Source organism: Arthrobacter sp. H-02-3, assembly GCF_003097355.1.
GTDB lineage: Bacteria > Actinomycetota > Actinomycetes > Actinomycetales > Micrococcaceae > Arthrobacter > Arthrobacter humicola.
The window spans coordinates 114,192-156,090 of sequence record NZ_PYUI01000011.1; the positions used below are offsets into that span (position 1 = coordinate 114,192).

A 41,899-nucleotide genomic window follows, 5' to 3' on the forward strand; every position below is an offset into this window, starting at 1 on the left:
GGGCGCCCACGGCCGGCATGGTCTACAAGCTGGTGAGCCGGGCCGGTGACTCCGGCGGGCTCGTTGCCGTTGCGAAGACCTCCAAGGACAAAATCAACGTGGGCGGCCGCAAGTTCGCCGTACGCCGCCTAGATGACCGCGGCACCGCCACCCATGAGGTCCTCGGCGTGGGCCATCCGCCGACGGACGGCAAGAACGGCCGACCGCTCCTGCAGCAGTTCATGAAGGACGGCGAACTCCTGCCCGGCTGGACCGGGCCGGACGCGGTGGGGCGGGCGCGGGAGCGGCACACGGCCTCCATGGCGGAGCTGCCCCGGGTCGTGGACCGGCTGCAGCCCGGCGAACCGGCCATCCCGACCATCTATGAGTGAAGCATTCGACCGTACCGCCCGGCGCTGATCGTTCGCGAGCCAGGTGGCGTTTTCGCGCTCAACGGAGGCCACCGGGGCGGTGCGTGCGAAGGTTTACCCGTCCGGCTTTTCGTCCTCCACCGCGTACGCCCGCCACATTAGATGGCACCATGGGGACATGACTTCTGCTCGAGGATTTTCCGGCTTCTTTCGGCGTCCCCAGCCCATCAAACCCAACGCCGGTCAAGAATCGGTGTGGGACTACCCGCGGCCGCCAAGGGTCGAGCCGCGATCGGAACGGGTCATGGTGCGGCTTGGCGGGCAGGTGATTGCCGACACGACCGATGCAGTGCGCGTCCTGGAGACGAGTCATCCCCCCGTCTACTACTTGCCATTGGACGCATTCCCTGCCGGTGTTCTCGTCCCTGTCCGGGGCACCAGCTTCTGCGAGTTCAAGGGAGAAGCGCATTACTTCGACGTCGTTGCCGGCGGAGTCGTCGTTCCCCGTGCCGGGTGGACCTACCCGGAACCCACCCGGGGGTTCGAGGCGCTCAGTACCCGAGTGGCCCTCTACCCGGAGCGCATGGACTCCTGCGAGGTCAACGGCGAGCAGGTGACCTTCCAGGAGGGTGACTTCTACGGCGGTTGGATCACCAGACAGATCGTTGGCCCGTTCAAGGGTGGCCCGGGCACGGCCGGGTGGTGAGCACGTCGTTCTCGCCCGCCGGCAAGACTCGACCCTGACTTCGCGTCTGGCTGCTCCGTAGATGGTGCGCCGGCCGGCATGACTTCCGCGGAACTGAGCGTGCCCGGCCGTGTCGCAGCCTCCCACCCGCCCGATTTGGTGACAGATCGCGCTAAAGTGTCCGTATGCCTAGGATTTCGGCCGCGAGTAACGCCGCCCAACGTGCCGAGACCCAGCGCCGCATCCTGACCGCATTCGGGGAACTCCTGTTCACCCACGGGCTGCCCGGCCTGACCATGACCGATGTCGCGCGCCACGCCCGGATCGGCCGGACGGCCGTCTATAACTACTATGCGGACATCGAAGAGCTCCTCATCGCGTACGCCCTGGACGAGACCGAGCGGTTCCTGGTCGACCTGCGCGAGTCGCTGGATTCGCTGGAGAACCCGGTAGAGCGGCTGGCTGTTTACGTCCGGGCCCAGGTGGAGGACCTGAGCCGGCGCCACCTGCCGCCCGGGCCGGCCATGGCGGCAGTGCTCTCGCCGTCGTCGTTCGCTAAACTCGCCGACCACGTGGGCGAGCTCAGCGTGCTCCTGCAAGGCATCCTGCGCGACGGCATGGCCCAGGGCTACCTTCCCGAGTCGGACATCGCCCAGCTGGCCCAGCTCATCCACGGCACACTCTCCTCGAGCGCGGCCCGGGGCGACGGTGCCGGCCAGGACGCCGAGGCCGAGGCCCGGCTCGCCCGGACGGTGCGGTTCATCCAGCTCGGCGCGGGGGCCAGGTTCGACGACGCCGGCCGGCCGGTCCGCCGCGGCAGCTAAGCGGCGGCGCCTACCCGGCCGTCGGCGTCGCCGACGGCGCAATCGGCCAGGTGCTCTCATCCACGATGCGCCGGTTCTCGCGGGGGCAGCTGAGCTGGCCCGGCGTCTGGTCCACGAGTTCCGGCTTGGCCAGTTCCTTGAAGTCGCCGGTCAGGATGACATCCACGCTGGGATCCGTGCGGTTGTCCTGGAAATAGTCCGAGCCCGGCAGGTTGCGCTGGACGCTGAAGGCGGCCGACTGTCCGGCGGCGCCGGAGACGATCAGCGCCACGCCGCGGTAGCTCGACGTCGTGTTCCCCACGGCGCCCACGATGAACTTCCGGGCGGCAAGCTGGTCGGCGACGCTCCGCGCCAGTCCGGGCCGGCTCGTGGAGTTGTAGATGTTGAGGTTGATCTTCTCCGGCGGCGTGTAGTCGAAGGTGGCCGCCGGGCACACCGACACTGGCGCCTTGCTCCGTTCCGCCGTGGCAATCTTGATCTGGCCGTTCATGATGGCGAGCGCCACCACGATCGCCGCCACGATCACGCCGACCAGCATCACCAGCACGACGCCGTGCAGGATCCTGCGGCGCAGCCGGACGGGGTCGTCCCCCGCACCGTCCTCCTCCACGAACGTGGCCCGCAGCTCGGAGCCACTCACGACGCGGTGCCCGTGCAGGACCGTCGAGTCAGCCCGCTTCCTAGCCATTTATCACGAGGACCCGCGCGTGGATAGCGGTGCGCTGGTGCAAGGCGGTCCGGACTGCCCGGTGCAGGCCGTCTTCAAGGTAAAGCACGCCGCGGTACTCCACGACGTGCGGAAAGAGGTCACCGAAGAAAGTGGAGTCCTCGGCCAGCAGAGCTTCGAGGTCCAGCGTGCGCTTGGTGGTCACGAGCTCATCAAGCCGGACCGGACGCGGCGGCAGGGCCGCCCAGTCCTTGGGCGTGTTGTAACCATGGTCGGGGTACGGGCGTCCCTCGCCCACAGCTTTGAATATCACCATGCCAGCCTAAGGAACTTGTACGCGCAAAGGAATGAAAGTCCCGGACCGGCGTGAGGTTGTGGCCAAACGGTAACCATTTGTCACAGGCCGCATTGACACATCCGGCGCACGGCCATCGATCTTCTCCACACTTCACGCAAAGGTTCCCGACGGCTGACAGAATAGCGGTATGACTTCACCCGAGACTTCCCCTGTGCTGGCGCTGCTGCTCGACGTCGACGGTCCGGTCGCGAGCCCGGTCACCCGCGATGTGCAGCCCGGCATCATTGCGGACCTGTTGGCCCTGGCCGCCGCCGGCGTACCGGTCATCTTCAACACCGGGCGATCGGACACGTTCATCCGCGAGCAGGTCATGGAACCGATGATCGCCGCCGGCATGCCCGCCGGCACCGTCATCCACGCCATTTGCGAAAAGGGCGCCGTCTGGTTCAGCTACACGGCCGAAGGCCCCGGCACTGTCCACGTCGACCGCGAGCTCGCCATCCCGCAGGCCTTCGGCGACGACGTCCGCCGCCTGGTCGCCGAGGACTACTCCGCCCACATGTTCTACGACGAAACCAAGCGCGCCATGGTCTCCGTGGAGCAGCATATCGCCGTCGCCAACCCGGACTACCGGGCCGAGCAGGAACTCTTCGACGCCGACGCCATGAACCTCATGGCCCGGCACGGGCTCGGCGTGGTGCGGCTGGACCACCACGTCCCCGATTCGGATGACCAGATCGACTTCCGCGTCGACCCGACCATCATCTCCACCGATATCGAGTCGGTGCGGCTGGGCAAGGATCTGGGCGCCAGCCGGGCGGTGGAGTTCCTGGCCGCCCAGGGCATCACACCGCAGGCCTGGCGCACGGTGGGCGACTCCCGCACGGACTACGCCATGGCCGACTGGCTGCACCACAATGACCACGCCGTGAAGCATGTGGACGTCCGGCCGGCGGACGGCATCCCGGTCAAACCCTACGAGGTCCTCACCGCTGCCGACCTCGGGCTCGGCGAGGACGTGATCCACGACGACGCCGGTGCCGCCTTCCTGCGCCACTGGCTGGCCGTCGTCACCGGCTGAGGTCCGCTGCCGCCGCTTTCTGCGCGGCCACACACGCGCCCGGTGCGAGCGGGATTCCGCGGCAATTTTGAGGGCCGCGTTATCATGCAAGTAGATATCAACGCACTCAAAGAAACGGGAGATCCGACATCACCGACGCAGCGATCCAAGACGAGATTTACTATGGCAGCCAGGCATCCGAGGACGCCCACGCCGAGGTCACGTCGGCGGCCGCAGTCGCCAGATTCCGGACCCGCTCCGACGTCGTCCGCCACCGCGGCCGGTATGCGCTGATCAATGAGAACCGCACGCCGTATCAGGCCATGGTCGAAGACCTCATGTTCCTGCGGTCAGTTCTGGCCGGCGCAGGCCTCGGCTACCTGCTGGTCCGCGGCAACAACCACCGCCCGGTGATCGCCGTCGACTGGAAGGACCGCAAGGTGCTGCGCGACGCCCTCGTCGAAGCGTGCCGCGACGAGCCCTTCTACTCCATGAGCGTGGACGCAAAGAAGAAGTCCTCCGTGCTGGTGGCCGACGGCGAACTCTCGCCGAACCGCCAGGCCCGGATCTTCCGGCTGTACCGCCCCCGGGTGGAACCGGAGGGCGGCTTCGAGTTCGGCGCTTCCGCCGGCGTCCAGCTGGAGCTCTGGAGCTTCGAAGGCGACCAGCTGATCCTCCCGATCGAGAACTCCCTGACGCGCCGCACCCTGCTCGCCCAGGACGCCGTGCGCGGCACAGTGGAACGCTACGGCCACACATGGCCCACCATCGAGAACATGTTCGCGGACCACGCCAGCGACATCAGCTTCGACATCGACCTCGTGTTCTCCTGGGTGGACGGAAGTTCCCCCGAGTACATCGCGGCCCGTCGGGCCCGGATGGCCGGCGTCGTGGTGGGCGAGGGCGATGACCACGAGGCCCGCTTCCGCCAGATCGACGAGCTCAAGTACGCCCTGCGCTCGGTCTACATGTTTGCGCCGTGGATCCGCAGGATCTTCATCGCCACCGACTCCCCCGCACCGGCATGGCTGGCGGACCACCCGAGCGTCACGATTGTCCGCAGCGAAGAGTTCTTCGCCGACCCCTCGGTCCTCCCGACGCACAATTCGCAGGCCGTGGAGTGCCAGCTGCACCACATCGAGGGGCTCTCCGAGCACTTCCTGTATTCCAATGACGACATGTTCTTTGGCCGGGCCGTGGGACCGGACATGTTCTTCACCCCGGGCGGGATTACGAAGTTTATTGAGGCCGAGACGCGGATCGGGCTGGGCGACAACGACGCCGAACGCAGCGGCTTTGAGAACGCCGCCCGGGTGAACCGCAAGCTGCTCTGGGACCGCTTCGGGCGCATCACCACCCGGCACCTGGAGCACACGGCGGCCCCCTTGCGGCGCAGCGTAGTGGAGCAAATGGAACAGGAGTTCCCGGCCGAGTTCGCCAAGACCGCCGCGAGCACGTTCCGGGCCGCGGACAACATCTCCGTGACCAACTCGTTCTACCACTACTACGCGCTGCTCACGGGCCGCGCCGTGACCCAGACGGCTGCCAAGGTGAAGTATGTGGACACCACAGCCCGGGCAGGACTGAACTACCTGCCCAAGCTCCTGGCCAAGCGGAACATGGACTTCTTCTGCCTCAACGACGGCAGCTTCCCGGAAGTCCCGGCGGAAGAGCGCGCCGAACTGGTCACGGATTTCCTGGAGAAGTACTACCCCATCAAGGCGCCCTGGGAAAAGTAGCCAAGGGAGCAGCGGCCCGGGGCGAACCGCGGGGCAAGAGTTGCGGGCTGTGCCCGCAGACCGGTGAACCAGCAGTGCGGCGAATCAGTTCAGGGTGGTGTACCTGCGGTGCGCCGGCGTCCGGGACGGCGCTTCGAGCTGGGCCTGCTCCGGAATGGTGATCCCCGCGGCCGCGAGCCGCCGCTGGACTTCTGCCGGAGGGACGAGTTCGCCGACTGCCGGGGTGTCGCCAAGCAGCACCACGGAGTGCACGATCGTGTGCTCGTAGACATGGACCAGGTTGAACGCCTGCCCGCCGTCGCGCCCGCGTGTGCCGCCCACAGCAACATTCAGGTCCTGTGTGTAGCACGTCGCAGATGCCACGGACACGGGGATGCCGGCGAACGTTGCGGTGGTCGAGTAGTGCAGGTGACCGCCCAGGATGGCACGGACATCGGAGTTGCGCAGGACTCCAGCAAGCGCCGACTGTCCCCGGAGTTCCACCAGCACGGCAAGGTCCAGCACGGACGGTACCGGCGGGTGGTGCAGGGCGAGGATGGTCCCGTCCGGGGCCGGGGTGGCGAGTTCGGCGGCGAGCCAGTCCAGCTGGTCCTGGCTCAGTTCGCCATGGTGGAAGCCGGGCACGGAGGTGTCCAGGGTGATGATGCGCAGCCCGTTGACGAAGTAGCTGTGATCCACCGGGGCGTCGTTGTCGGCCTGGTCCAGGAGCCCGGCCCGGAAATTGGCCCGGTCGTCGTGATTGCCCATCGCCCAGATGACCTTCGCTCCCATGGCCTTGCACGCAGGCTCCACGATGGCACGGAGCTTGGCGTAGGCTTCCGGTTCGCCGAGGTCGGCGAGGTCGCCGGTGAAGATCACGGCTTCGGGGCGTGCACCTGAGGCGTGGACCTCGTCGAAGAGTTGCTGGAGCAGGGCTTCGCTGTCAACGACGCCGTACAGGGGTTGCGGACCCCCCAGCAGGTGGGGGTCGCTCAGATGAAGTAGGAAATGACGTGGCCGGGGGTGCTCGGCCTCGATGCGCTCCATTGCTACCTTCTTGGTTGGGTGGAAGCGGTGCCTCCAGTGTCCCTCTCAGTAAGGACTATCCAACCAGACATTGGGCAAACAATGTAAAAACTCGGTCACGCATATTCAAAAATCGCAGGTTAACAGATGGCCGCCCCTCACATGCTCCAGACGGCATATTAAGGCGGAGGCAGCCCGGCGGCACACCGAAGCCCAGCTCAGCGGGGCAACGGCAGTGCCGCCGGGTTCCGGGCCTGCTAGCTCAGATACCCATTGGGGTTGAGCACGAACTTCGTCGCCGCGCCGGCGTCGAATTCGGCGTAACCTTTCGGAGCATCCTCCAGGGCAATCGCTTTCGCGTTGACGTTCTTGGCGATGTGCACCTTGTCATGCAGGATGGCCATCATCAGCTGCCGGTTGTACTTCATGACTGGACACTGTCCCGTGGTGAAGCTGAGCGACTTTGCCCAGCCCGTTCCAAGGCTGAGCGAGAGAGAGCCCTTCTTCGCGGCCTCGTCCACGCCGCCCGGATCACCGGTGACGTAGAGCCCCGGAATACCCAGGGCGCCGCCGGCGGCCGTCACTTCCATCAGCGAGTTCAGGACGGTAGCGGGGGCTTCATGCGCCCCGGCCCCGTGACCCTTGGCCTCAAATCCCACCGCGTCCACGCCACAATCGACTTCCGGTACGCCCAGAAGCTGCTCGATTTGCTCGGCCGGACCGCCCTTGCTTAGGTCGATGGTCTCGCAGCCGAAGCTGCGTGCCTGCGCCAGGCGGTCCGCGTTCATGTCACCCACAATCACGACGGCGGCACCCAGGAGCTGGGCACTGGTCGCCGCGGCGAGTCCCACAGGCCCTGCGCCGGCCACATATACGGTGGACCCGACGCCGACGCCTGCGGTGACCGCGCCATGGAATCCGGTCGGGAAGATGTCCGAGAGCATGGTCAGGTCCATCATCTTTTCGAGGGCCTGATCCTTGTCCGGGAACTTCAACAGGTTCCAGTCGGCATACGGCACAAGGACGTAGTTGGCCTGGCCGCCTACCCAGCCGCCCATGTCCACGTAGCCGTAGGCGCTACCCGGACGGTCCGGATTAACGTTCAGGCAGATGCCGGTCTTGCGCTCTTTGCAGTTCCGGCAGCGCCCGCAGGCGATGTTGAAGGGGACGGAACAGATGTCCCCCACTTTGATGAATTCAACATCGGGCCCCACTTCGACCACCTCGCCGGTGATCTCGTGGCCCAGCACCAGGTCGGGGGGAGCTGTGGTGCGCCCCCGGACCATGTGCTGGTCTGAGCCGCAAATATTCGTGGCAACGGTTTTGAGGATTACGCCATGGCGCACCGAACGGCCCACGTTGGCGGGGTTGACCCCCGGACCGTCCTTGAGTTCAAAGGTGGGGTAGTCAATGTCGATCAGTTCGACCTTGCCCGGCCCCTTGTAGGCAACGGCTTTGTTCCCTGTCATCTATTTCCTCCTGCATTCACGAGCCCCGGTCTGGGCGCCCTGGTGTGATTCACGAAGTTCTTTGATGCGCCCTCCACAGGGGCACCGTGACCGCACTGCCGACGGTCTGCCGCCAGGGATGACTGTGCCGCGGGGATGCCCGGAATGTTGGAGGGTCTGGCCAGTCTAGGCGCTAAGCATGCTTAGGGATAGGGGTCGATTTCCTCTGGAAGCCGGGCCGTCCGATTCAGCCGAGGGCCGACTGGACAGCTTCTATGATTTCCGGTGCGTCCGGCTCCACCGTGGGTGCGAAGCGGGCGATGATGTCGCCGTCGCGGTTCACTAGGAACTTCTCGAAGTTCCACTTCACCAGGCCCGGCAGGAGCCCGTTCTTGAACTTGGTGAGCTCGGCGTAGAGCGGGTGCTGGTCCTTGCCCCGGACGTTGGCCTTGGCGGTCAGCGGGAAGGTCACGCCGAAGTTGCGCTGGCAGAATTCGGCGATCTCGGCGTCGGGCCCGGGCTCCTGCCCCGCGAACTGGTTGCACGGGACGCCTAGGACCTGAAACCCCTGGTCGCGGAACTTGTTGTGCAGCGCCTCAAGCCCCGCGTATTGGGGCGTGAAACCGCACTGTGATGCCACGTTCACCACCAGCACCACCTCCCCCTTGAAGCGGCCGAAGTCGGTCCCGGTGCCGTCGATGAGGGTCAGGGGAATGGAGTGCAGAGCGGTCATGGGTGCGTCCTCGCGGTGTCGGTGGTCCGAAGCAGGGCCCGGAACTGGTCACCAGTGTAATTCGGCGCCGACGCGTGCAGGTATGGGTGTGCCTCCCGGGCAGGGGTCGAGGGCCGAAGCTGGCCACCTGCCCCGAACCCGGAGGCGTGTTCCGGGAAAGTCCGCCGGGCGGCTAGCGGGTCGGCGTTGCGGTCGGCGTTGCGGTGGTTTTTGTCGTGGTTTTTGTGGTGGCGGACTGCGTGGTGGTGGCCGGCGCAGGGTCCCCCGTGGGTGCGGTGACCGGTGCCGGCGCCAGGGGTTTGGCTGGCGGGGCCGACGTCTTGGCGGCGGCCTCGGTCGCGCTGGGAGAAGCCGATGCGGTTGTCGGGGCCGGTGCAGACGTCGTCGCGGAGGCGGTCTTCATCGGCGTCGGCGTAGGCGTGGCGGTCGGCGTCGGGGTGGCGGTTTTCGTCGGCGTCGGGGTGGCAGTCGGCGTCGGGGAGGCGGTCTTCGTCGGCGTCGGGGTGGCAGTCGGCGTCGGGGAGGCGGTCTTCGTCGGGGAGGCGGTCTTCGTCGGCGTCGGGGGACTCGTGGACGGCTTGGCCGCCACAGCGGCAGGCTGTTCTTGAAGACCGCCGGCCACCACGTGGGTCAGGTCCTCCCGGACGGGAATCGCCCATCCAAGCCCTGCGTTGGCTGGATTGCCGGCGTCGGGCGCGTAACTGGTCAGTTCGATCGGGCCGAGCTGGTCCACCTGCTTGATGGGGATGAACTTCCAGCCCATCGGGTCGGTGTGAGCGCCGTTGAGGATGGTTTCGAAATGAAGGTGGCAGCCGGTTGAGGAGCCGGTAGTACCGACCAGGGCAATGACCTCCCCCACCCGCACGGAGTCGCCCTTCTTGACGGCAATCCCCTGGAGGTGGTTGTACGTGGTGATGAGACCGTTGCCATGGTCAATTTCCACCCGGTTCCCGCCGCCCCACGGGTGCCACCCGACGGCCCTCACCACACCGGCGTCGGCCGAGTAGACCCTGGTGCCGCAGGCGGCGGCGAAGTCCTGGCCCCAGTGGAATTCGCCGGCAACCCCCGTCAGGGGGCTGGTGCGCAGTCCGAACGGGGAGGACGGCACCAGGGTTTCCAGGGGGGCCATGAGGAACCCGGCCGCGGGCCGGCTCAGGCCCGCCGAGGCGACATTGAGCTCGCCGCCAACCCCTTCCTTGGTCACCGTTTCCACCGTGCTCCTGCTGAAGGCCACGAGCGCCTGGGGGTCCGCGGTCACAGCTCCTGGAGTCGCCGATGACGCGGCCGCGGGCCGCTGGGTAACCGGGTCGAGCGTTTCAGGTCCCACGGCGCCGGCGGCCGGCACTTCGACGGGCGCAACGTAGGACACGCTGGCGCCCAGTCCCTGAAAGCCGCCGAATGTCAGAACGGCCAGGGACAGGCAGAGGCCTCCGGAAACGCAGCGCACGGCAATCGTCCGTGCCCTGGTTGATTGCTCACTCGATGAGTTTCCCCAGTGTTTTCCCACGATGTGACTCCCGCTATATGCCCGCCAGACCCCAATCTTCACGGACTTACCCCACTATGTGACCACAGACCGCCGGGTCTGTGAACCGTCGGTGGCCTCCTTTTGCGGCCGCACCCGGGGAACCGGGCCTGTCCCGAGTAGCGGGCCGACGGCGGCCCAGTAGTCCGCCGCGGACTTGCAGGTGCCGAGGACCCCGCAGCCGGGTAAGAATGGAGGATGCGCAATGTCCTCAGGGAATGGCAGGCGGAACTCAAACAAACGTTCACCGGGACGCGCGACACCGTGCCTGAATGGGTGCCCCGGCTTGCCGAGGGAGACGACGCCGGCTACCACTTGCCAGGCTCCGCGGTCTGGACCGTGCACGGGGACATGCCAACCATCGTCGCGGGAATCCGGGCCCTGCTGATGCAGGCCCTCCATCCCGGGGCGCTGGCCGGGGTCCACGATCACTCCCGCTTCCGCGAAGACCCCCTGGGCCGGCTGGCGGGCACCATCCGCTGGATTTTCACCGTTTCCTACGGCTCCACTGGCGCGGCCCGAGCGGCCTCAGACTGGGTGCTCCGGCTCCACCAGACGGTCCGGGGGGAATTCGTGGACGGCCACGGCGTCAGGCGCTCGTACGCGGCCAACGATCCCGAGCTGCTCCGCTGGGTCCACATTGCCTTCACCGACGCCTTCCTCTCGGCCCACAAGCTGTGGGGACGGCCGATTCCGGGCGGACCTGACGCGTATGTCCGTGAGTGGGCCCAGGCCGGCAGGCTCATGGGCGTGGAGGCCCCGCCTCTGAGCGAGGCGGAAATGCGGCAGCAACTGGACCGCTGGTACGACGACGGCGAGCTCCGCAGTGATGAAAGGGTCGCCGAGACGGTGGCTTTCATCCGTGATCCGCCTCTCCACCCGGTGCTCAGGCCTGGCTACCGGGTCCTGTTCGCGGCCGCCGTGGCCAGTCTCGAACCCAAATACCGCGAGATGCTGGGCCTCCGGACCGCGCGGCTGGGCCCGATCCCGCTGCCTGTGAGACTGGCTACGCGGGTCACCCTGGGCGTGGTGCACCTTGCCCTGGGCCGGATGGGCCCGAGCGAACAGGCCGCCCGGACCCGTCTGCGCCGGCTGGGCTACCTGGCCTGAGACGGAGTGTGATGTGGTGCCGCTGGCGCGCGGCGCCCAATCCCGCCGGCGAAGCTACTCGCCCCCGACCTCAGGGCCCGTAAGAGCTGGGCAGCACGCAACTGACACGCCCAGAACAGACACACATTTTGTCCTATAACCCATAACCCAAGCCTGTGGACGCAAAAAGGCCCCGGTCCAATGGACCGGGGCCAGCCGCGGAGAATGGGGGATTTGAACCCCCGAGGGCGTTAACCCAACACGCGTTCCAGGCGTGCGCCATAGGCCGCTAGGCGAATTCTCCAGTTGCTTCTGAATCAAAAGCAGATACTAGAATACCTGAACTTTCCGGCATCGCCCAATTGAGCCCTCCCCGCCCGGTCCGAGGCGCCTCCGCAGGACATGCCCCGCGGTCCACGCCCTCCCCGCAGGACATGCCCCACGCTCCAGCCAAGGGCTGGACATAATGCCAAAAAGCCCATTCCTCCCCCTCGAAGAATGGGCATGTCCCACGGTCCACGCCCTCACCGCCGGACATGCCCCACGATCCAGCCCAGGGCTGGGCATAATGCCAAACAGCCCAGTCCTCCCCGCGAAGAATGAGCATGTCCCGCACTGTATGCCTCGCCCAAGGGACATGCCCCGCACTGGGCGCGATGACTGGACATAATCCTCCCCGCACCGACCCGGGCGCGCAGCCCTCCCGTCCCTGGGTTGCACTGTCCTGCTCACGCCCGCCCACCCGCCGGCCTTCCCGCAAAGATGCGCAAAGAACGGACATGCCCCACGGTCCACGACCCGGGCGCAGGACATGCCCCGGGGTCTCGCCAAGGGCTGGACATAATGCCAAACAGCCCAGTCCTCCCCGCGAAGAGTGGCATGTCCCGCACTGTATGCCTCGCCCGAAGGACATGTCCCCCGTTCCCGCCAAGGGCTGTGCATAATGCCGAACAGCCCAGTCCGCCCCGCGAAAAATGAGCATGTCCCGCACTGTATGCCTCGCCCGAAGGACATGTCCCCCGTTCCCGCCAAGGGCTGTGCATAATGCCGAACAGCCCAGTCCGCCCCGCGAAAAATGAGCATGTCCCGCCGGAGATAGCGGGGAAACGGGGCGAAAACAGGCCAATTCGGGGCACACTCAATCGTCAGGTAAACTTGCTGACGGCCCCTCATGTGGCGTCATCCTGTTGAACTCCCCCAGGACCGGAAGGTAGCAAGGGTAAATGGGCTCTGGCGGGTGCATGAGGGGTCTTTTATGTCTGTGCCGATTGGTAGGGTTAAATCTGTGACTGTTACTACCGCTCTCTACCGTCGATACCGCCCCGATTCGTTCGCGGACGTCATCGGGCAGGAACACGTCACCGAGCCGCTGATGACGGCCCTGCGCAAGAACCGCGTCAACCACGCCTACCTCTTTTCCGGCCCTCGCGGCTGCGGCAAAACCACCTCGGCCCGCATCCTCGCCCGCTGCCTGAACTGCGCCGAGGGCCCCACAGACACCCCCTGCGGCAAGTGCCCCAGCTGTGTCGAGCTCGCCCGCGGCGGTTCCGGCTCCCTGGATGTCATCGAGATCGATGCCGCCAGCCACGGCGGCGTCGACGACGCCCGCGACCTCCGCGAGCGGGCCACGTACGCCCCGGTCCGGGACCGCTACAAGATCTTCATCATCGACGAAGCCCACATGGTCACCTCGGCCGGCTTCAACGCCCTGCTCAAGATCGTCGAAGAGCCGCCGGAACACATCAAGTTCATCTTCGCCACCACGGAGCCGGACAAGGTGATCGGCACCATCCGTTCCCGCACGCACCACTACCCCTTCCGGCTGGTACCCCCGGAGCCCCTCATGGCGTACCTGGAGCTGCTCTGCACCCAGGAGAACGTCCCCGTGGCGCCCGGGGTGCTCTCGCTCGTTATCCGCGCGGGCGGCGGTTCCGTCCGTGACTCCCTGTCCGTGCTGGACCAGCTCATGGCCGGCGCCGGACCAAACGGCCTTGACTACGAGCTCGCGGTCGCCCTCCTGGGCTACACGCACGCCTCGCTGCTGGACGACGTCGTCGAGGCCGTCGCAGCGTCCGACTCCGCCACGGTGTTCCGCGCGGTGGACCGGGTCATCCAGACCGGCCACGATCCACGCCGCTTCGTCGAAGACCTGCTCGAGCGCTTCCGCGACCTCATCATCGTCCAGGCGATGCCAGAAAGCGCCCAGTCCATCCTCCGCGGCATACCGGCGGACCAGATCGCCCGGATGCAGAACCAGGCGCATAATCTCGGGGCGGCGGAGCTCTCCCGCGCCGCGGACGTCACCAACACGGCGCTGACGGACATGACCGGGGCCACCTCGCCGCGCCTGCATCTGGAGCTGCTGTGCGCCCGCATCCTGCTTCCCAGTTCCGAACAGACCGAACGCGGCATCGCGGCCCGGATCGACCGCGTCGAGCGCCGTTTGAACTACGCCGGGAACGACGTCGGGGCTCCCCTCGCCAGTGCCCCCGCCGTTGCGTCGGCCCCGCCCGCGCCCCCTGTCCCCCGGCAGTCCGTTCCCCAGGTGCCCGTTGCCCAGTCTCCCGGGGCGCCTGCTGACGCGGCCGCCACCGCCGCTTCCGTTCCGCCACCAGTTGACCAAGCGCCCGTTGACCAGCCACATGCCGCACAGGCGCCGGCCGCTGGCCCCGACGCCGCGCCGGCCCGGCGGGACGAACCTGTCCGGGAACCGCTGACGGCGCCACGGGTCAGCACCAGCGACTGGCCCGTGGACGAGCCCGCGGCCGCCAGCCAGCTCGCGTCCGTCCCAACGTCGTCGCCTGCGGCCCGGTCACATGCCGCGCCGTCGCCTGCAGCCCCGCCCGTCGAGCCCGCCCCGGCGCCTCCTGCTGCCCCAGCGGCTGCTGCTCCGGAAGCGGCAGCAGCAGCACCGTCCGCCCCTGTACGGTCCGAGGCCGCCGCAGCACCTGCCGCGGTTGCCCGCCCGGTGTCCGGCCCGGGCGCCGACGTCGAGGTCCTGCGCCGTGCCTGGCCCGACATCCTGCAAACCCTCACCAAGATCAAGCGCAGCACCTGGGCGCTGGTGGAGCCCAATGCCCAGGTCGGCCATTTCGAGGACCACGTCCTGACTCTCGCGTTCACCACTCCGGGCCTGGCAGGCGCCTTCGGCCGCGCCGACCACGCCGAGAACCTCCGGCAGGCGATCCACAAGACGATCGGTATCGACTGCCAGATCAGGGCCGTCGCCGGCGGCAGCAACAGCCCAGCGAGCTCTGAGCCAAACCCAAAAGCGCCCGCTAGCCCGGAGACCCCGGCGACGTCGGCCGACGTCGCCTGGGGGCTGAGCCCGGCCCCCCAGTCCCCTGCGTCAGAGTCACCGTCACCGTCCGAGGCATCCGCCGAAGCCGTCCCAGTGGCGGCGCCGGTACCTGTTCCGGCGGCCCCCACGCCGGCTGCGGAACCTGCTCCGGCCCCGGGCCCGGCTGGCGGCCGCCCCGCTCCGGCACCGGAAGCGCGGACGCCGGTGCCGGCAGTCGGGACTGAGGCTCGCGCCGCCGACGAGGCCGTCGGACCGGACGGCCCTTCGGAGCCTTCCGGATCCTACGCCTACCCTGACGACGACTGGGGACCGCCCCGGGATGAAGACGCCCCGCCGCTGGACGAAGAACCCCCCATGGACTGGGACCCTTCCCCCGCCGCGTCGCCGCGCCGCGCCGCCCAGTCCCCAGCCCCAACTCCTGTCCGGAAATCTCCGGCGCCGGCGCCGTCCCGTGCCGCCGGCACGGCGGTCGGAGCCATGCCAGGAGGCCCGGACACCTCGGCCGACCCATCGGCCGACCCGTGGGCCCGCGCCGTCGAGCAGTCGCCCGGCATATGGACGATCGGCACGGAGTCCAACGTCGGCCGGCACGCGACGCCGGATGCCGAGCCCTCAGCACCGGAGCCCGCACCGGAGCCGGTGTACTACGAGCCGGCGGCGGCACAGATCCCGGAATATGCGGGCGTCGTGTCCGGACCGTCCGGACTGACGTCGGAACAATTTTCTGCAGTTGCGCCGGGCCCGGCATCGGCCGGCCCGCAGGCTGCTGCGCCATCCGCGGCCCCCTCAGCCCCGGCCGCTGCGGTGACGTCGGTTCCCGACGCTGCCACTACGACGGGACGGCAGAGCCTGTACCAGCGGCTGTCGAACAGCCCGGAAGCCGAAGCCGGCCGGGCGAAAGCCCCAGCCCGCGCGGCCGCCGCAACCACCGTCTACGTGCAGGACATTCCGAGCGCCGACGATGAAACGATCGAGGAATCGGGCGTCTTCGGCCGGGCCGCCGTCGAGCGAATTCTGGGCGGGAAACTGGTGGAGGAACGTTCCCTGGACGGAAGCCCGCTGCCGCCACGCTTCTAGCAGACCACCTGCCGGCTGGCGCCGGCCCCATTCCAAACGAACGAGGACATTGTGTACGAAGGTGCAGTTCAAGAGCTGATCGATGAGCTCGGACGCCTTCCCGGAGTCGGGCCCAAGTCTGCCCAGCGGCTGGCCTTTCACATCCTCGAGGCGGATCCGCAGGACATGAAGCGGCTCGTCGACGCCATCACCACGGTGAAGGAGCGGGTCAAGTTCTGCACGGTCTGCGGGAACGTGACGGAGCAGGAACTGTGCAATATCTGCCGTGACCCGCGCCGGGACCCCTCGGTGATCTGCGTCGTCGAAGAATCCAAGGATGTCCTGGCGGTGGAGCGGACGCGGTCGTTCCGCGGCAGGTACCACGTGCTGGGCGGGGCGATTAATCCGATCGCCGGGATCGGCCCGGAACAGCTCCGGATCCGTGAGCTGCTCACCCGGCTCAACGACGGCGCCATCCAGGAAATCATCATCGCCACCGACCCCAACCTGGAGGGCGAGGCCACAGCGACATACCTGGCCCGGATGCTCAAGTCGATCGGGATCGCCGTCACCCGGCTCGCGTCAGGCCTGCCCGTGGGCGGGGACCTCGAATACGCCGACGAAGTCACGCTCGGCAGGGCCTTCGAGGGACGCCGGAACGCGCTGAGCTGACGGATCCGTGACGGTTTCCGGCAGCGACACCCCCGCCCCGCTCATCACGGAGCGGCTGCTTCTGCGCCCGCTGACAGCGGACGACGCCGGCGCCCTCCTCCGGTTCCGCGGCGACCCTGCAGCGACGCGGTACCTCTCCCACGGGCCGCTCACGCCCGAGCAGAACAGTGCCCGGCTCCAGCAGGCGCTGTCCGCTGCGGAATCCTCGACCGCCGAGTGGTTCTACTTCGGCTGGGCCTTCGAGCTCCGCGCCACCGGTGACGTCGTTGGCGACGGCCGGACCTGGAACACCGTCGAGCCCCCGGCACCCGGCCGGATTCCTTCCTGGTCCGCGAGCCTGGGCTATGTCTTGCACCCGGAACATCAGCGGCTCGGTCTCGGCCGTGAGGCGGCGGCCGCCCTAGTCCAGTGGCTCTTCGACGTTCGCGGCAGCGAAACACTTTTCGCGGGGGTCTACGAGCCCAATCTGCCTTCGCGCAGGCTGCTGGAAGGCCTGGGCTTCCGGAAAGACCGCTTCTTCCCGTTTGCCGAGGACACGGCGGGCAAGCAGCTGCCGTCCTGGCGCTACCGGCTGGACCGAGGCTAGGTCCTTCCGGCCATCGGACATGTCCCGCGCCCGGGGCCGGGAATGGACACATTGCCCTTATGCCCACCCCTGGCCGCGAAGAATGAGCATGTCCCCCCGGCACGGGAGAGCATGCCCCTTCCTGGTCCGCAGCGCCGGGCATGTCCGGCGGAATCGCGCCCGCGGAAAGGCCTGGTTGTCTACTATTCGGTCACAATTCAACGGCGCAGGGCGCGCGGCGATAAACTGGGAGGAGAAGTTACGCCGTCGCGCCGTTTGGTTGCCTGGCCCAGAACCCCGATGATCCAGTGAGGGTGCGCGAATGAGTTTGCCCACTACCGAAGTCCAGCCCGGATCGCAGCCGCAGACGCTGCCCGTCTCGGCCGCCGCCACCAAGCACCTTGTCGTGAAGAAGTTTGGCGGTTCGTCGGTGGCGGACGCGGAGGGCATCAAGCGCGTCGCCCGCCGGGTCGTGGACGCCCACAACGCCGGCGACGAGGTCGTCGTCGTGGTCTCCGCCATGGGAGACACCACCGATGAACTCCTTGACCTCGCCGGACAGGTGACCGATTCCGCCCCGGCCCGCGAAATGGACATGCTCCTTTCCGCCGGGGAACGCATCTCCATGGCGCTGCTGGCCATGGCCATCAACAAGTTCGGCGCTTCGGCCCAGTCCTTCACCGGCTCGCAGGCCGGCATGATCACCGACGGCATCCACGGCAAGGCCCGGATCATCGACGTCGACCCGCACCGCATCCGCACCGCCCTGGACAAGGGACACATCGCGATCGTTGCCGGCTTCCAGGGCATGAGCCGCACCACCAACGAGATCACCACGCTCGGCCGCGGCGGTTCCGACACGACGGCGGTGGCCCTCGCCGCGGCGCTCGACGCCGACGTCTGCGAGATCTTCACCGACGTCGACGGCGTCTACACGGCCGACCCGCGGGTCGTCCCGTCGGCCCGCAAGATCGACCGCATCTCCAGCGAGGAAATGCTGGAGCTGGCCGCCTCGGGCGCCAAGATCCTGCACCTGCGTTGCGTCGAATATGCCCGCCGCTTCGGGGTACCCTTGCACGTCCGTTCCTCATTCAGCCAGAACGAAGGCACCTGGGTCCTGCCCGGCGCCGACGACAAGATCACGACCCAAGAGGGAGTTGCCTTGGAGCAGCCAATCATCTCCGGTGTTGCACACGATCGTTCCGAAGCCAAAGTCACGGTTGTCGGTGTACCTGACATCCCCGGCAAGGCCGCCGCGATCTTCCAGGTCATCGCGGACGCCCACTCCAACATCGACATGATCGTCCAGAACGTCTCCACCCACGGCACGGGCCGGACCGACATCTCCTTCACCCTCCCGATCGTCGAGGGCGCCGAAGCCCTTGCCGCGCTGCACGCCGCACAGGACCGGATCGGCTTCGAGAGCATCGAATACAACGAGAAGATCGGCAAGCTTTCGCTGATCGGCGCCGGCATGCGCTCCCACCCTGGGGTCTCCGCGCGCTTCTTCGCGGCCCTCTCCGAGGCCGGAATCAACATCAACATGATCTCCACCTCGGAGATCCGTATCTCGGTGGTCACCCACGCGGACCTGCTCGATGACGCCGTCCGCGCCATCCACAGGGCGTTCGACCTCGACAGCGAGGACGAAGCCACGGTCTACGGCGGCACCGGCCGCTAACCGGCAACGGGCAACGGGCAACCAAGGGACACCACAAGCCGGCTGCGGGCCGGTAGCGGAATTCCAGCCCGCATGTGCATGAGGAAGGGAGCGGCCAGCGCCGCTCCCTTCCTCGTTTCTCCGCACCCCTCTGTCGTGTCCGGGCGGCCACGGCCGCCCTGATGCCGGACCGGGCTCTCAGACCTCTTCTTTCCAGAGATCCGTTTTCCGGACAGCGTAGTGGTGTCCATGCGAGTCTGTCTCGACCTCGAAGCCTGCCAGGTCTTCTTCCGAGGCGTGCTCGTAGTCATCATGATGGTGAACGACAGGCGCCGCAGTGTCGCCCCGGTTGGCGGGTCCGAACAGGAGCCTCAGCTTGTCGGTCTTGTCCATAAAAGCTTTGACCGCACGTGTCACTAGTCCCACCCCCTTTCTTCGTCGCGGGTGGTTCAGGATGCTGCACAGCGGTGTGTCAGTGTCCTCATTTTACGCCCGACGGCGGCAAAAGGCCCCTGCGGGATGCCGGGAAACCACGCCTAGCGCAGGGACTTGTCCTCCGGGTTGCGGGGCACCACATAGGTGCTGCCGTCGGGCCGGTGCATGGTCTCCCACTGCGCGGTCTCGGCCTCCCGCATCGCCAACAGCCGCCTGTTCTGCTCGGTCATCTCATGGCCGAGGGAACTGCGGTTGGCCGGCCCGAAAATCATCCGAAGCTTTCCGGTTGCCCGCATGAACCTCTGGGCGCCGTTTTCCTTGGCCATGGCTATCCTTTCCTGGGAACAAGACAATGCTCCCAGTGTACGCTAATCATTAGTACACTAATCATTTGAAGGAGTCAGTGTGACCGAAGGAATCCCAAGAAACCAGGCAGCCCGCGTCCCGCAGGGCACCCGGGACTCCCAAGCGGCGCAGGATGACCTCCTCCTGGAGCAACAGCTCTGTTTCGCCCTGACGGTGGCCTCCCGGAGTGTGGTGGGCGCCTACAAGCCCGTGTTGGACAAGCTCGGCCTGACCCACCCGCAGTACCTCGTCATGTTGTCCCTCTGGGAGGCCAGCCCCCGGTCCGTCCGGGACATCAGCGACGCCCTGGCCCAGGAGCCGGCCACCATCTCGCCGCTGCTGCGCCGGCTCGAAACCGCCGGGTTCATCACCCGTCAGCGGATGGAGGGCAACGAACGCATGCTGGATGTCCGCCTGACGCCCCGCGGGGCGGCCCTCCGGGAGCAGGCCACCGAAGTTCCGGGCATCATGATGGCGCGGCTGGGGCTGACGCGCGAGCAGGTGAGGCAGCTGCACGCGTCCATGATGGACCTGATCGCCGCCACCCGGCCCGACCCGGAAGACGCACCCCGGCGGTAGACTGGGCAAAACTGAGGAGGACTGCTGATGCGCACTCGATCGGGCCGCCCGGCACTTTTTTTGGCGGCCGCCCTGATGGCCGCGGCCGGACTGGCCGCGTGCACGCCGAACAGCGGCCCCGCGCCGTCTCCCTCAGCCAGCACGACGGCGGGAACATCCTCCAGCTCCCCGACCGGTTCTCCGTCGCCGGAGACTGAGACGACATCCCCGGCCCCGTCGCCCTCCGCGGCCCCGCTGCCGTCCGGCCCGGGACAGGGGAACGCCGAGCTCGCCATCATGATTAAGCCGACCGAAACCGCCGCCCCGACCAACTTCACGCTCGTGTGCCAGAACGGGGTTCCCGCGGCCGAGAGCCAGCACCCGAACGCTGCCGCAGCGTGCATCGCCATCAAGAACAACCCGTCCATCCTCAGCCCTGTTGTCGACAAGAACAGGGCCTGCACCCAGCAGTACGGCGGCCCGCAGGTCGCGACCGTCACGGGCGTCGTGGACGGCCGGCAGGTCCAGGCGACCTACGGTTTGAAGGGCGGCTGTGAAATCGCAGCCTGGAACGCCGCCAAGGATGTTCTGGGCTCCTCCGGCTGGCCGAGCTAAGCCCTTGCACCTTCAGCAGGAAGAGTGGCTGCCACGCCAGGCGGCCCACCAGCAGCGCGTCGGCCGCTATGCCGATCCCTACCTCGAGCGGCGCTCCGCCGGCCGGAAGCACCCGGTGGAAGACTTCCTCTTCACCTACTACACCCAGAAACCCGGCCAGCTGCTGCGCTGGCACCCGGGTGCCGGCGTCGTGCTCTCCGGGCCTGAGGCGGAGGCGCGGACCGGCTGGAAGTATTACCGTGCGGCCGACGACGCCGAACTCGCCGCCGCCGGCCTGCCGGCGGAGTCACCGGCCGTGACGGTCGACGTCGACGCCTTCCTCAGGGACCGCCGGGACGCGCTGCAGTTCGCCGGGATCATCCTCGCCGGGACTGCCGCGCGGCCGGCCCAGTTCGGCTGCTTTGGGCTGCACGAGTGGGCCATGGTCTACCGGCAGGACAAGTTCGACCTTCGGCACGAGTACCTGAGGCTGCGGCTGGGGTCCGGGCGCACCGACGAGGTGGTGGAGGAGAACCGGATCCGGTGCTCGCACTTTGACGCCTTCCGTTTCTACACCCCGGACGCCGTTCCGCTGAACAGCCTGGTTCCCAGTAGGGAGAACCAGCGGACCTTGGAGCAGCCCGGCTGCCTGCACGCCAACATGGACCTCTACAAGTGGGCCTACAAGCTCTCCCCGCTGCTGCCCAGCGAGCTCGTCATGGACTGCTTCGAACTGTCATGGCGGATCCGGGCCATGGACATGCAGGCCTCGCCGTACGATCTCGCCGGCTGGGGTTATCCTGCCATTCCCATCGAGACGCCGGAGGGCAAGGCCGAATACGTCGAGTACCAGCGGGCGTTCGCAGCCGAGTCGCAGCAACTCCGGCACCGGCTGCTGCGGGAGCTGAGGCCCCTGCTCGATGCCGCGGCGCAACACCGCGGCCAAGACAGCCCCGGAAGCGGAGGCCGGCACGCGGCTCCGGCTCCGGCTCCGGCTCCGGCTCCGGCTCCGGACAAGAGTCTGAAAGGACCAACATGACAGGCACAGCCGACCCGCAGCACGACATCGATCTGACCATCCGCCTGACCGAGACGCCCGGCGCGCCGGAATACACCTTCCGGCTCGAAGCCGCCGACGGCGAACCCTCCGCCGCGTCGACCCTTCCCGATCCGGCCGCCGCACTTGAGGCGGTCCGGCGCCACGGCGAGGCCATCTTCTTCCCCAAGCCGGGGCCCCCGCAGTTGTGCACGCAGCAGTACGGCGGCCCGCAGACCGCCGTCGTGACCGGCTGGTATCTGGGACGGCAGGTCAATAGCCGGTTCAGCCGGACGGACGGCTGCGAGATCGCGCGCTGGCGCGCCATGGCGGCGCTGCTCGGCGGCAGCCCAGGTTCCACGGGCGCCGTCTGACGCGGCAGGGATCCGACCCACGGCTCCTGCTTCCGGCGGACGGTGTCCTGCCTCCGGCGGGACGCTGCCCGACTCCTGATGTCTGACCCGGCGGTTTAAACAGCGACGGCCGGCGGTGCGAACCGCCGGCCGTCGCCGTTCTTGGTGCCGTTATGCGCCTAGATGGCGTTGTCCGGGGCGAAGGACTGATCGCCGTTCTGGATCTTGCCCTTCTCCTTCTTCACCTTCTTGCCCGTGTCGTTACCGCCGTCACCGTTGTCTCCCGGGCCGTCGTTGGAGTCCTGGTCCTCCGCGGTGGGCGGGACCGCGACGGCCCCGGCCGGGGTGACCAGGACGGAGACGAATGTCGGCTCGCTGGCACCGGCGAAGGTGACGCGTCCGATGTATGAACCTTCGGACAGGCCCTTCCAGTTCATCGTGACGCTGCCGGCCTTGCCGTTGGCCAGGCGCAACGGGTTCGGGCTCAGCGAAGCGTTGCCGACGTTCGCGCCCAGCACCGCGGCATCCACTGAGGCCTTGGTGGTCTGGCTATTCGGGCTGGCGTACAGGTTCGCGTAGATCGTGTACTCGCCCGGGGCGGGGTCGGGGATGGATACCGATTCACTGGCGGACGACGTTGCGACCGTCAGCGGGCCCGTCGGGGTCATGACGTACATGTCGAAGTCGGCCTTAGGGTCGGCGGAAATCACTGAGAACTTGGCCAGCGGGGCTCCTGCGGGGACCGTGACCGTCTTGACGAGGTTCGAGGCATCCGTGTCACCCGTGAACGGCCCCGGGACCAGCTGCACAGCGGTGGAATCCGCCTTCGAGAGGCCGTCGAGGGTCATGCTGATCGGCGCATTCGTGCCCGAGACCACCTTGATCGCGCCGGATCCCGTCCCGCCCTGCGAGGTGAAGGCGACGTCGGACAACGCCACTGCCGACTGCGGACGGACCGCGATCGGGGAGGTGACGGTCTTGTTGGCGCCCTGCCACGTCAGCGAACCCGTGGCGAACTTGCCCAGCGGCGCTCCTTGGTTTTCGAAAGAGACCTTGAAAGTCTGTTTCTCTCCGGCTGCCTTGAAGTTCAGGGCGGCCGGGGTCACGCTGACCTTGATGCCGGGAACATCAAACTTGGCCTTGTAGACGCCCGGCGTCAGGGCGGTCACCGTGCGGGTGACCTCGATCTTCCCGGCCAGGTTGCCCAGGGCGAAGGACGGCAGGTTCATGTCCCGCGGCCTGGTGGTGCCCTGGATGAACGCCTGGTAGTCCGCCGTGGTGGCGTCGTAGACGAGGCCCGGATCCAGCACACGTGCCGGGTCCACCTCGCCCGCACCGGTGGCGAAGACATCGGTGTTTTTCGACCCGTCAGCATTCTTGACGTCGCTCGTGGTGGTCATCATCGCGGACTTGACGGCCGCCGGGGACCAGGAGGGGTTCTTGGCCAGGATCAGCGCCGCGAAGCCGGCCACGTGCGGGGACGCCATGGAAGTGCCGGACAGGAACCCGAAGTTGTCCCCGTCGGTGCCGATCGGCGAGACGCCGGCCAGCACGGCCACGCCGGGCGCGGTGACGTCCGGCTTCAGGAGATCGGAGTCCGCGGCTAGCAGCGGGCCGCGGGAGGAGAAGCCGGCGATCTGCGGCTGCGCCTCGAGGGGCAGACCCGTGGTGTCCTTGTTGACAAGGGAGACCGTGATCGCCGGGTTGGCGGCGACCTTGGCCTTGATGGCCTCGGTGGCAGGCGGGTTCACGTGGACGGTGGGGACCGAGTGCTTGTCCGTGTCCAGCGAGGACTCGCTCAGGTTGACCAGGACCATGCCGACGCCGCCGCCGCGCTTGACCTCGGCGCTCTTTGCGACGCGGTCTACGACGCCGCGGTCACAGACCACAACCTTGCCGGCGATCTTGGCCGGGTCCAGCGAGCCGTCGCCGCACAGGGCCGGGTTGGTACTCCCGGCGGCTCCCGCGTTGGCTGCCAGCACGACGCCGGCGTTGGAGACCTGGCCGTTCATGATGCTGGCGCCGCGGTATTTGCTGCCGTCGGAGAACTCGACCGTGCCCTGCAGTTCCTGCGAGAAGCTGCTGGCAGCGACCGTCGTCATCCACGGTGCGCCGTGGTTGACGGTGCTGGCGGTCGGGCCGGAGTTGCCGGCGGACGCCGCCACGAAGATCCCGGCCGAGGCAGCGGACAGGAAGGCCAGGGAGACGGGGTCCGTGGTGGTGTCCGTAGCGCCCGAGATGGAGTAGTTCAGGACGTCCACGCCGTCCTCGATGGCCTGGTTGATGGCCTCGATGGCCGACGACGAGTAGCAGCCGCCGGTGTTGGGATCGGTATCTTCCCAGCAGACCTTGTAGATGGACAGCTTCGCGGCCGGTGCGATGCCGCTGGTCTGACCGAAGCTCCGGCCGTCAACCATGGCTTCGACATTGGCGTTGCCTGCAGCCGTGCTGGCCGTGTGGGTTCCGTGGCTGGCGGCGTCGACCGGCGACAGCCGCTCGCCCGGCGCCCAGTCCGACTGCGGGACATAGCTTGCGAACTCGTCGCCGAAGTAGCGGGCGCTCAGGACCTTGGAGTTGCAGGCCGTGCCGTCGAAGTCAGTGCCGGTCTGGCAGTCGCCCTTGAAGAGCTCGCCGTCGGCTTTGAGCATCTCGATCTTGCCGTCCGCGCTGCGGTAAGGCACGCCGACGACGGGATTTCCCGTGAGTGGTTTAACCGCGTCGCCGGCAAAATAGGCGCTGGACGGGGTGTACCCGGTGTCGATGACCCCGACCACAACGCCCTTGCCGGCCCCGTCCTGGCCGCCGAACTGGGTGTTCCAGGTGCCGTTGGGCCCGCTGAGCTTGAGGAAGTCGGTGCTGGAGTAGTCCGGAGCGTTCTCCGTGTCCGGCGCGACCACCAGGACGGAGGGGTCCCTGGCCAGCTTGATGGCCTGGTCCGCCGTCAGCTTGGCGCTGAAGCCGTTGAGGGCTGCCGTGAACTGGCGCTGGATCTTGACGCCCTGCTGGCCGGCGACCTGGGCCTGCTTCTGTTCCAGGTGGGCCCGGTACTGCTTGACTTCAGCCTTGTTGGCGTCCAGCTTCTTGCCGGAGGCGGGCTTCGTGGCCGGGAGCCCGGGCGTCCCGCCGTCGTAGGTTGCGGACGGCTTTTCCGCCAGAACCACAATGTAGCGGCCGTCCTTGTAGTTGTTCGGATCAACATTCTTCTGCGCGACACCGGCCGCGGCCGGCCCCTGTGCCGGGGCCGCGTTGGCAGGTGCGATCGCGATGGTGGACAGAAGTACCGGCAATCCCAGGGTCAGCGCCGCGACCCTCCGGAGTCCCCCGCTTCGAAGGAAGCTCTTTCCTGGTGATGTCACGAGTGATGAACCTTTCGTAAAGGAACGGCCCGGCTTCTATACCGGGCCCAGCAGACTGGCGGGGCCGCACCGGGCGATTGCCCGGCCTGCCCCGACGGATACCAGCCGATTCATACAGTACAGACTGAGAGCCGGATATGACATAGACCACAAGAAGCTATTTAAAATTTGTCACGCAATACGACACGATGCGTCGACGAAGCGTCTGAGCTGCGTCGATAGTCAGGAGGTCGATAGGAAATGGGGAGGAATGTGCGGCCCGGGCGGGGTGGCCTACTGGCGCGGAGTCCGGACAACCTCGCTGATCCAGGCCCGGGTCTTCTCGTCCAGCGGTCCGGCCACCTTGGTCTGCTTCGCTGCACGGTCGGCCCTGATCTTCTGCAGGACCATTCGGCCCAGCCCGGCGAACACGGCGGCGGCGACGACGGGTAACAGCACGGATTTCGGTTTCGGAGCCATGCGCACATCCTACTGACCCGCGGCCGCGCGGGACCATAGGCCGAAGCGCGCCGCGCGGCGGCGTTTGTCCAGTTCAAGGACCTCCCGGGGAGGCCACGTTCACACTGCCAGCCCGAATGCGGCCGGACGCACCGCGGCCGGTAGAATGGGCATGCAAGCTCGCGGAGCGCCCTTTCACGCTGTGTTCACTAACAGTCCTCAACACACAGCGGACCGGCGTGAGACGGCACTACTCCGCTGCGCCCTTACCCAATGCTCACGCACAGGAGTTACCGGATGCCCCGGATCGTTGTCGACGTCATGCCCAAGCCCGAGATTCTGGACCCGCAGGGGAAGGCCATCGTCGGTGCGCTGCCCCGGCTGGGTTTCACCGCCTTTAGTTCTGTCCGCCAGGGCAAGCGCTTCGAACTCACGGTCGACGGCGAGGTGACCGAGGAGATCCTGGCCCAGGCCCGCGACGCCGCGGAAACCCTGCTGTCCAACCCGGTCATCGAGGACGTCGTCAACGTCGAGGTCGTTGAGGCCTGAGATGACTGAACTCCCCCTGATCGGCGAGGCTGTTGCCGTCGCCGCTAATCCACAACTCGCGGGGGCGCGGATCGGCGTCGTGACCTTCCCCGGCACCCTGGATGACCGCGACGCCGCCCGCGCGGTCCGCCTGGCAGGCGCCACTCCGGTGGAACTCTGGCATGCCGACACCACCTTGGGTGACGTCGACGCCGTCGTGATTCCCGGCGGTTTCTCTTACGGTGACTACCTCCGCGCCGGCGCCATCGCCCGTTTCGCGCCGCTGATGTCCAAGATCATCGACGCCGCCAATTCGGAGGCCAAGCTGCCGGTCCTCGGCATCTGCAACGGTTTCCAGATTCTGACCGAGTCGCACCTGCTGCCCGGCTCCATGATCAAGAACGACCACCTGAAATTCATGTGCCGCGACCAGGTCCTCCGCGTGGAAAACAACTCCACGGCGTGGACCGGCGACTACGCGGTCGGCCAGGAAATTACTGTGCCGCTGAAGAACCAGGACGGCCAGTACATCGCCGACGAGAAGACCCTGGACGCGCTTGAGGCCGAAGGCCGCGTCGTGTTCCGCTACGTCGGGTTCAACCCGAACGGTTCCCGCCGCGACATCGCCGGCATCTCCAACGCCGCAGGCAACGTGGTGGGCCTCATGCCGCACCCCGAGCACGCCGTGGAGGCCGGCTTCGGCCCGGAGGAAGGCTCCGGCACCGAAGGCCTCGGCTTCTTCACCTCTGTCCTGAACAAAATCGTGGGAGGCAACAAATGACGGAGACACCCGCAGTGGCGGCGCCCGCGGAGACCGCCCGGAAGTTCAACATCGACACCGTGGAGAACGCGGCGAAGACTCCGGACACCGAACTGCCCTGGGCCGAACTGGGCCTGAAGCAGAACGAGTTCGACGAGGTCGTCAAGGTCCTGGGCCGCCGCCCCACCGGCGCCGAGCTCGCCATGTACTCCGTGATGTGGAGCGAGCACTGCTCCTACAAGTCCTCGAAGAACCACCTGCGCCAGTTCGGCGAAAAGGTCACCGAGGAGATGAAGAAGGACATGCTCGTGGGCATCGGCGAAAACGCCGGTGTCACCAACCTGGGCGACGGCTGGGCAGTGACGTTCAAGATCGAGTCGCACAACTCGCCGTCGTTCGTGGAGCCCTACCAGGGCGCGGCCACCGGCATCGGCGGCATTGTCCGCGACATCATCTCCATGGGCGCGCGCCCGGTGGCCGTGATGGATCCGCTGCGCTTCGGCGCCATCGACCACCCGGACACCGCGCGCGTCATGCACGGCGCGGTCGCCGGCATCGGCGGCTACGGCAACTCCCTGGGCCTGCCTAACATCGGCGGCGAAATGGTCTTCGATTCCGTGTACCAGGGCAACCCGCTGGTCAACGCGCTGGCCGTCGGCGTCATGCGCCACGAGGACATCCGCCTCGCCAATGCCTCCGGCAAGGGCAACAAGGTGGTGCTGTTCGGTGCACGCACCGGCGGTGACGGCATCGGCGGCGCCTCGGTGCTGGCCTCGGAGTCCTTCGACGACACCAAGCCGTCCAAGCGCCCCGCCGTCCAGGTGGGCGACCCCTTCGCCGAGAAGGTCTTGATCGAGTGCTGCCTGGAGCTGTTCAAGGGTTCCCTGGTGGAGGGCATCCAGGACCTGGGCGCCGCGGGCATTTCCTGCGCCACGTCCGAGCTCGCCTCCAACGGCGACGGCGGCATGGAAGTCGAGCTGACCTCCGTCCTGCTGCGCGATCCCACCCTGACCCCGGGCGAAATCCTGATGTCCGAGTCGCAGGAACGCATGATGGCCGTGGTCACCCCGGAGAACATCGCCGCGTTTGAAGCGGTCATGGACAAGTGGGCCGTGGAATACTCCTGGCTGGGCGAGGTGACGGACACCGGCCGCCTGATCATCACGTGGGAAGGCGAAGTGATCGTCGACGTCGACCCGCGCACTGTCGCGCACGACGGCCCGGTCTACGACCGCCCGTATGCCCGCCCCGAATGGCAGGACGCGGTCCAGGCCGACTCCTTCACCGGGTCCGTGCAGGACGCAGGCCGCCCCTCCGCCCCCGCGGACCTGGCCGCTGCCATCACCGAGCTCGTGGCCTCGCCGAACATGTGCGACAAGTCCTGGATCACCAAGCAGTACGACCGCTACGTCGGCGGCAACACTGCCATGGCGTTCCCGGACGACGCCGGTGTGGTCCGGGTGGACGAGGAAACCGGTCTGGGCGTGGCCCTGGCCACCGACGCCAACGGCCGCTACACCTACCTCGATCCGTACCACGGCGCGCAGCTGGCCCTGGCTGAGGCGTACCGCAACGTCGCCACCTCCGGCGCCGTGCCGATGGCCGTCAGCGACTGCCTGAACTTCGGCTCCCCCGAGGATCCCGACGTCATGTGGCAGCTGGCCGAGGCTATCCGCGGCCTGTCCGACGCGTGCATGGTGCTCGGCATCCCGGTCACCGGCGGCAACGTCTCGCTGTACAACCAGACCGGCACCACCCCCATCCATCCCTCCCCCGTGGTGGCTGTGCTGGGCAAGTTCGACGACGTCGCGCGCCGCACGCCGTCGGGCTGGAAGGAAGACGGCCAGGCCATTTACCTGCTGGGCACCACGGCGGCCGAGCTGGACGGTTCGGAATGGTCCAACCTGCGCGGACACCTCGGCGGCCTGCCGCCCAAGGTTGACCTCGATGCCGAACGCGCGCTGGGCGAGATCCTGATCAACGCCTCCCGCGACGGCATGGTGGACGCCGCCCACGACCTCTCCGAAGGCGGCCTCGCGGCGGCCCTCGTGGAATCGTCCCTGCGCTACGGCGTGGGTGCCCGGATCGCGCTGCAGGACGTCCTGGACCGCGACGGCGTGGACCTGTTCACCGCGCTCTTCTCCGAAACCCAGGGCCGCGCCATCGTCTCGGTGCCCCGCTCGGAGGAAATCCGCTTCACGGACATGTGCACCGCCCGCGGCTTCGCGCACGTCCGGATCGGTGTGGTGGACGCCGAGGGCGGCACGCTGGAGATCAACGGAGTCGAACCCATGAGCCTTGACGCGCTCCGCGAAGCCCACGAGGCGACCCTGCCGAAGTACTTCGGCTAGTCCCCACCCACCGCCACCCTCCATCGACTGCTCCGCAGCTGCCCTTTTGAACCCTCAGAAGGGCAGTTGCGGAGCAGTCGTTTTGGTTCATCGACCCGGACGCCAGCCGGCCTGGACGAGCGCGGTCCGGACCTTGGCAACCGCGGCTTTCGCATCATGTGCCATATGCCGCTTGGAGATCCGGACCTCTGTCCATCCGAGGCCCGTGTAACGCTCGGAACGGGCGATGTCCCGGACAATCTGCCCTTCGTCACCGTGGAGTTCGCCCTCGTACTCGATGCCGATCCGGTATTTTCTGTAAGACAAGTCGGGTTCATGATGCCGCGTTCCTGCGTCGTCGATGATCGGCACGTTCAGCTCGGGTTCGGGCAGACCGGCCCGCACAATCGCCAGCCTCAACAGAGACTCCTGCGGCGAATCAGAGCCCACGCGAATGAGCGCAATAGCTTCCCTCGCCTTGCGGATCCCGCGCTTTCCCTTGTGGCGTTCGATCATCCGCTGCAGATCGCCTAGCGTGCACAGCGGCTGGTCCCTGGCCTCGAATTCCGGCCGGGGCATCCGGACGCAGCTGTCGCCGGCCACAACGAGTTCGTCTACGGTCAGCATTTCGGCCAGATCCAGCCAGGTTCGCTCCGGGGTGGTGATGGGAATCCCGTCCAGAAGCGTGATCTCGTCGTCGTAGAGCTTCATCCGGTGAACGATGACGTGCGGCCGGTTGAGGTGGGCCGCGCCTTCGGGCCTGATCACGTGGTACATCTCCGGTCCCTCCTTTGGTTGCCGCGCCGGAAGCCCGCCGAGCTCCGCCGCGGTGAGGTGCGACGCGGCGCATCGCTCATTGACCTCAATGAAAGGCCGCACTCGCACGCTCAGAGGAAGCCCCGGCGTCGGGCCCAGGGAACGAATCCCTCTGCCGAGCACGGTCAGGGAGCGGTGGCGGAGCCTTTTGGGCGACACCCCGGCATCCGCCGCTTCGACAACGGTGAAGGGGCGTCCCTGGAAATTGGCCGGCAACGGGCGAGCGGTCTTCATGGCTTCATGAGACCAGAACCGCGTCGACGCCGCAGAAGTTATCCACATCCCCCACCGGTTGCTCCATAAGTGCCGTTATGGAGCCTCAAAAGGGCGTTTGCGGAGCAATCGATAAGGGTTTAGTCGTCGCTGCGGAGTTCCCGCTGCCGGGCGCTGAGCAGCTCCATTTCCGGCCGGGCGGCCATGAAGCGTTCGACGCCGGCCAGCACCTCCACGAGGTGGGCCCGGTCCGCCGCGACCAGACCGACGCCGATCACGGTGCGCCGGTGCTGGTCATGCAGGTCCGCCTCGGTCACAGAGACATCAAAGCGCCGCTTCAGCTCGGCAAGTACCGGCCGCACCACGGAGCGTTTCTCCTTTAGGCTGTGGACGTCGCCGAGGAGGAGGTCGAATTCAATCCAGCCGATCCACATGCCCCAATTTTCCCATCGATTGCTCCCCACCGGCCCCCTCGCCTCGCAAGCTCGGCCAGGGAACCCTGCCGGCGTGGGCCCAACGCCGTTTTCGGGCCTCAAAAGGGCTTTTGCGGAGCAATCGATGGGGGGGATGGGTGGCTAGACAGTGAGTTCGCCCATTCGGTCCCAGCCTTCGCCGTCGAACTGGCGGCTGATGATGCGGGGCGTCTCCACGAGCGCCTGGGGCATGTCCGCCATGGCCTTCTTGAAGTGCTCGCTGTTGACGTGGTCGCCTGCGGCGTCGTCCTTGAAGGCCTCGACCAGGACGAACTCGTTGGGATCCTCCACGCTGCGGGACCAGTCGAACCAGAGGTTGCCCGGCTCCTTCCGGGTCGACTGGGTGAAATCGTCCACCAGGCCGAGCCAGCGCTCAGACCAATCGGGCTTGACCTTGAATTTGACGACAATGAAAATCACGGGAAAGTGCCTTTCGGTGCGGGGGACGGTATTCCATTCTTGCAACAGGACAACGCGGGGCTCAACAGGCCTTGATAGCCTCGCGGGCCAGTTCCTGCTGCCGCGGGGTCCCGATCCTCCCGGCCCACTGTTCGGCGAGCTGGAACTCCACCATGGCCTCGGTGCAGCGGCCGGCGTCGTGCAGCGTCCAGCCGAGGTTGTTGTGAAGGGAGACGATCCATCGCTTAGTCCGCTCATCGTGGACCGTGGACGCGTACTCCAGGGCGCTTCGGGTCCACGTCACGGCGTGCGCCGGGTCGGCTATGGCGAGCATGTGCAACGCATCCACGGCCAGGAATTCCTCACCCAGGTGGTCCGCGAGTTCGGCGGCCTGTTCAAAGAGCGGCACGGCCATCTCCGGATGGCCGCTGGTATTGAGCACCCGGCCGCGTTCCAGGAGCACCCGCACCGCCACGGTGGGCTCGTCGCCGTCGACCGCGTCCAGAAGCGCGTCGGCTTCCTCGAAGCGGCCCTGCAGCCCGATGGCCCGGCCCAGCTGCGTGGTGAGTTCGGCGCGTTCATCGGCGTCGTAGCCGGGCTCGGCAAGTGCCTCGCGGAAGCGGGCTTCGGAAAGCGCCGGGTCATCGAAATTCCACAATCGGTCAAGGGTCTGTTGATCAAGCATCCATTGGCTCCTGCTCAGCTCACACCTGCGGCCAGTTCTTGGGCACTCCTAATGTATCTGGAAGTGACGTGCCGCCGTGCCCGCCTGGTCACGGCGCCGCCCGCCGCGTAGAACCAGTTGGACGGCCCGCCGAACGCGGTGATCGCAATGGTCACCATCCCCTGCGCATCGATCGAGATCTCGAACGCCTCTTCGCCGCGGACCGGATGTCCCGGCAGGGTGCCGTAGCCGAATCCGGCGGACTGCGGGCCGTCGCCCGCAACCGGCCGCCGCACCCAGACCACTTCGCAGGGAGCGTCGATGCGGAACGGCCCGACGCCGAAACCGCTCACCACACGGGCTCCGGGGACCACGACGCCGGACTCCGCCCGGACCCGCAGCCCTGACCGCTTCTGGAGTTGCCACGTCAGCATGCCCTGGACCGCACGCCGGTAGGCCGCCATTCCCTCCCCCACATGGGCCTGCGTGACAAGGCATTCGACGCCCTCGGGCGGCGGCCCATGTTCCGTGGCGCCGATGCCCGCATAGTTCAGCGCACCGCCGGCGATCCTGCCGGCGGCCGGACCGCTCGCCGGACCGCTCGCCGGGCCGCTCGCTGGTCCGCTCGGCGGCAAGCCCACGAGCCGGCCCAAGAACCCGTTCACCTCTCCACCGGCCCGGCGTCACCCAGCGCCAGCCGGGCCCAGCCGAGCTGCTCCTGCTGGCGCCGGCTCAACGAAGCCACCACGAGGTCGTAGGAGTCCTCCACCATGTCCCGGATCATGGCATCGGGCAGCGAACCGTCCAGCCGGACACCGTTCCAATGCGTCTTGTTCAGGTGCCAGGCACCGGTGATTTCCGGATGGGCGGCTCGCAGCTGCTGGGCCAAGACCGGCTCACATTTCAGGCTGACCGAAAAGTCGGCCTCGTCCATCGCGGACAGGGCGAACATCTTGGCCGCCTGCCGGAGCCCGCCGGAGACGGCGGAGCGGACCTTGAAGACCGACGTCTCGGGCCCGAAGGGAAAGTCCTCAAAGGCACCAGGGAACCCGAGGCAAAGCGCCCGGAGTGCAGTTGCGTCCATGCTTCGAGCCTACTGCCAGGCGCCGACGGCGTGGCCACCCGGGCACTTCGCCGCCGGCCGACCCGGCTCCGTCCGGCACCATCGGACCATAGCGGCAGCCCCTGCGCGCTCAGGCGACGCCGAGGAAGTTTTCCAGGAGAACGACGTCGAGCCCGGCAGAAAGCTGGGCCTCGCGGAAGGCGGCAAGGTCCGCAGCGAACTCCGGCCGAAAATGCATGAGCACGATGTCTCCGGGACGAAGTGAATTTCCGTACTGGTAATCCATGCGGCCGGCGTTCGCTTTGGCTTCCCATGTCACGATGGCCTTCATCCCGGCGGCTGCAACGGCCTGCCGCATGGCGTTGGAGTAGTCTCCGCCGGGCGGCCGGAAGAGCGTGGGCCGGCGTCCGAACTGCTGCTGGGCGTAGTCCTGCATACCGGCGATCTCGGCAAGCTGTTGCCCGTAGCTCAGCTGGCGGGACATGTTCACGTTGTGGCTGATGGTGTGGTTTTCCACCAGGCTTCCCTGGGCCTCGAACTGTTTGAAGAATCCGGGATCGTTCTGCACGAAGTTCCGGGTCAGAAACAGGCTCGCGGGGTAGTCGTACTCGTCCAGCAGCTGGGCCATCAGGGGAGTCTTTGTCACCCCGTCGTCTATGGTCAGGAACACCACGGGCTGCTTGGTCATGACCCGCGTCAGGACCGGCACCATCCCACCTTGGACCGGGGGAAGGTGGAAATCGGACGCATAGGTGCGCCGGAGGCGCCTGCCTGGACGGCGCAGGTCGTTGGGGACAGTGGAGTCGAGTCCGTCGACTGTCAGGACGGACAGCGTCGGCTGCCCCGGGCCGGCCGAAAGACCGGACGATGCTTCGGGGCCGGGAGCCGTAGCCCCCGGAACGGCGCAACCGCCCAACCCACCGACCACAGAAGCGCCCAGCAGGCCCAGAAGCGCCCGCCGGCCAAGGGCCGAGTGAGGTTCAGGGGCCGCCGCCGGAGGCAGTGTCGGGTGGTGCTCGCACATGGCTGCTCCTTGCGTCGCGGGGAAGATTCCGCTGAACGGTAGCAGGCGAAAATGACACTTTAGGGTTAAGTTACGGAGGCTGCAGAATACTGCGGCTACAAGCCAAAGCGCACGGCGTCCTGCGCCGGACACGCATTCATGATCACATCGAGGCCGGCGGCCTTGGCGCGCTCGGCGGCTGCCTCGTCAATGACGCCCAGTTGCATCCAGATGGCCTTGGCGCCGACGGCGATTGCCTGGTCCACGACGGCGCCCACCTTCTGCGAATTCACGAAGCAGTCCACGACGTCGATGGGCAGTTTGCTGTCCGGGATGTCGGCGAGCCTGGCATAGCCCGTTTCGCCGTGCACGGGATCTCCCGGCAGGTTCACCGGAATGATCTCCATGCCCAGCCGGTCACGGATGAACAGGGAGGTGTCGTAGGCGGCGCGCCATTCGTTGGTGGAGAGGCCGACGATGGCCCACCGCCCCTTGGTGCGCATCAGCCGTTCGAGGACTGCAGGATCGTTGACATGGGGCATGGGCAAAGCCTACGCGCAGTACCCGCGGGCGCGCCGGTCGGCTGCCAGCCGCGGCACCGGCGTCGAAGAAATGACCGCCGAAAAGCCACAAAATTCTGTAGAGCCGAATATTACGTGGCACAAGACGGCAATTTCACCATCGGGACGCGCATCCGTTTAGTGTGAAGTACAACCATCCCGAGCGGCCAAGAGACCTGGATCGATGCAGCCGCAGCAACCCTGGCCATCAGCAGGGTGCTACCGCCAGGACCGATGGAGCACACCTATGACTGTCTATTCCGTGTCCGCGCCCGAGACCACGACGCCCGCCCTCATGCCCGAGGCGGAGCGGATCGCCTTCTGGGAGGAAGCCGCCCTCCGGCTCGACTGGGCGGACTTTTCCGGCGACTTCGCCGCCGGCCCTGCCGGTGAGGCCTCCAGCGGCGATGCCTCCGGCGGCGATGCCTCCGGCGGCAAGCCCTGGCACACAGCCCACCGTCTGATTCCTGCCGACGTCGAAGCCGGGCTCGGCCCGCAGATCAGCTGGTTCGACGGCGGCAAACTCAACGTCGCCTACAACTGCGTGGACCGCCACGTGGCCGCGGGACGCGGGGACAAGGTGGCCCTGCACTTCGAGGGCGAACCGGGCGACCGCCGCACCATCACCTACGCGGAGCTGCAGCGCGAGGTCTCCAAGGCCGCCAACGCCCTGCTGGATCTCGGCATCGCCAAAGGCGACCGTGTGGTGATCTACCTTCCGGTCATCCCGGAGACCGTGGTCATTACCCTCGCCGCGGCCCGGATCGGCGCCATCCATTCCCTCGTTTTCGGCGGGTTCTCCGCCGAGGCGCTCCGCTTCCGGGTCGAGGACACGGGCGCCAAGCTGCTGGTCACCACGGACGGCCAGTTCCGCCGCGGCGTGCCCGTGCCGGTCAAGGAAAATGCGGATGCCGCCGTCGCCGGCAAGAACGCGATCGAGCACGTCCTGGTGGTCAACCGGACCACGGCACCGGAACTGCTCGACACCGTCCCGATGACCGCAGGCCGTGACGTCTGGTGGCACGACGCCGTCGGCACCGCCTCCGAGATCCACGAAGCCGAGGCGTTCGACGCCGAGACGCCGCTGTTCATCATGTACACCTCCGGCACCACCGGTAAGCCCAAGGGCCTGGTCCACACCTCCGGCGGCTACCTCACGCAGGCCTCCTGGAGTTTCGAGCACCTCTTCAGCAACCCGGACCCCGCGCTGCGGGACCAGGACGTCCACTGGTGCACAGCCGACCTCGCCTGGGTCACCGCGCACACCTACGAGCTCTACGGCCCGCTCTCCAACGGCGCCACCCAGGTGATTTTCGAGGGCACCCCCAACACCCCGCACCCGGGCCGGCACTTCGAGATCATCGAACGCTACGGCGTCACGCAGTACTACACCGCGCCCACCCTGGTCCGCTCCCTGATGGGCTGGTTCCCGGACGGCGTACCGGACACGTACGACCTCTCCTCCATCCGGCTCCTCGGCACCGTCGGCGAGGCCGTCAATCCCGAGGCCTGGCGCTGGCTGCGGGCCAACCTCGGCGCCGGCACCGCCCCCGTGGTGGACACCTGGTGGCAGTCCGAAACCGGCGCCACCATCCTCTCCCCCGCCCCGACCGACACCGAGTTCAAGCCCGGCTGCGCCGCCCGGCCGCTGCCGGGCGTCAGCACCCGGATCGTGGACGACGCCGGCACCACCGTGCCGCCGGGCGTCCAGGGCTTCATCGTGGTGGACGCGCCCGGCCCCGCCATCGCGCGGACGGTCTGGGGCAACCCGCGCCGCTACTTCGATTCGTACTGGCGCCAGTACGCGGCGCAGGGCTGGTTCCTCGCCGGTGACGGCGCGAAGTATGACGACGACGGCGACATCTGGATCCTCGGCCGGGTGGACGACACGCTCAACGTCTCCGGCCACCTGCTCTCCACCATCGAAATCGAATCGGCCCTCGTCTCCCACCCGGATGTGGTGGAGGCCGGGGTATGCCCCGTCGCGGACCCGAAGACCGGGCATGCCATCGTGGCGTTCGTGGTGCTGAAGGATTCGGCGGCCACCGCCGACATCCACGGCGCCCTGAAGGCGCACGTCACGAAGGCAATCGGCCCCATCGCCAAGCCGCGCGACGTCGTCGTCGTCCCCGATGTGCCGAAGACCCGCAGCGGCAAGATCATGCGCCGGCTGCTGACCCAGCTGTTCGAAGGAACCACGCTGGGCGACACCACCTCCCTCCAGAACGAGCCGGCCATCGCCGGCATCCAGGACGTGCTGCGCGAACGCGCCGCGGCCGTCCCCGCAGCAGCCATCCCCACCCAGAAGTAAAGGAATCCCCATGACTGACATCAGCAGCGTCGCCCGTCTTTCCGAACCCCTGAAGTTCGCCTACTGGGTCCCGAACGTCTCCGGCGGCCTCGTGGTCTCCACGATCCAACAGCGCACCGGCTGGGACTTCGAGTACAACAAGAAGCTGGCCCGGATCGCCGAGAACTCCGGCTTCGAATACGCCCTGACCCAGACCCGCTACGCCGCCTCCTACGGCGCCGACAAGCAGCACGAGGCCACCTCGTTCAGCCTGGCGCTGCTGGCCGCGACGGAGCGGCTCAAGGTGATCGCCGCCGTCCACCCCGGCATGTGGCACCCCGGCGTGCTGGCGAAGTACCTCATCACCGCGGACCACATCTCCAACGGCCGGGCCGCCGTCAACATCGTCTCCGGCTGGCTCAAGGCGGAGTTCGAGAACTTCGGCCTCGAATGGCTCGAACACGACGAGCGCTACGTCCGCACCGAGGAATTCATCCGCGTGCTCCGCGGACTGCTGACCGAAAAGAACTTCAGCCAGTCCGGCAAGTACTACAACATCACCGATTTCACCCTGCAGCCGGCCCCGGTGGACGTGCCGGGCCGGGCCCACCCCGAGATCTTCTTCGGCGGCAACTCGACTGCCGCGCAGGCCACCGCCGGCCGTGTGGCGGACTGGTACTTCTCCAACGGCAAGGACCTTGAGGGGTTCAAGGAGAACATCGCCGGCGTGGTTGCCGCGTCCAGCGAGACCCGCCGCGGCACCGAGGGCCAGTTGCCCTCTACGAAGTTTGGCCTGAACGGCTTCGTCATCGCCCGCGATTCCGAGAAGGAGGCCCGGGACACCCTCCGCGAGATCGTCGAAAAGGCTCACAAGCCCGCCGTCCAGGGTTTCCGCGACGCTGTCCAGGAAGCCGGACCGTCCACCAAGGATGGCAAGGGCATGTGGGCCGACTCGAGCTTCGAGGACCTGGTCCAGTACAACGACGGCTTCAAGACCCAGCTGATCGGCACCCCGGAGCAGATCGCCGAGCGGATCGTGGAGTACAAGAAGATCGGCGTGAATCTGTTCCTCACCGGCTACCTGCACTTCCAGGAGGAGGTGGCCGCGTTCGGTCAGGACATCCTGCCGATCGTCCGCGAACTCGAGGCCGACCTCGCCCGCAAGCACGGCACCGAACTGGACCTGTCCGGCACGCCCGTGGCACAGGTTGAGGTGGCCGCGTAGTGGCGGAGCGCAGCTTCGGCTTCCGCACCCGCGCCCTGCACGCCGGCGGCACTCCCGACGCCGAGCACGGCGCCCGCGCGGTGCCGATCTACCAGACCACGTCCTTCGTATTCAAGGACACCCAGGACGCCGCGAACCTCTTCGCCCTGCAAAAGTACGGCAACATCTACTCGCGGATCGGCAACCCCACCGTGGCCGCCTTCGAGGAACGCATCGCGTCCCTCGAAGGCGGGATCGGCGCCGTGGCCACGTCCTCGGGCATGGCCGCGGAGTTCATCACCTTCGCCGCGCTGACCCAGGCCGGGGACCATATCGTGGCCGCCTCCCAGCTCTACGGCGGCACCGTGACCCAGCTGGACGTCACCCTGCGCCGCTTCGGCGTGGACACCACCTTCGTTCCCGGCACGGACCCGGCGGACTACGCAGCGGCAGTCCGGGAAAACACCAAGGCGATCTTCGTCGAGGTGGTGGCCAACCCGTCCTCGGAAGTCCAGGACCTTGCGGCCCTGGCGAAGGTGGCGCACGACGCCGGCATCCCGCTCGTCGTCGACGCCACCTTGAGCACGCCGTATCTCGTGCGGCCGATCGAGCACGGGGCGGACATCGTGATCCACTCCGCCACGAAGTTCCTCGGCGGCCACGGCACCACCCTGGGCGGCGTCATTGTGGAAAGCGGCCGCTTCAACTGGGGCAACGGCAAGTTCCCCACGATGACCGAGCCCGTCGCCTCCTACGGCAACGTCTCGTGGTGGGGGAACTTCGGCGAATACGGGTTCCTCACCAAGCTTCGCTGCGAGCAACTGCGCGACATCGGCCCGGCGCTGTCCCCGCAGTCGGCGTTCCAACTCCTGCAGGGCGTGGAGACGCTTCCCCAGCGCCTGGACGAGCACCTCAGCAACGCCCAGGCCGTGGCCGAATGGCTTGAAGCTGACGAGCGCGTGGCCTACGTGAACTTCGCCGGCCTGCCCTCGCACCCGCACTTCGAGCGGGCCAGGAAGTACCTGCCGCTGGGTCCCGGCTCAGTGTTCTCCTTCGGGGTCAAGGGCGGACGTGCGGCGGGCCAGAAATTCATCGAAGCCCTGCAGTTGGCCTCGCACCTGGCCAATGTGGGCGATTCCCGGACCCTCGTCATCCACCCGGGCTCCACTACGCACCAGCAGCTGAGCCCCGAACAGCTGGAAGCTGCCGGCGTCCCGGAGGACCTGGTCCGCATTTCGGTGGGCCTCGAGGATCTCGAGGACATCCTGTGGGACCTCGACCAGGCGCTGACGGCGGCATCGGAACAGTCCGAAGAATCCCTCCCGGGCATCCTGCCGGCGGACAGCTGCACGATCGGAGCAAACGCATGAGCACGGAAGAAACCAGAACCTGGACCGGGCCCTCGGCGCCGGAACGGCTGAACCTGCTGCGGCAGGCGAAATCCATCGCAATCGTGGGGGCCTCGGACAAACCGTCCCGGGCGAGCTATTTCGTGGCGACCTACCTGCAGTCCTCCACCCGGTACAAGGTCTATTTCGTGAACCCCGTGGTGAAGGAAATCCTGGGCGAGCCGACCTACCCGTCGCTCGCGGACCTTCCGGAGAGCCCCGACATCGTGGATGTGTTCCGCAAGCACGATGACCTGCCGGGTGTCCTGGAGGAGGCCATCGCGGCCAGCGCCAAGACACTGTGGTTGCAGTTGGGTTCGTGGCACGAGGACGTAGCGAAGGAGGCCGAGGCCGCCGGGCTCGACGTCGTAATGGACCGCTGCGTGAAAATTGAGCATGCCCGTTTCCATGGCGGCCTGCACCTGGCCGGCTTCGACACCGGCGTCATTTCCTCCAAGCGGCAGATCCTGGCCTAGCCTCCATCCCGCCGCCACCCCGACGTTGCGCTATCACTTAGGGTCGTTCTCAGCGCTGAGAACGACCCTAAGTGATAGCGCAACTGCTTCAGCGATTCAGGAGTGGTCGGGGGCCTTCGTCGGAACAATCGCGGGCAGGGTTGGCGTGATGTGGCCGGGGACGCGGGGCAGGTCCTCGCCGCCGTCGGAACCACCGGGAATGCCGGGCATCGTGGGTAGGCCAGGCGATTGCGGCCCGTGGCCCGGAGTCGGCAGGATGCCGTCCCGGCCGACGGCTGGGGGCGAGACGGGCGGTGTGTGTCCGGTCTGCTCGGCCGCCTCCTTGCCGGCGTCCGGTGCCGCGCCGGCGGGTGCGCCGCTGGACGGCAGTGCAGTGCCCGGAGTGCCCGAAGGGGCAGTGCCGGCAGGCGCGGGGAAGGCCGGGACGGAAGCCGGCGACGGCTGGACATGTTCCGGGGCCTGAGTCGTGCGCCCCGAGGGCTGGAAGATGACACCGACGGTTTGGCTGACGCTGTGCCGGAAATCCTCGCTGGAGGCCGCCACGGCCCCCGCGCCCAGGCTCATGGCACCGATCACGGCGCCGCCCACGATCGCGAGGCGGCGATTCCGTGCCCTGCGGCGATCAGCAAGATTGACGACGACGGCGTCCGGCCCGGCGGCTGCGGTGGGCATCGCGCGGGTGGGCATCGCCGTCGTCGCGCTTGCGGCCGGACCGGCTGCTCCGACCACCCCGGCTGTTCCGGACGCGAGCAGTGCCGCGAGGTCGGCGCGGGGTGCCGGCGCCTCCTCCGGGACCAGGGCGTGGAGCTGTTCGAGCGCGCTCCGGAGTTCGGCCGCGGTTTCGAGGCCGGAGTCGCTAAGCATCGCGTGGATGCTGCCATCCTGCTGGGGGTCGCGGGTGCCCGTCATGATGCTGCGTGGTCCTTTTCGGTTACGAGTTCGCGCAGGGCACTGAGCCCGCGCCGCTGAAGCTGTTTGATGGCACCCGGTGTCTTGTCCATGATGCCGGCCACCTGTTCGATGGAAAGGTCCGCGACGATGCGCAGGACCAGAACTTCCCGTTGCTCCTCGTTGAGCCTCGCGAGAGTGGCAGAGATACCGCCCAGTGAGCCGAGCGCCTCGTCCTCGGCGGATGCCGAGGACCGCGCGTCGTTCAGGGGGTCGTATTCGGCCAGATGCGGCGTGCGCTGCTCGCGCCGCCGGTAATCCACCAGCCGGGCGTGGGCGACGGAGAAAATAAAAGTCCGCAGACCCGTGTGGCCGCCCGTGACGCCGGCCAGTTTCGGCAGGACGTCCACGAACACATCTTGGGTCAGGGCCTCGGCGTCGTCCACTCCCCTGGCCCGGAAATATCCCAGCACGGCGGGGGAAATAGCCACGTACACCGCGCTGAAGCCTGATGGGTCGCCAGCTAAAGCGGCTGACAAGTCGTCGTCGCTTAGCTGCTGTGCCAAGAGGCTGTCCTTCCGTTACTGCTGGGGTGCGGCCCCCAAAAGTCTAGCGGCCGCACCCCCGGGCCCCTCAAAGCGAGGGGTTCCTGCTTGCGGACCCAACCGGGTCCGGGCTCAAGAGCCGGAGATTACTTGTCGTGCTGGGGCAGCTCGACGGACGGCGTTGCCGGCACGGCGGGAACGGCCGGGGTGGCCGGAACGCCGTTGGCTCCGGGGACAGCAGGAACTGCGGGGACCGCGGCCTTGACGTTGGCGTTGGCGCGCGCTTCAGCGGCAGCACCCTTCACGCTGGCGTCGCCCTTGACGGTGGCGCCGTCCTGGTCAGCGTCGACGGAGCCTTCGCCTGCACCCTCGGTGCCCTTGACGTCGGCGTCGGCGGCGGTGTGGCCCTTGGCCGAGCCATCGGCCGACGGTGCCGCGGGAACTGCGGGGGTGGCGGGGACGGCAGGCTTTGCCGGGAGGGGCGGGGTAGCCGGGACCGCGGGGGTC

At 67.5% G+C, this 41,899-nt stretch carries 41 protein-coding genes, 1 tRNA gene, 1 other RNA gene and 1 pseudogene (1 of these 44 running past the window's edge); 22 read left to right on the forward strand and 22 right to left on the reverse strand.

Features of this window, described 5'->3' with window-relative positions:
* The 3 genes from C9424_RS12420 to C9424_RS12430 form a co-directional block, all read left to right on the forward strand.
* Nucleotides 1-371 carry the final stretch of a nicotinate phosphoribosyltransferase gene (locus C9424_RS12420; RefSeq protein WP_116767139.1) on the forward strand. Its footprint begins 952 nt before the window's first position, so the window shows 371 of its 1,323 coding nt (coding positions 953-1,323); its start codon lies beyond the left edge, outside the window; the stop codon is at nucleotides 369-371.
* A 157-nt stretch (nucleotides 372-528) separates the two neighbouring features.
* The gene (locus C9424_RS12425; RefSeq protein WP_202615850.1) at nucleotides 529-1,056 is read left to right on the forward strand and encodes a DUF427 domain-containing protein; all 528 of its coding nucleotides are present in this window, start codon (nucleotides 529-531) and stop codon (nucleotides 1,054-1,056) included.
* Nucleotides 1,057-1,220: 164 nt separating this feature from the next.
* The gene (locus C9424_RS12430) at nucleotides 1,221-1,859 is read left to right on the forward strand and encodes a TetR/AcrR family transcriptional regulator (protein ID WP_116767140.1); all 639 of its coding nucleotides are present in this window, start codon (nucleotides 1,221-1,223) and stop codon (nucleotides 1,857-1,859) included.
* A 10-nt stretch (nucleotides 1,860-1,869) separates the two neighbouring features.
* Here the strand turns inward: C9424_RS12430 and C9424_RS12435 are convergent, their stop codons facing one another.
* Complete coding sequence (locus C9424_RS12435; protein WP_116767141.1) at nucleotides 1,870-2,547, reverse strand: LytR C-terminal domain-containing protein; 678 nt, start codon at nucleotides 2,545-2,547, stop codon at nucleotides 1,870-1,872.
* Complete coding sequence (locus C9424_RS12440; protein ID WP_120954228.1) at nucleotides 2,540-2,839, reverse strand: type II toxin-antitoxin system VapB family antitoxin; 300 nt, start codon at nucleotides 2,837-2,839, stop codon at nucleotides 2,540-2,542. Before C9424_RS12440 ends, C9424_RS12435 begins: the two co-directional genes overlap by 8 nt.
* Nucleotides 2,840-3,011: 172 nt before the next feature.
* On the opposite strand from C9424_RS12440, the gene C9424_RS12445 reads away from it, so the two are divergent.
* Nucleotides 3,012-3,905, forward strand: coding sequence for a hypothetical protein (locus C9424_RS12445; RefSeq protein ID WP_116767142.1), 894 nt, complete (start codon nucleotides 3,012-3,014; stop codon nucleotides 3,903-3,905).
* Nucleotides 3,906-4,207: 302 nt separating this feature from the next.
* Complete coding sequence (locus C9424_RS12450) at nucleotides 4,208-5,623, forward strand: stealth family protein (RefSeq protein WP_091255647.1); 1,416 nt, start codon at nucleotides 4,208-4,210, stop codon at nucleotides 5,621-5,623.
* A gap of 84 nt (nucleotides 5,624-5,707) precedes the next feature.
* On the opposite strand, the gene C9424_RS12455 is transcribed toward C9424_RS12450, so the two are convergent.
* The 4 genes from C9424_RS12455 to C9424_RS12470 form a co-directional block, all read right to left on the reverse strand.
* Entirely contained in the window at nucleotides 5,708-6,649 is a 942-nt protein-coding gene (locus C9424_RS12455) for a phosphodiesterase (protein ID WP_116767143.1), read from the reverse strand.
* Between the two features lie 236 nt (nucleotides 6,650-6,885).
* A complete protein-coding gene (gene fdhA / locus C9424_RS12460; RefSeq protein ID WP_091255643.1) occupies nucleotides 6,886-8,097 on the reverse strand; it encodes a formaldehyde dehydrogenase, glutathione-independent in 1,212 nt (403 codons plus the stop codon).
* A gap of 226 nt (nucleotides 8,098-8,323) precedes the next feature.
* Entirely contained in the window at nucleotides 8,324-8,809 is a 486-nt protein-coding gene (locus tag C9424_RS12465; protein WP_116767144.1) for a glutathione peroxidase, read from the reverse strand.
* 172 nt (nucleotides 8,810-8,981) lie between these two features.
* Nucleotides 8,982-10,256: a M23 family metallopeptidase gene (locus C9424_RS12470; RefSeq protein ID WP_237563427.1), complete on the reverse strand. Its 1,275-nt coding sequence runs from the start codon at nucleotides 10,254-10,256 to the stop codon at nucleotides 8,982-8,984.
* Nucleotides 10,257-10,532: 276 nt separating this feature from the next.
* Between C9424_RS12470 and C9424_RS12475 the strand changes: the two genes are divergently transcribed.
* A complete protein-coding gene (locus C9424_RS12475; RefSeq protein WP_116767146.1) occupies nucleotides 10,533-11,444 on the forward strand; it encodes an oxygenase MpaB family protein in 912 nt (303 codons plus the stop codon).
* A gap of 198 nt (nucleotides 11,445-11,642) precedes the next feature.
* Here the strand turns inward: C9424_RS12475 and C9424_RS12480 are convergent.
* Nucleotides 11,643-11,727: transfer RNA gene (locus C9424_RS12480), tRNA-Ser, on the reverse strand.
* Nucleotides 11,728-12,583: 856 nt separating this feature from the next.
* Here C9424_RS12480 and ffs point away from each other — a divergent pair.
* The 5 genes from ffs (at nucleotide 12,584) to C9424_RS12505 (ending at nucleotide 18,698) form a co-directional block, all read left to right on the forward strand.
* Nucleotides 12,584-12,680, forward strand: an RNA gene (gene ffs, locus C9424_RS12485) — signal recognition particle sRNA small type.
* Entirely contained in the window at nucleotides 12,679-15,801 is a 3,123-nt protein-coding gene (locus C9424_RS12490; protein WP_116767147.1) for a DNA polymerase III subunit gamma and tau, read from the forward strand. Before ffs ends, C9424_RS12490 begins: the two co-directional genes overlap by 2 nt.
* Before the next feature lie 51 nt (nucleotides 15,802-15,852).
* A complete protein-coding gene (gene recR / locus C9424_RS12495) occupies nucleotides 15,853-16,452 on the forward strand; it encodes a recombination mediator RecR (RefSeq protein WP_090579574.1) in 600 nt (199 codons plus the stop codon).
* 7 nt (nucleotides 16,453-16,459) lie between these two features.
* Nucleotides 16,460-17,038, forward strand: a complete 579-nt coding sequence (locus C9424_RS12500; protein WP_116767148.1) for a GNAT family N-acetyltransferase — start codon at nucleotides 16,460-16,462, stop codon at nucleotides 17,036-17,038.
* A gap of 301 nt (nucleotides 17,039-17,339) precedes the next feature.
* On the forward strand, nucleotides 17,340-18,698 hold the full coding sequence (locus tag C9424_RS12505; RefSeq protein ID WP_116767149.1) for an aspartate kinase: 1,359 nt from the start codon (nucleotides 17,340-17,342) through the stop codon (nucleotides 18,696-18,698).
* Between the two features lie 177 nt (nucleotides 18,699-18,875).
* On the opposite strand, the gene C9424_RS12510 is transcribed toward C9424_RS12505, so the two are convergent.
* Together C9424_RS12510 and C9424_RS12515 are read right to left on the reverse strand one after the other, a co-directional pair.
* On the reverse strand, nucleotides 18,876-19,070 hold the full coding sequence (locus tag C9424_RS12510; protein WP_091255667.1) for a hypothetical protein: 195 nt from the start codon (nucleotides 19,068-19,070) through the stop codon (nucleotides 18,876-18,878).
* A 143-nt stretch (nucleotides 19,071-19,213) separates the two neighbouring features.
* Nucleotides 19,214-19,438, reverse strand: a complete 225-nt coding sequence (locus C9424_RS12515; protein ID WP_116767150.1) for a hypothetical protein — start codon at nucleotides 19,436-19,438, stop codon at nucleotides 19,214-19,216.
* 91 nt (nucleotides 19,439-19,529) lie between these two features.
* Between C9424_RS12515 and C9424_RS12520 the strand changes: the two genes are divergently transcribed.
* From C9424_RS12520 to C9424_RS12535, 4 genes are read left to right on the forward strand one after another with little or no spacing between them, the layout of a single operon-like run.
* On the forward strand, nucleotides 19,530-20,036 hold the full coding sequence (locus C9424_RS12520) for a MarR family winged helix-turn-helix transcriptional regulator (protein ID WP_116767175.1): 507 nt from the start codon (nucleotides 19,530-19,532) through the stop codon (nucleotides 20,034-20,036).
* A 27-nt stretch (nucleotides 20,037-20,063) separates the two neighbouring features.
* Nucleotides 20,064-20,630, forward strand: a complete 567-nt coding sequence (locus C9424_RS12525; RefSeq protein WP_116767151.1) for an SSI family serine proteinase inhibitor — start codon at nucleotides 20,064-20,066, stop codon at nucleotides 20,628-20,630.
* Nucleotides 20,599-21,648 (forward strand): 3-methyladenine DNA glycosylase, encoded by a 1,050-nt coding sequence (locus tag C9424_RS12530; RefSeq protein WP_237563429.1) that lies wholly within the window; start codon nucleotides 20,599-20,601, stop codon nucleotides 21,646-21,648. Before C9424_RS12525 ends, C9424_RS12530 begins: the two co-directional genes overlap by 32 nt.
* Nucleotides 21,645-22,019, forward strand: a complete 375-nt coding sequence (locus C9424_RS12535; RefSeq protein ID WP_116767152.1) for a serine protease inhibitor — start codon at nucleotides 21,645-21,647, stop codon at nucleotides 22,017-22,019. Before C9424_RS12530 ends, C9424_RS12535 begins: the two co-directional genes overlap by 4 nt.
* Nucleotides 22,020-22,177: 158 nt before the next feature.
* Here the strand turns inward: C9424_RS12535 and C9424_RS12540 are convergent, their stop codons facing one another.
* Both C9424_RS12540 and C9424_RS12545 read right to left on the reverse strand, forming a co-directional pair.
* Nucleotides 22,178-25,354, reverse strand: a complete 3,177-nt coding sequence (locus C9424_RS12540; RefSeq protein WP_237563430.1) for a S8 family serine peptidase — start codon at nucleotides 25,352-25,354, stop codon at nucleotides 22,178-22,180.
* Nucleotides 25,355-25,627: 273 nt separating this feature from the next.
* The gene (locus C9424_RS12545) at nucleotides 25,628-25,813 is read right to left on the reverse strand and encodes a hypothetical protein (protein ID WP_091255625.1); all 186 of its coding nucleotides are present in this window, start codon (nucleotides 25,811-25,813) and stop codon (nucleotides 25,628-25,630) included.
* Nucleotides 25,814-26,089: 276 nt separating this feature from the next.
* Between C9424_RS12545 and purS the strand changes: the two genes are divergently transcribed.
* Genes purS through purL form a run of 3 tightly spaced genes read left to right on the forward strand, consistent with a single transcriptional unit; the run spans nucleotide 26,090 to nucleotide 29,431 of the window.
* On the forward strand, nucleotides 26,090-26,341 hold the full coding sequence (gene purS, locus C9424_RS12550) for a phosphoribosylformylglycinamidine synthase subunit PurS (RefSeq protein ID WP_018776110.1): 252 nt from the start codon (nucleotides 26,090-26,092) through the stop codon (nucleotides 26,339-26,341).
* Between the two features lies 1 nt (nucleotide 26,342).
* Nucleotides 26,343-27,101, forward strand: coding sequence for a phosphoribosylformylglycinamidine synthase subunit PurQ (gene purQ, locus C9424_RS12555; RefSeq protein ID WP_116767153.1), 759 nt, complete (start codon nucleotides 26,343-26,345; stop codon nucleotides 27,099-27,101).
* Entirely contained in the window at nucleotides 27,098-29,431 is a 2,334-nt protein-coding gene (gene purL, locus C9424_RS12560) for a phosphoribosylformylglycinamidine synthase subunit PurL (protein ID WP_116767154.1), read from the forward strand. The genes purQ and purL overlap by 4 nt, the downstream gene beginning before the upstream one ends.
* An 87-nt stretch (nucleotides 29,432-29,518) precedes the next feature.
* Here purL and C9424_RS12565 read toward each other — a convergent pair whose 3' ends face one another.
* The 8 genes from C9424_RS12565 to C9424_RS12600 form a co-directional block, all read right to left on the reverse strand.
* Nucleotides 29,519-30,460, reverse strand: a complete 942-nt coding sequence (locus C9424_RS12565) for a hypothetical protein (protein WP_237563431.1) — start codon at nucleotides 30,458-30,460, stop codon at nucleotides 29,519-29,521.
* A gap of 119 nt (nucleotides 30,461-30,579) precedes the next feature.
* Nucleotides 30,580-30,873 carry a DUF503 domain-containing protein gene (locus tag C9424_RS12570; RefSeq protein WP_091255616.1) on the reverse strand — a complete coding sequence of 98 codons (294 nt, stop codon included), beginning with the start codon at nucleotides 30,871-30,873 and terminating at the stop codon, nucleotides 30,580-30,582.
* 141 nt (nucleotides 30,874-31,014) lie between these two features.
* Nucleotides 31,015-31,332 (reverse strand): putative quinol monooxygenase, encoded by a 318-nt coding sequence (locus C9424_RS12575; protein ID WP_116767156.1) that lies wholly within the window; start codon nucleotides 31,330-31,332, stop codon nucleotides 31,015-31,017.
* 61 nt (nucleotides 31,333-31,393) lie between these two features.
* Complete coding sequence (locus C9424_RS12580; protein WP_116767157.1) at nucleotides 31,394-31,996, reverse strand: tetratricopeptide repeat protein; 603 nt, start codon at nucleotides 31,994-31,996, stop codon at nucleotides 31,394-31,396.
* 14 nt (nucleotides 31,997-32,010) lie between these two features.
* A complete protein-coding gene (locus C9424_RS12585) occupies nucleotides 32,011-32,640 on the reverse strand; it encodes a DUF1990 family protein (RefSeq protein WP_337189824.1) in 630 nt (209 codons plus the stop codon).
* On the reverse strand, nucleotides 32,637-33,059 hold the full coding sequence (locus tag C9424_RS12590) for an MmcQ/YjbR family DNA-binding protein (RefSeq protein WP_116767158.1): 423 nt from the start codon (nucleotides 33,057-33,059) through the stop codon (nucleotides 32,637-32,639). The genes C9424_RS12585 and C9424_RS12590 overlap by 4 nt, the downstream gene beginning before the upstream one ends.
* 109 nt (nucleotides 33,060-33,168) lie before the next feature.
* Nucleotides 33,169-34,062 (reverse strand): polysaccharide deacetylase family protein, encoded by an 894-nt coding sequence (locus C9424_RS12595; protein WP_237563432.1) that lies wholly within the window; start codon nucleotides 34,060-34,062, stop codon nucleotides 33,169-33,171.
* Nucleotides 34,063-34,157: 95 nt separating this feature from the next.
* Nucleotides 34,158-34,583 carry a CoA-binding protein gene (locus C9424_RS12600; RefSeq protein ID WP_116767160.1) on the reverse strand — a complete coding sequence of 142 codons (426 nt, stop codon included), beginning with the start codon at nucleotides 34,581-34,583 and terminating at the stop codon, nucleotides 34,158-34,160.
* A gap of 265 nt (nucleotides 34,584-34,848) precedes the next feature.
* On the opposite strand from C9424_RS12600, the gene acs reads away from it, so the two are divergent.
* The 4 genes from acs to C9424_RS12620 are packed head-to-tail and all read left to right on the forward strand — an operon-like array spanning nucleotide 34,849 to nucleotide 39,959.
* A complete protein-coding gene (gene acs / locus C9424_RS12605) occupies nucleotides 34,849-36,912 on the forward strand; it encodes an acetate--CoA ligase (protein ID WP_116767161.1) in 2,064 nt (687 codons plus the stop codon).
* A gap of 10 nt (nucleotides 36,913-36,922) precedes the next feature.
* Entirely contained in the window at nucleotides 36,923-38,116 is a 1,194-nt protein-coding gene (gene sfnG, locus C9424_RS12610) for a dimethylsulfone monooxygenase SfnG (protein ID WP_116767162.1), read from the forward strand.
* Nucleotides 38,116-39,465, forward strand: coding sequence for an O-acetylhomoserine aminocarboxypropyltransferase/cysteine synthase family protein (locus C9424_RS12615; protein ID WP_116767163.1), 1,350 nt, complete (start codon nucleotides 38,116-38,118; stop codon nucleotides 39,463-39,465). The genes sfnG and C9424_RS12615 overlap by 1 nt, the downstream gene beginning before the upstream one ends.
* Nucleotides 39,462-39,959 carry a CoA-binding protein gene (locus C9424_RS12620; protein WP_116767164.1) on the forward strand — a complete coding sequence of 166 codons (498 nt, stop codon included), beginning with the start codon at nucleotides 39,462-39,464 and terminating at the stop codon, nucleotides 39,957-39,959. The genes C9424_RS12615 and C9424_RS12620 overlap by 4 nt, the downstream gene beginning before the upstream one ends.
* Nucleotides 39,960-40,055: 96 nt before the next feature.
* On the opposite strand, the gene C9424_RS12625 is transcribed toward C9424_RS12620, so the two are convergent.
* The 3 genes and pseudogenes from C9424_RS12625 to C9424_RS21670 all read right to left on the reverse strand — a co-directional run.
* Nucleotides 40,056-40,868, reverse strand: a complete 813-nt coding sequence (locus C9424_RS12625; RefSeq protein ID WP_116767165.1) for a hypothetical protein — start codon at nucleotides 40,866-40,868, stop codon at nucleotides 40,056-40,058.
* Complete coding sequence (locus C9424_RS12630) at nucleotides 40,865-41,413, reverse strand: RNA polymerase sigma factor (RefSeq protein WP_116767166.1); 549 nt, start codon at nucleotides 41,411-41,413, stop codon at nucleotides 40,865-40,867. Before C9424_RS12630 ends, C9424_RS12625 begins: the two co-directional genes overlap by 4 nt.
* Before the next feature lie 125 nt (nucleotides 41,414-41,538).
* Nucleotides 41,539-41,899 (reverse strand): annotated as a pseudogene (locus tag C9424_RS21670) (hypothetical protein); the annotation flags it as partial.

Coding starts and splice junctions, on each gene's coding strand:
- C9424_RS12425 (WP_202615850.1), top strand. CDS start 529: ATGACTTCTGCTCGAGGATTTTCCGGCTTCTTTCGGCGTCCCCAGCCC.
- C9424_RS12430 (WP_116767140.1), top strand. CDS start 1,221: ATGCCTAGGATTTCGGCCGCGAGTAACGCCGCCCAACGTGCCGAGACC.
- C9424_RS12435 (WP_116767141.1), bottom strand. CDS start 2,547: ATGGCTAGGAAGCGGGCTGACTCGACGGTCCTGCACGGGCACCGCGTC.
- C9424_RS12445 (WP_116767142.1), top strand. CDS start 3,012: ATGACTTCACCCGAGACTTCCCCTGTGCTGGCGCTGCTGCTCGACGTC.
- C9424_RS12450 (WP_091255647.1), top strand. CDS start 4,208: ATGGTCGAAGACCTCATGTTCCTGCGGTCAGTTCTGGCCGGCGCAGGC.
- C9424_RS12455 (WP_116767143.1), bottom strand. CDS start 6,649: ATGGAGCGCATCGAGGCCGAGCACCCCCGGCCACGTCATTTCCTACTT.
- fdhA (WP_091255643.1), bottom strand. CDS start 8,097: ATGACAGGGAACAAAGCCGTTGCCTACAAGGGGCCGGGCAAGGTCGAA.
- C9424_RS12465 (WP_116767144.1), bottom strand. CDS start 8,809: ATGACCGCTCTGCACTCCATTCCCCTGACCCTCATCGACGGCACCGGG.
- C9424_RS12475 (WP_116767146.1), top strand. CDS start 10,533: ATGCGCAATGTCCTCAGGGAATGGCAGGCGGAACTCAAACAAACGTTC.
- C9424_RS12490 (WP_116767147.1), top strand. CDS start 12,679: ATGTCTGTGCCGATTGGTAGGGTTAAATCTGTGACTGTTACTACCGCT.
- C9424_RS12505 (WP_116767149.1), top strand. CDS start 17,340: ATGAGTTTGCCCACTACCGAAGTCCAGCCCGGATCGCAGCCGCAGACG.
- C9424_RS12510 (WP_091255667.1), bottom strand. CDS start 19,070: ATGGACAAGACCGACAAGCTGAGGCTCCTGTTCGGACCCGCCAACCGG.
- C9424_RS12515 (WP_116767150.1), bottom strand. CDS start 19,438: ATGGCCAAGGAAAACGGCGCCCAGAGGTTCATGCGGGCAACCGGAAAG.
- C9424_RS12525 (WP_116767151.1), top strand. CDS start 20,064: ATGCGCACTCGATCGGGCCGCCCGGCACTTTTTTTGGCGGCCGCCCTG.
- C9424_RS12530 (WP_237563429.1), top strand. CDS start 20,599: ATGTTCTGGGCTCCTCCGGCTGGCCGAGCTAAGCCCTTGCACCTTCAG.
- C9424_RS12535 (WP_116767152.1), top strand. CDS start 21,645: ATGACAGGCACAGCCGACCCGCAGCACGACATCGATCTGACCATCCGC.
- C9424_RS12545 (WP_091255625.1), bottom strand. CDS start 25,813: ATGGCTCCGAAACCGAAATCCGTGCTGTTACCCGTCGTCGCCGCCGCC.
- purS (WP_018776110.1), top strand. CDS start 26,090: ATGCCCCGGATCGTTGTCGACGTCATGCCCAAGCCCGAGATTCTGGAC.
- purQ (WP_116767153.1), top strand. CDS start 26,343: ATGACTGAACTCCCCCTGATCGGCGAGGCTGTTGCCGTCGCCGCTAAT.
- purL (WP_116767154.1), top strand. CDS start 27,098: ATGACGGAGACACCCGCAGTGGCGGCGCCCGCGGAGACCGCCCGGAAG.
- C9424_RS12565 (WP_237563431.1), bottom strand. CDS start 30,460: ATGAAGACCGCTCGCCCGTTGCCGGCCAATTTCCAGGGACGCCCCTTC.
- C9424_RS12570 (WP_091255616.1), bottom strand. CDS start 30,873: ATGTGGATCGGCTGGATTGAATTCGACCTCCTCCTCGGCGACGTCCAC.
- C9424_RS12580 (WP_116767157.1), bottom strand. CDS start 31,996: ATGCTTGATCAACAGACCCTTGACCGATTGTGGAATTTCGATGACCCG.
- C9424_RS12590 (WP_116767158.1), bottom strand. CDS start 33,059: ATGGACGCAACTGCACTCCGGGCGCTTTGCCTCGGGTTCCCTGGTGCC.
- C9424_RS12595 (WP_237563432.1), bottom strand. CDS start 34,062: ATGTGCGAGCACCACCCGACACTGCCTCCGGCGGCGGCCCCTGAACCT.
- C9424_RS12600 (WP_116767160.1), bottom strand. CDS start 34,583: ATGCCCCATGTCAACGATCCTGCAGTCCTCGAACGGCTGATGCGCACC.
- acs (WP_116767161.1), top strand. CDS start 34,849: ATGACTGTCTATTCCGTGTCCGCGCCCGAGACCACGACGCCCGCCCTC.
- sfnG (WP_116767162.1), top strand. CDS start 36,923: ATGACTGACATCAGCAGCGTCGCCCGTCTTTCCGAACCCCTGAAGTTC.
- C9424_RS12620 (WP_116767164.1), top strand. CDS start 39,462: ATGAGCACGGAAGAAACCAGAACCTGGACCGGGCCCTCGGCGCCGGAA.
- C9424_RS12625 (WP_116767165.1), bottom strand. CDS start 40,868: ATGACGGGCACCCGCGACCCCCAGCAGGATGGCAGCATCCACGCGATG.